Annotated in this window: 57 protein-coding genes and 1 pseudogene; 40 read left to right on the plus strand and 18 right to left on the minus strand. The window is 64.4% G+C overall.

The genetic code is table 11. From position 1 onward, the window contains the following. Nucleotides 1-317: pseudogene (locus IBJ82_RS33275) on the plus strand (mammalian cell entry protein); the annotation flags it as partial. Here the strand turns inward: IBJ82_RS33275 and IBJ82_RS33280 are convergent. After that, nucleotides 314-616 carry a hypothetical protein gene (locus tag IBJ82_RS33280; protein ID WP_194829959.1) on the minus strand — a complete coding sequence of 101 codons (303 nt, stop codon included), beginning with the start codon at nt 614-616 and terminating at the stop codon, nt 314-316. The pseudogene IBJ82_RS33275 and the gene IBJ82_RS33280 overlap by 4 nt on opposite strands. Before the next feature lie 343 nt (nt 617-959). Here IBJ82_RS33280 and IBJ82_RS33285 point away from each other — a divergent pair, with 343 nt between their 5' ends. The 5 genes from IBJ82_RS33285 to IBJ82_RS33300 all read left to right on the plus strand — a co-directional run bounded on the left by IBJ82_RS33285 (nt 960) and on the right by IBJ82_RS33300 (nt 5,058). Further along, complete coding sequence (locus IBJ82_RS33285) at nt 960-1,166, plus strand: hypothetical protein (protein WP_194829960.1); 207 nt, start codon at nt 960-962, stop codon at nt 1,164-1,166. Nucleotides 1,167-1,797: 631 nt separating this feature from the next. Then, nucleotides 1,798-2,010, plus strand: a complete 213-nt coding sequence (locus IBJ82_RS33290; protein ID WP_194829961.1) for a hypothetical protein — start codon at nt 1,798-1,800, stop codon at nt 2,008-2,010. 335 nt (nt 2,011-2,345) lie between these two features. Continuing rightward, nucleotides 2,346-3,689, plus strand: a complete 1,344-nt coding sequence (locus IBJ82_RS33295) for a hypothetical protein (RefSeq protein ID WP_194829962.1) — start codon at nt 2,346-2,348, stop codon at nt 3,687-3,689. After that, entirely contained in the window at nt 3,686-3,919 is a 234-nt protein-coding gene (locus IBJ82_RS34990) for a hypothetical protein (protein ID WP_228538050.1), read from the plus strand. The genes IBJ82_RS33295 and IBJ82_RS34990 overlap by 4 nt, the downstream gene beginning before the upstream one ends. Before the next feature lie 32 nt (nt 3,920-3,951). Next, nucleotides 3,952-5,058, plus strand: a complete 1,107-nt coding sequence (locus tag IBJ82_RS33300; protein WP_370585591.1) for a PQQ-binding-like beta-propeller repeat protein — start codon at nt 3,952-3,954, stop codon at nt 5,056-5,058. 597 nt (nt 5,059-5,655) lie between these two features. Here the strand turns inward: IBJ82_RS33300 and IBJ82_RS33305 are convergent. Further along, nucleotides 5,656-6,141: a MarR family winged helix-turn-helix transcriptional regulator gene (locus tag IBJ82_RS33305; protein WP_194829963.1), complete on the minus strand. Its 486-nt coding sequence runs from the start codon at nt 6,139-6,141 to the stop codon at nt 5,656-5,658. Between the two features lie 62 nt (nt 6,142-6,203). On the opposite strand from IBJ82_RS33305, the gene IBJ82_RS33310 reads away from it, so the two are divergent. The 5 genes from IBJ82_RS33310 (at nt 6,204) to IBJ82_RS33330 (ending at nt 10,148) form a co-directional block, all read left to right on the plus strand. Then, nucleotides 6,204-6,704: an SgcJ/EcaC family oxidoreductase gene (locus IBJ82_RS33310; protein ID WP_194829964.1), complete on the plus strand. Its 501-nt coding sequence runs from the start codon at nt 6,204-6,206 to the stop codon at nt 6,702-6,704. Nucleotides 6,705-7,089: 385 nt separating this feature from the next. Beyond that, a complete protein-coding gene (locus tag IBJ82_RS33315) occupies nt 7,090-8,400 on the plus strand; it encodes a TrkH family potassium uptake protein (protein WP_370585602.1) in 1,311 nt (436 codons plus the stop codon). Next, nucleotides 8,393-9,082 (plus strand): TrkA family potassium uptake protein, encoded by a 690-nt coding sequence (locus IBJ82_RS33320; RefSeq protein WP_228538051.1) that lies wholly within the window; start codon nt 8,393-8,395, stop codon nt 9,080-9,082. Before IBJ82_RS33315 ends, IBJ82_RS33320 begins: the two co-directional genes overlap by 8 nt. Before the next feature lie 120 nt (nt 9,083-9,202). Continuing rightward, nucleotides 9,203-9,643: a DUF6653 family protein gene (locus IBJ82_RS33325; protein ID WP_194829966.1), complete on the plus strand. Its 441-nt coding sequence runs from the start codon at nt 9,203-9,205 to the stop codon at nt 9,641-9,643. A 247-nt stretch (nt 9,644-9,890) separates the two neighbouring features. Next, complete coding sequence (locus IBJ82_RS33330) at nt 9,891-10,148, plus strand: hypothetical protein (RefSeq protein WP_194829967.1); 258 nt, start codon at nt 9,891-9,893, stop codon at nt 10,146-10,148. Between the two features lie 120 nt (nt 10,149-10,268). On the opposite strand, the gene IBJ82_RS33335 is transcribed toward IBJ82_RS33330, so the two are convergent. Genes IBJ82_RS33335 through IBJ82_RS33350 form a run of 4 tightly spaced genes read right to left on the minus strand, consistent with a single transcriptional unit; the run spans nt 10,269 to nt 12,551 of the window. Beyond that, nucleotides 10,269-11,030 carry an ABC transporter permease gene (locus IBJ82_RS33335; RefSeq protein ID WP_194829968.1) on the minus strand — a complete coding sequence of 254 codons (762 nt, stop codon included), beginning with the start codon at nt 11,028-11,030 and terminating at the stop codon, nt 10,269-10,271. After that, nucleotides 11,027-11,842 (minus strand): ABC transporter ATP-binding protein, encoded by an 816-nt coding sequence (locus IBJ82_RS33340; RefSeq protein WP_194829969.1) that lies wholly within the window; start codon nt 11,840-11,842, stop codon nt 11,027-11,029. The genes IBJ82_RS33335 and IBJ82_RS33340 overlap by 4 nt, the downstream gene beginning before the upstream one ends. Next, complete coding sequence (locus IBJ82_RS33345) at nt 11,842-12,219, minus strand: DUF1048 domain-containing protein (protein ID WP_194829970.1); 378 nt, start codon at nt 12,217-12,219, stop codon at nt 11,842-11,844. The genes IBJ82_RS33340 and IBJ82_RS33345 overlap by 1 nt, the downstream gene beginning before the upstream one ends. 2 nt (nt 12,220-12,221) lie before the next feature. Then, a complete protein-coding gene (locus tag IBJ82_RS33350; RefSeq protein ID WP_370585592.1) occupies nt 12,222-12,551 on the minus strand; it encodes a PadR family transcriptional regulator in 330 nt (109 codons plus the stop codon). A 140-nt stretch (nt 12,552-12,691) separates the two neighbouring features. Here IBJ82_RS33350 and IBJ82_RS33355 point away from each other — a divergent pair, with 140 nt between their 5' ends. The 13 genes from IBJ82_RS33355 to IBJ82_RS35545 all read left to right on the plus strand — a co-directional run bounded on the left by IBJ82_RS33355 (nt 12,692) and on the right by IBJ82_RS35545 (nt 25,925). Next, nucleotides 12,692-13,021 carry a helix-turn-helix transcriptional regulator gene (locus tag IBJ82_RS33355; protein WP_194829971.1) on the plus strand — a complete coding sequence of 110 codons (330 nt, stop codon included), beginning with the start codon at nt 12,692-12,694 and terminating at the stop codon, nt 13,019-13,021. Beyond that, nucleotides 13,018-13,686 carry a cation transporter gene (locus IBJ82_RS33360; RefSeq protein WP_370585603.1) on the plus strand — a complete coding sequence of 223 codons (669 nt, stop codon included), beginning with the start codon at nt 13,018-13,020 and terminating at the stop codon, nt 13,684-13,686. The genes IBJ82_RS33355 and IBJ82_RS33360 overlap by 4 nt, the downstream gene beginning before the upstream one ends. Nucleotides 13,687-14,573: 887 nt before the next feature. Further along, nucleotides 14,574-15,230 (plus strand): GntR family transcriptional regulator, encoded by a 657-nt coding sequence (locus IBJ82_RS33365; RefSeq protein ID WP_370585593.1) that lies wholly within the window; start codon nt 14,574-14,576, stop codon nt 15,228-15,230. A gap of 136 nt (nt 15,231-15,366) precedes the next feature. Beyond that, nucleotides 15,367-16,104, plus strand: a complete 738-nt coding sequence (locus IBJ82_RS33370) for a PIG-L deacetylase family protein (RefSeq protein WP_194829973.1) — start codon at nt 15,367-15,369, stop codon at nt 16,102-16,104. Beyond that, nucleotides 16,101-16,901 (plus strand): DUF1932 domain-containing protein, encoded by an 801-nt coding sequence (locus IBJ82_RS33375; RefSeq protein WP_370585595.1) that lies wholly within the window; start codon nt 16,101-16,103, stop codon nt 16,899-16,901. Before IBJ82_RS33370 ends, IBJ82_RS33375 begins: the two co-directional genes overlap by 4 nt. Next, nucleotides 16,898-17,608 carry a 4-carboxy-4-hydroxy-2-oxoadipate aldolase/oxaloacetate decarboxylase gene (locus tag IBJ82_RS33380; RefSeq protein WP_194829974.1) on the plus strand — a complete coding sequence of 237 codons (711 nt, stop codon included), beginning with the start codon at nt 16,898-16,900 and terminating at the stop codon, nt 17,606-17,608. Before IBJ82_RS33375 ends, IBJ82_RS33380 begins: the two co-directional genes overlap by 4 nt. Continuing rightward, nucleotides 17,605-18,711: a 4-oxalomesaconate tautomerase gene (locus tag IBJ82_RS33385; RefSeq protein ID WP_370585596.1), complete on the plus strand. Its 1,107-nt coding sequence runs from the start codon at nt 17,605-17,607 to the stop codon at nt 18,709-18,711. Before IBJ82_RS33380 ends, IBJ82_RS33385 begins: the two co-directional genes overlap by 4 nt. 203 nt (nt 18,712-18,914) lie before the next feature. Continuing rightward, nucleotides 18,915-19,937: an amidohydrolase family protein gene (locus tag IBJ82_RS33390; protein ID WP_228538053.1), complete on the plus strand. Its 1,023-nt coding sequence runs from the start codon at nt 18,915-18,917 to the stop codon at nt 19,935-19,937. 32 nt (nt 19,938-19,969) lie between these two features. Beyond that, nucleotides 19,970-21,376: an MFS transporter gene (locus tag IBJ82_RS33395; RefSeq protein ID WP_194829976.1), complete on the plus strand. Its 1,407-nt coding sequence runs from the start codon at nt 19,970-19,972 to the stop codon at nt 21,374-21,376. Between the two features lie 223 nt (nt 21,377-21,599). Continuing rightward, a complete protein-coding gene (locus IBJ82_RS33400; protein ID WP_370585597.1) occupies nt 21,600-21,899 on the plus strand; it encodes a winged helix-turn-helix transcriptional regulator in 300 nt (99 codons plus the stop codon). 361 nt (nt 21,900-22,260) lie between these two features. Further along, nucleotides 22,261-22,992: a hypothetical protein gene (locus tag IBJ82_RS33405; protein WP_194829977.1), complete on the plus strand. Its 732-nt coding sequence runs from the start codon at nt 22,261-22,263 to the stop codon at nt 22,990-22,992. A gap of 596 nt (nt 22,993-23,588) precedes the next feature. Next, nucleotides 23,589-24,590: a DUF3500 domain-containing protein gene (locus tag IBJ82_RS33410; protein ID WP_194829978.1), complete on the plus strand. Its 1,002-nt coding sequence runs from the start codon at nt 23,589-23,591 to the stop codon at nt 24,588-24,590. A 3-nt stretch (nt 24,591-24,593) separates the two neighbouring features. Beyond that, nucleotides 24,594-25,925 carry a HupE/UreJ family protein gene (locus IBJ82_RS35545; protein WP_370585598.1) on the plus strand — a complete coding sequence of 444 codons (1,332 nt, stop codon included), beginning with the start codon at nt 24,594-24,596 and terminating at the stop codon, nt 25,923-25,925. A 376-nt stretch (nt 25,926-26,301) separates the two neighbouring features. On the opposite strand, the gene IBJ82_RS33420 is transcribed toward IBJ82_RS35545, so the two are convergent. Beyond that, complete coding sequence (locus IBJ82_RS33420; protein ID WP_194829979.1) at nt 26,302-27,147, minus strand: mycofactocin-coupled SDR family oxidoreductase; 846 nt, start codon at nt 27,145-27,147, stop codon at nt 26,302-26,304. A gap of 593 nt (nt 27,148-27,740) precedes the next feature. On the opposite strand from IBJ82_RS33420, the gene IBJ82_RS33425 reads away from it, so the two are divergent. From IBJ82_RS33425 to IBJ82_RS33475, 11 genes are all read left to right on the plus strand, one after another. After that, on the plus strand, nt 27,741-28,694 hold the full coding sequence (locus IBJ82_RS33425) for an ABC transporter permease (protein ID WP_194829980.1): 954 nt from the start codon (nt 27,741-27,743) through the stop codon (nt 28,692-28,694). Further along, nucleotides 28,691-29,581 carry an ABC transporter permease gene (locus IBJ82_RS33430; protein WP_194829981.1) on the plus strand — a complete coding sequence of 297 codons (891 nt, stop codon included), beginning with the start codon at nt 28,691-28,693 and terminating at the stop codon, nt 29,579-29,581. The genes IBJ82_RS33425 and IBJ82_RS33430 overlap by 4 nt, the downstream gene beginning before the upstream one ends. 59 nt (nt 29,582-29,640) lie before the next feature. Then, entirely contained in the window at nt 29,641-31,203 is a 1,563-nt protein-coding gene (locus IBJ82_RS33435; protein WP_194829982.1) for an ABC transporter substrate-binding protein, read from the plus strand. A gap of 8 nt (nt 31,204-31,211) precedes the next feature. Then, the gene (locus IBJ82_RS33440) at nt 31,212-32,225 is read left to right on the plus strand and encodes an ABC transporter ATP-binding protein (protein ID WP_194829983.1); all 1,014 of its coding nucleotides are present in this window, start codon (nt 31,212-31,214) and stop codon (nt 32,223-32,225) included. Continuing rightward, a complete protein-coding gene (locus IBJ82_RS33445; protein ID WP_194830022.1) occupies nt 32,215-33,195 on the plus strand; it encodes an ABC transporter ATP-binding protein in 981 nt (326 codons plus the stop codon). The genes IBJ82_RS33440 and IBJ82_RS33445 overlap by 11 nt, the downstream gene beginning before the upstream one ends. Before the next feature lie 289 nt (nt 33,196-33,484). Further along, entirely contained in the window at nt 33,485-34,222 is a 738-nt protein-coding gene (locus tag IBJ82_RS33450) for an SDR family NAD(P)-dependent oxidoreductase (RefSeq protein WP_194829984.1), read from the plus strand. A gap of 38 nt (nt 34,223-34,260) precedes the next feature. Next, nucleotides 34,261-35,502, plus strand: coding sequence for a cytochrome P450 (locus IBJ82_RS33455; RefSeq protein WP_194829985.1), 1,242 nt, complete (start codon nt 34,261-34,263; stop codon nt 35,500-35,502). A 154-nt stretch (nt 35,503-35,656) separates the two neighbouring features. Next, nucleotides 35,657-36,481: a hypothetical protein gene (locus IBJ82_RS33460; protein ID WP_228538054.1), complete on the plus strand. Its 825-nt coding sequence runs from the start codon at nt 35,657-35,659 to the stop codon at nt 36,479-36,481. Nucleotides 36,482-36,506: 25 nt separating this feature from the next. Next, nucleotides 36,507-38,099 (plus strand): NAD(P)/FAD-dependent oxidoreductase, encoded by a 1,593-nt coding sequence (locus IBJ82_RS33465; protein WP_194829986.1) that lies wholly within the window; start codon nt 36,507-36,509, stop codon nt 38,097-38,099. Between the two features lie 130 nt (nt 38,100-38,229). Continuing rightward, nucleotides 38,230-39,165, plus strand: coding sequence for a cyclase family protein (locus IBJ82_RS33470; RefSeq protein WP_194829987.1), 936 nt, complete (start codon nt 38,230-38,232; stop codon nt 39,163-39,165). 187 nt (nt 39,166-39,352) lie between these two features. Then, the gene (locus tag IBJ82_RS33475; RefSeq protein ID WP_228538061.1) at nt 39,353-39,805 is read left to right on the plus strand and encodes a MarR family winged helix-turn-helix transcriptional regulator; all 453 of its coding nucleotides are present in this window, start codon (nt 39,353-39,355) and stop codon (nt 39,803-39,805) included. Here the strand turns inward: IBJ82_RS33475 and IBJ82_RS33480 are convergent. Further along, nucleotides 39,797-40,852 (minus strand): condensation domain-containing protein, encoded by a 1,056-nt coding sequence (locus IBJ82_RS33480; RefSeq protein WP_194830025.1) that lies wholly within the window; start codon nt 40,850-40,852, stop codon nt 39,797-39,799. The genes IBJ82_RS33475 and IBJ82_RS33480 overlap by 9 nt on opposite strands. 315 nt (nt 40,853-41,167) lie before the next feature. On the opposite strand from IBJ82_RS33480, the gene IBJ82_RS33485 reads away from it, so the two are divergent. Continuing rightward, a complete protein-coding gene (locus IBJ82_RS33485; RefSeq protein ID WP_194829988.1) occupies nt 41,168-41,824 on the plus strand; it encodes an acyl-CoA thioesterase domain-containing protein in 657 nt (218 codons plus the stop codon). A 44-nt stretch (nt 41,825-41,868) separates the two neighbouring features. Here the strand turns inward: IBJ82_RS33485 and IBJ82_RS33490 are convergent, their stop codons facing one another. The 6 genes from IBJ82_RS33490 to tal are packed head-to-tail and all read right to left on the minus strand — an operon-like array spanning nt 41,869 to nt 48,239. Then, entirely contained in the window at nt 41,869-42,909 is a 1,041-nt protein-coding gene (locus IBJ82_RS33490) for an LLM class F420-dependent oxidoreductase (RefSeq protein WP_194829989.1), read from the minus strand. A gap of 55 nt (nt 42,910-42,964) precedes the next feature. Continuing rightward, nucleotides 42,965-43,504, minus strand: a complete 540-nt coding sequence (locus tag IBJ82_RS35550; RefSeq protein ID WP_370585599.1) for a MaoC/PaaZ C-terminal domain-containing protein — start codon at nt 43,502-43,504, stop codon at nt 42,965-42,967. Further along, complete coding sequence (gene fgd / locus IBJ82_RS33500; protein WP_194829991.1) at nt 43,437-44,441, minus strand: glucose-6-phosphate dehydrogenase (coenzyme-F420); 1,005 nt, start codon at nt 44,439-44,441, stop codon at nt 43,437-43,439. The genes IBJ82_RS35550 and fgd overlap by 68 nt, the downstream gene beginning before the upstream one ends. Continuing rightward, the gene (pgi, locus tag IBJ82_RS33505) at nt 44,441-46,081 is read right to left on the minus strand and encodes a glucose-6-phosphate isomerase (protein ID WP_194829992.1); all 1,641 of its coding nucleotides are present in this window, start codon (nt 46,079-46,081) and stop codon (nt 44,441-44,443) included. Before pgi ends, fgd begins: the two co-directional genes overlap by 1 nt. Continuing rightward, nucleotides 46,072-47,091, minus strand: a complete 1,020-nt coding sequence (gene gnd, locus IBJ82_RS33510; RefSeq protein ID WP_194830026.1) for a phosphogluconate dehydrogenase (NAD(+)-dependent, decarboxylating) — start codon at nt 47,089-47,091, stop codon at nt 46,072-46,074. The genes pgi and gnd overlap by 10 nt, the downstream gene beginning before the upstream one ends. 2 nt (nt 47,092-47,093) lie before the next feature. Next, nucleotides 47,094-48,239, minus strand: a complete 1,146-nt coding sequence (gene tal, locus IBJ82_RS33515; RefSeq protein ID WP_194830027.1) for a transaldolase — start codon at nt 48,237-48,239, stop codon at nt 47,094-47,096. Between the two features lie 195 nt (nt 48,240-48,434). Here tal and IBJ82_RS33520 point away from each other — a divergent pair, with 195 nt between their 5' ends. Both IBJ82_RS33520 and IBJ82_RS33525 read left to right on the plus strand, forming a co-directional pair. Continuing rightward, nucleotides 48,435-48,968: a VOC family protein gene (locus IBJ82_RS33520; protein ID WP_194829993.1), complete on the plus strand. Its 534-nt coding sequence runs from the start codon at nt 48,435-48,437 to the stop codon at nt 48,966-48,968. Between the two features lie 31 nt (nt 48,969-48,999). Next, nucleotides 49,000-49,836 carry a mycofactocin-coupled SDR family oxidoreductase gene (locus IBJ82_RS33525; RefSeq protein ID WP_194829994.1) on the plus strand — a complete coding sequence of 279 codons (837 nt, stop codon included), beginning with the start codon at nt 49,000-49,002 and terminating at the stop codon, nt 49,834-49,836. Between the two features lie 70 nt (nt 49,837-49,906). On the opposite strand, the gene dmpG is transcribed toward IBJ82_RS33525, so the two are convergent. From dmpG to IBJ82_RS33540, 3 genes are read right to left on the minus strand one after another with little or no spacing between them, the layout of a single operon-like run. Next, nucleotides 49,907-50,956, minus strand: a complete 1,050-nt coding sequence (dmpG, locus tag IBJ82_RS33530; RefSeq protein ID WP_194829995.1) for a 4-hydroxy-2-oxovalerate aldolase — start codon at nt 50,954-50,956, stop codon at nt 49,907-49,909. Continuing rightward, the gene (locus IBJ82_RS33535; RefSeq protein ID WP_194829996.1) at nt 50,953-51,879 is read right to left on the minus strand and encodes an acetaldehyde dehydrogenase (acetylating); all 927 of its coding nucleotides are present in this window, start codon (nt 51,877-51,879) and stop codon (nt 50,953-50,955) included. The genes dmpG and IBJ82_RS33535 overlap by 4 nt, the downstream gene beginning before the upstream one ends. A 9-nt stretch (nt 51,880-51,888) precedes the next feature. After that, a complete protein-coding gene (locus IBJ82_RS33540; RefSeq protein ID WP_194829997.1) occupies nt 51,889-52,674 on the minus strand; it encodes a 2-keto-4-pentenoate hydratase in 786 nt (261 codons plus the stop codon). Nucleotides 52,675-53,125: 451 nt separating this feature from the next. On the opposite strand from IBJ82_RS33540, the gene IBJ82_RS33545 reads away from it, so the two are divergent. Further along, the gene (locus tag IBJ82_RS33545) at nt 53,126-54,295 is read left to right on the plus strand and encodes a CoA transferase (RefSeq protein WP_194829998.1); all 1,170 of its coding nucleotides are present in this window, start codon (nt 53,126-53,128) and stop codon (nt 54,293-54,295) included. Further along, a complete protein-coding gene (locus IBJ82_RS33550) occupies nt 54,289-55,677 on the plus strand; it encodes an amidohydrolase family protein (RefSeq protein ID WP_194829999.1) in 1,389 nt (462 codons plus the stop codon). The genes IBJ82_RS33545 and IBJ82_RS33550 overlap by 7 nt, the downstream gene beginning before the upstream one ends. 5 nt (nt 55,678-55,682) lie before the next feature. Here IBJ82_RS33550 and IBJ82_RS33555 read toward each other — a convergent pair whose 3' ends face one another. Then, the gene (locus IBJ82_RS33555) at nt 55,683-56,624 is read right to left on the minus strand and encodes an adenylate/guanylate cyclase domain-containing protein (protein ID WP_194830000.1); all 942 of its coding nucleotides are present in this window, start codon (nt 56,622-56,624) and stop codon (nt 55,683-55,685) included. Nucleotides 56,625-56,724 lie beyond the last annotated feature (100 nt).

The raw sequence follows: 56,724 nt of genomic DNA on the forward strand, positions 1-56,724 counted from the left end.
ATCAGGAAGAACTGGCCGCCTCGCTGACGGGCTTGACCACGGTCACCAACCAGTTGCGTGCCAACTCGGGCGCGATGGTCGAAATCGTCGACGTGGTGCCGCTGCTCATGCAGAACATCGACGGCGCGATGGACAAGGAAAAGGGCTTCATGCGCAACCAAGCGCTGATCGGCACCGCCCTCTCGGGCGAGATCGTCAGCGTGTTCTGTGAACGCATCCGGATGAAGTCTGATGGTTGCCGTCCCGGCAGCATGCAGGACTTCGGTCCGGACTATGGGCTCACCGCCGCACTACTGGGACTGACGAAGATCGGTTAACTCGCCGAGCTCCGGCCGACCCACGGGGTTAGCCGTTTCGAATGGGCCCGTCTGGCCGACCATTTCGTGTTCCGGCGCATCTTCTCGATCCGGTTGGTCACCTCGGCCGACTGTTCGCGCGCCACAATGGCCGCAACGGCGTTGTCGCGAAAGGAGTTACGGAGTTCGCGCTTGGACGGAAGGTACTTGCCCTTCGACGCAGCGATGTCGCGCTGCAGCATCTGGTACTGCCACGCCGTGAGGATGGAGTCCTCATCGGGCGAGAGCTCGAGCTTCTTCTGCACCTGCACCGCGTCCATGCGCGTGACACTAGCGACAAGACCCGACAGCAAATGGCGGATGGGACTGCTGCACGATCCGGTGACCGCTGGCCCGCGCCAGCGCGGCCGAAACATCGAGTAGACCGTGCAGACCGCGGTCGGGCTTTCCCAGCTGACCGAACGTGCAGGCTCACGTGGCGGGGCCGCTGAGGAGGCTACCTGCGCGGCAATCGATCGGTGCGTAGTCCGCATAATCGCAGGCAGGGAGGTCGTCGATTCGCGATCCGATGTGACTGTGGTGCAACAGATCTCCCGATGGTCCGCGACGCTCTAGAGTTGCCGCTGGGTCGGGCGGACCGACCCGAGATAGGCGGGAGAGCCGATGAGCGACCACGAAGACGACCTCAAGCACGCGCTGATCGAGGAGCAGCACAAGAACCGCGAATTGGACGTCAAGGTAGCGGGTCTCGAACGGCAAGTCGGCGAATTGCAAGTCGACCTGGAAGCGGCGACCACCCGGTACGAGGAGCTCGACGGCCTCTACAAGAAGGTTTTGACAGAAGCCGCGGACCTGATACCCGAATCCTGAGCCACGCCCGGGTGTGAGTTCGGCACCTGGGCCGATGTCGACGATGGGTATCCGTCATGCCGAGCTCGCCGCCGGTGGCCGCGAGCTCGGCACGGGCAGCGGGCACACCGTAGCCGAAGTCGGCACGTATGCTGGCTGCGCGGATCCCGTCGACAGTGGCTGCCGTATGGCGGGTGCGCGCTGGTCATCTCCCTCGGGCCAGCGCAGCCAGCAGCGACCGGAAAAACCCGTGGGATCGCCGGGCTGCGTCTTGGATCCGGTCGTCATCCGAAATGCCGCCAATTCCATGGGCCGAGCACCCGGCCAGCAACTCCGCGGTCTCGGCTGGAGGCGGACGGCAGCGAAGGCATCGACCGCGAGAACGGCTGTCGGCTCACCAACCGCGGGCAACTCGACGGATCCGGCGAGAAACGATGTCGTGCGCCCCTGTTGAACGCGCTGTAATGCTGCTTACAGGCGCCTCTGACCAATTCGAGCGACGCCGGCAGACGACACGCACATGGCGAATTGAGGATGGGCTCTGTCTGGTGCGGACGGCCGCGCGTACGGGCTCATGCCCAAACTGCTGAGCCCATCGAGCCCCCGTATTCGGGGGCAGCCCAACTCGGCTGCCCGACTATACGATTCGGTCATGATCTTCCAGACTCGAACACTGCGCATCGCTGTCGCTGCCATCGCTGTCACCACGGGCATAGTCACCGCGGCCGGCCCGGCCGCCGCGGAAGCGCCCGGTGCCGGTAGCAGTTCGGTTGGCACCGGTTCAGCCGACGGAGTGCAGAACCTCATCAAGTCGTTCGCTTGCGCCGTGGGCGCCATGTCCTGTCCCATCGTCATACCCACGTGACCGACGCCGTAGACGAGAGTGTCTGTCAGGGCTGGTGGAAAAAGCATTCAAACGGTTGCTTTTGCCGCTGATCGTGATGCCCGGCAGAGTACGTGCCCGCCGGGCACCCGCTTCACGCGTCAGGGAACGCGGTCTCGCCGCTGACGTCCTCGCTGGTGCAGGTGTGGTCTGATTCGGTACTTCCACTCGAGGGTCAAACCGCACGGGTCGAGCGTTGTCGAACCGATGTTGCCCGACTCGTCGACCGAGAATTCGACCTCGCCTGAGACCCCGAGTCCCACACAACTGCCGAACGGCTACCTCGACGTTTCTCAGATCTCGAACGGGCAGACACAATGCAGGACATAGAAAACGGTGATGACAAGGACGCGACCGCACCCTTCCCCGCCGTTCAGCACTGGACGGTGGGTTTGACGTGCGTGGCGATCGTCGCGACCGGCTACCTGATCGCCGGGCTGCTGTACGAGCGGGAGCCGGAGTTGACGACCGCACCGATCACCCCCACCACTTCGGAGCCACCGCCGGAACCTGCCGAATATTCGTATGTCACTCCGCCGGTGACATTTCCGGTGCAGATACCGGGTTGTGATGTCGTGGAGCCGCCACAGCCAGGGCAAGGGCAAGGGTTTTCGGTGGTTACCTTCGAAAGGCCTGGATACGACAACCCGTCCTATCCGTGGTTCTCCGGGCCCAAGGCCGTCGCGATGACGCAGGCGCTGCGTGCGGCGCTGCCCGCTGGTGTCGAGATCGCCTTCGAACCGGTGGATCGGTCACTGGTATTCCAGCCGATCCTCGACGACCCCAGGGAGGACAAGGGGTTCGGCGGATGGACCGACGCGCGCGCCACGCTGCTGCGCGGCGACCGATCGGGCTCGCTGTCGGTGAACGTTCACGAGACCACCATGCCGATCCCGCCGTGCGTCGCCGGCGATCTCGATGAGAGACGCCGCCTTCCCGACGGCACGATCGTCGATACCCACGACACCTGGTCCGAGACGAATGGTGTTCGCGCCCTTTCGCGCTCGGCCACCGCTTACCTGCCCGACGGATCCGTCGCCCACGCCTACGTCACCGACGACGCCGCTGACGGAAGCCGCTATACCGGAACCGTTCCCCTGACCATCGATGATCTCGTCGCGCTCGTCACCGTCCCCGGGCTCCGCGTCACCGCGCCGGTTCCGCCCGGAACGCCGAACCCACCCGAGTCCTGCAATCTCTGGGCGGAGTCCTCCCCCGCGATCGATCAGCCCCAGGCTCGTCGATGGGACGCCGTCCTAGCGCAGATTCCACTCGACGGCTTGACCCTCGACCCGCCGCTGGGGGCGCTGCTACCAGCAAGCATGGGCGGGGTGTGCCAAGTAGTTCGGGTGACCACACCTGGCCGTCAATCACGGTTGAGCGTGGCGATCAGCACTGAACAGCTGCTCCCGCAGGAGCTTTCGGCGAATCACGGCGCGACGTCACGTCGGCTGCCGGACGGAACGGTGGTCGAGACGCGCGAATCGCGAAGCACAGTGATGGAGCCGTCACCCGCCACGCAAACGACCCGCACTGTGACCGTCAGCCGCCCGTCCGGGACCCGGATCCAGGTCACCTCCGGCGATGGTCCCGCCGAGCCGTTGCCGTTCGAGCTACTCGAGGCGATCGCCTCGAATCCGGGACTGGAGGTGTCGCGATGAGAACGATTCCCGGGCTGCGCAACCTCGTGCTCGCCGCTGCGGCGGCGGTAGCCGCCACTGCCGGTGCGGTGGTGGTCCATGTACAACCCGAGGACACCACGCGCAAGATCACCGGTACCGCGGACTCCGCTCCCGGCCTCGCGTGGTCGACAAGTGCTGCCGGTTCGGACGAGCAGGCGCGGAGTTCCGCGATCCGCGGGCAGGCACCGAATTCGATACCGTCGGAATAGGATTCGTCGACGGTGGCGACACACTCGTGACGGTGCTCGGTGTGCCGGACGACGGGTACCTGCGAGATCCGGTGCTGGTCGGCATCGATGCCGGCACCGGCGCGAAGCGCTGGCAGACCCCCGCCGCGGACCTGACCGGTTGCGGGTCTACCCCTGTCGATGGCCAGGTCGTATGTTTCAGCTCCGACCGAGCACTCGTCGGCTACGACCTCACCACCGGAGATGCCACCCGCACACCGACGAAGTGGTTTTCCTTCGCCATCGCGACATTCGATGATCGCGTGTACGTCGCCGAGGGCGACGTCGAATCCGACGACGTGCGCGTCCACGCCGGCACCCTCGCCGACCCGGATGCGTACTGGTCTCGGGCATTCGACATGGGTGCGTTGTGGGAAGACCCGCTCTTCGACGCCTTGGACGTATCCCACGGCCAGGGCGTCTTCACCCTCGGCGCCGATATCGCCGGGTTCGACCTCGCCAGCGGGAAGCCGACCTGGACCACCACCCGGGACGGATGCTCCGATGCCGGCGCAACCAGCGGCGCATTGCTCGTGCGCGCCGGAACCGAATGCGACGGCCACGAAATCACCGGCAGCGACCTCCTCGACCGCACCGGCCGCACCATTGCCACCTCCAATAGCAAAGTCGCCCAAACTCTTTCGATCGACCTGCCGACCGACGACACCGTCCCCGTCCTGCTCGGCGACAGCGGCTATGACCGCCGCACCGGCAGCCTCCTCTGGACCAGCTCCGACCTCATTTCCGCACCCCAGGAAACCAACGCCACGACCGGCACCGCAGTGGCGATCTTCGGCGACGTCGCCCTCCTGCAAGACACCGACGCGCACACCACAACCGGCCTCGACCTACGCACCGGACACCGGCTATGGCGGACCGACACCACCCGTTTCGGCACGATCCTGGGCTGGGACGGCCACACCGTAGTCCTCGCCGATTACACCGGACTCTGGGCAATCGACCCCCGGACCGGCGCCGTCTCCTGGGACATTCCATTCCTCGCAGTGAACACCGACACCGAGGCCCTCACCGGACACAGCCAACTCGCCGCACACGGTAAGGGCCACTACACCTACGCCAGCGCCCAAACAATAATCGGACTCCGGCCCCTCGGACACTGACACCGAATCGCCAACTCCTCGCGGCCAGAGCCGATTCATACGTTCCGGCGTGGGCCCGAGTCCGAGCGCCAACAAGAGCACGGTGGTGACCGGCTTCTATCGCACCTGCATATGCACCCGCACATGCTGCGCCACACCTTCGTCACAACCCTGCTCGACGCTGGTGTTTGCGACCATGGGCGCGTGGGTAGTCGACTATGTCGAGGCGGCGCACCTGATCCGCGGTCAATGATGTTGCGCCGATGAACGAAAGATTGTTGTTGAATTTGGCGCTACGCAAGTCTATGACGAGCGGCCGGGAGTCCCAGGAATTCCGAGATGGCGAGCCCGGGGAGGTGCAGGAGTTCGCTGCGGCCGAGCGCAGAACTGTTGCAGTGCAACAGAAATTAACTCAGGACCGTTGTCCATCTGCAACACCTTCGGTGGACCGCCAGCCGCGTCGAAGACCTTGCTCAACGGGGTGAACCTGTCGGCGGTGATGGACCGCTCGACCAGGTGCAGCAGCGACCCAGTTTCCCTGCGTTTGTGATGTCGTTGCCCTTTCCCAGTTGACCAGACGTATTGTTAGCGTTCCGACAAAGTACGGCGTCTCTGCCGCTAACCCGATGTGGATCCTTCGTTCCGAGTACGTTCGGCAACCAGGTCGGTCTGCTCCTGATGGACGCGAAGAGCCGTACCGAGAAAGTCGAGAATGAGCCGCAGCTGGTCGCTGTCGTAGCGCCCGAGCGCGGCCGCGCCAGCCAGGCCCACGGGTTCGAAGATGAGTTCCGCCATGCGCCGCGCATCCGTGGTCGGCTCGATGAGCACTCGTCGCCGATTGCCAGGATCCTGTGCGCGCGAGACATATCCGGCCCGTTCGAGCCGGTCGATGACCGTCGTGGTGGCAGCGGGACTGAGCCGCAGCGCAGAACTCAGCTCACCCGCCGAGAGAGGCCCGCGCCCCAACGCGATGTCGAGACACCGCATATCGGTGCGATTGAGTCGCAGCCGAGCGGCTACAGCCTCGTCGAAGCTGTCGAAGCTGCGCTGCAACAGCCGCAACTGCTGCCCGATCTCGCCGATGATTCCATCATCTTTCGACATTCGAAACTTCCTGTTATCGTTTATTTCGATACTCGAAACGATAACACCGAGAGGCTCGATCCATGAACCAGACCCAGCACACCACCGACGACATCGCCATCGACGAGGTATTCCAGCAGCTCCAGCGGACCTGGACCGCGAATGACGCACAAGCCTTCGGCGCGCTCTTCGCCGAAGACTCCGACTACGTCTCCTACGATGGCACCCGTGCCGTCGGCCGCGAACAGCATCAGCACAACCACGACCAACTGTTCCGTGGCGTCCTGGCCGGATCGGCCCTGACCGGCGAACTCGAGTCCATCCGCTACATCACCCCGGATGTAGCGATCCTGTTCGGCACCGCTTCGGTACTCATGCCGTGGCGCTCGCGCCTGCCGAAGCGGCGGCTCTCCCGGCAAACCGTCGTGCTGCTGCGCACCGAAAACGGCTGGAAAATCACAGCAATTCACAACGCGCGGGTCCGCCCTGTCACCGTGCCGAAACCGAATTCGTTCCCGTCCAAGATGTCTCAGCTCATGGCGCGGATCGCCCGCACGCTCGGACTGGGCCGTCGAGCCGCTTAAAAGGGCGACCACCTGCCCGACCCGAGCATAACCTTCGCGTCAGCCACTCGACGCAGCCTACGAGATCGAGACTGCAGACGGACCCGACGGCGAAGCTCTGGCAAAACAGCAAGCCACTGCCCTACACGCTGTCCTGCGTTGGCGACGCTGGCAGCACTCGACCGCGACCACAGCGAGAGCAACGGGCCCGACACAGCGCCGATCACGTTCTTTACGAGATCCATACGGTCTGGCTCAGCCGTTATCCAGCCCAATGAACCTAGGCTGGCTCATCGTGCATTCTCGATCTGACTCAGAACCCGCGTCGAGCCGACGCGACGGCTGGGTCAGCTTCACCAAAGGCCTGGCCACCCGACTGCTGCCCAACCCCCGCCACCCCGCGCGGTTGGTCGTTCTCGGTTTCGGCGCCGCGACCCTGGTCGGGACATTGCTGCTGATGCTGCCAATGGCCACCGAGTCGCGGACAGTGAGTGGGCCCATGACGGCCCTGTTCACCGCGGTCTCGGCGGTGTGCGTGACCGGGCTCGTCGTGGTGGACACTGAAAGTCACTGGTCGATGTTCGGCGAACTTGTCATCCTCGGATTGATCCAGATCGGCGGGCTCGGGATCATGACGCTCGCCTCGCTACTCGGCCTACTGGTAGCCCGGCGGATGGGACTGCGGATGCAGCTGATCGCCCAGTCGGAGACGAAAACCCTGCGGCTGGGTGAAAGCCGCCGCGTTGTCATCGGCGTCATCCGGATGAGTCTGCTCATCGAGGCGATAGTCGCCGTCGTGCTGACGGCCCGGTTCGTCTTCGGCTACGGCGAAACCGGGTGGCGCGGGCTCTATCTGGGCGTGTTCCACTCGATCTCGGCGTATAACAACGCTGGATTCGCGCTGTATGCCGACAACCTCGTCGGGTTGGCGAGCGACCCGCTGATCATGGTCCCCATCGCGTGCGCGTTCATCATCGGCGGACTCGGATTTCCGGTCGTCTTCGAGGTGCAGCGGTCGCTGCGCAGGCAGGGATACGGGCGCCGATGGTCACTGCACACCCGGCTCACCGTGCTCACCTACTTCGCACTGGCTCTGCTCGGCATCGTGTTCGTCGTCGCACTCGAGTGGTCCAATCCCGGCACCCTCGGACCGCTGAGCGCACCGCAGAAACTGCTCGTCGGCGGGTTCAGTGGGCTCACACCGCGTACCGCAGGGTTCAACAATGTCGACGTCGGGGCAATGAACTCCTCGACGCTGCTGGTCACCGATGTGCTCATGTTCATCGGCGGCGGCAGCGCGGGCACCGCGGGCGGTATCAAGGTGACCACCTTCGCCCTGCTCGCGTTCGTCATCATCGCCGAGGTGCGTGGCGAACCGACCGTGCATGTGCTCGGCCGCAAACTCGCCGCTCCCGTCCAACGCCAAGCGGTGACGGTAGCGCTCCTCGGTGTGGGCGCGGTCGTGGTCGGCACCATCACCCTGTTGACGATCACCGGGATGGACCTCGACGACGTGCTGTTCGAAGTGGTTTCCGCGTTCGGCACGGTCGGACTGTCCACCGGAATCACCGCCGCCATCCCCGATCCCGGACTGATCGTGCTCATCGCGTTGATGTTCATCGGCCGTTTGGGCCCCATCACCTTGGCCACCGCGCTCGCCTTGCGCAGCCGGGGCCGCCGCTACGAACTCCCGGAGGAGCGCCCCATTGTTGGGTAAGACACCGCTGTTGGGTAAGGCACCACGCAAACACGGCACCCGCGTCGTGGTGATCGGTCTCGGCCGGTTCGGCGGGGCCTTGGCCCGCGAACTGGTCACCCACGGTTCCGAGGTACTGGCCATCGACTCGAATCCTGCCCTGGTGCAAGAGTATTCCGACGACCTCACCCACGTCGCCTGCGCGGACACCACGAACATGGAGGCACTCCAGCAGCTGGGTGTGCCCTCCTTCCCACACGCGGTGGTCAGCATCGGCTCCAACATGGAAGCCAGCATCCTCACCACCTCGCTACTCGCCGACTGCAACATCCCGAAGATCTGGGCCAAAGCCACCAGCCGCCAACACGGCCAGATCCTCGAACGAGTCGGCGCCCACCACGTCGTGCTCCCCGAACACGACATGGGCGAACGCGTCGCGCACCTGGTCACCGGCCGCATGATCGACTACATCGAATTCGACGCCGACTACGCGATGGCCAAAACCACCGCACCACGTAACGCCATCGGAAAGTCCCTGACCTCCAGCGGACTACGCCAACATTTCGACATCACCGTGGTCGCGATCAAACACCCCGGCACCGAATTCACCTACGCCACCGCCGACACCGTCGTCGGCGAGGGCGATCAGCTGATCGTGTCCGGCCGCATCGAGGAAGTCGAACGCTTCGCCGAACTGACGTGATGCCTTTCTGACGCCCCCGGTTCCGAGGGGATCCGGCAGCGGCCATCGTGCGGGTGACGGCTCCCTTTTCCTTCACATCCGTCACCGAGTTCGATCCAGATCGGCAGGAGCACACTGACAATGGGAACCGATAAGGCGTTCGCCCGTGTTCGCAGCGTGGTCTTCGCCAGGCATTCGAACCCTTGGAGCGCATGGTCGCGCTGGGCGACGGCACCTTTGGTTCTGGTTCCGGTGTGGACGCGAAGCTGGTCGCACGCGGCACTGGTCGGCGTGTGGTTCGCGGTGAATCCGGTGATCTTCCCCGAACCTGATGACGAACGGGCCTGGGCGACGAAAGCCGTACTCGGGGAAGAACTGTGGATTGTCGATCGCCCCAAAGATGCAGCATTGGTCGTGAACACCGCGGCCACCGGTGCGGGGATAATCGCGCTGCGCGGGGCGTGGCGTCGCCGTCCGGTACTCGCGGCTGTCGCGACCGGCGCGTCGATGCTGCTGTTGCTCGGGTATTGGGAGCTCATGGCCCGCTACTACGAAACGCATCGCGACACCGAGACAACCTGATGACGTGCGCAACCGACGAGTCATTGCCCGAGTAGCCCAGTACGCATGGGTGCTGCCTTTCAGAGGACTACGGCAGCCGGTGATATCCGCTCGATGCATAGCGCTCGTACCTGGGTCGAGTCCCGTCACGAAGACGCCGTCCAGGAAGGTCGTGGCGAGCCATGGCGAGCGCGGTCCGTGATCGGGCGCGCGTTTCAGTTTGCGGCATGAACTTCGATCACATAGCAACGGTTTACCCTTGATGCTCATGACCGGTGCAGAGCTGACCGACCTGCGCAACCGCGCCGACGCAGGCGACACCGATGCCGTTTCTCAGCTCATCGAGCTGGCCACCGAAAACGGCGACATAGCCGAACTGCGAAGACTCGACGCAGGCAACAGTGACACCGCCGACGAACTCGTTCAACTCGCCTCTGAACGCAACGACGTCGACACACTGCGTCAGCTCGCCGACACTGGTAACCGTGACGCCGCCGACTTGCTCGATGAACTGAACGAGGAATAGTCAGCCGGTAACCGCAACGAAGCAACGCTGACACCCCCGCATCTCAGCCGCAGGCGCTCACGCCAGAACGAGTCGACGAGTGGTTGCTTCGATCGATCGAGCGTGAGCAACCGTCCTCGATCAGGAGACCTTGCGGCGATAAGTGGCCGTGGCGACGAGGTACGCGACGACGAGAATGCCGACACACCAACCCAGGGCAATCCAGATGCCGGTGCCGACCGGCTGCTGCGTGAACAGGTCCCGGATCGCGTTGACAATGGAGGTCGCCGGCTGATGTTCGGCGAAGGCGCGCACCGGACCGGGCATGCTGTCGGTGGGCACGAACGCCGAGCTGATGAACGGAAGGAAGACCAGCGGGTAGGAGAACGCGCTCGCACCATCCACGGACTTCGCGGTGAGACCAGGAATGACAGCCAGCCACGTCAACGCCAACGTCACCAGACCCAGGATGGCGGCGACCGCGAGCCACGCCAGCACACTCGCCCCCGACCGGAAACCCATCAGCAGGGCGACCACCACAACGACCACCACTGAGATGAGATTGGCGACCATCGAGGTCAGGACGTGCGCCCACAGGATGGACGACCGTGCGATCGGCATCGACTGGAATCGTTCCACGATACCGTTCTTCATATCCAGGAAGAGCCGAAAAGCCGTGTAGGAGATACCCGATGCGATCGTGATCAGCAGGATGCCGGGCAGCAGGTAGTTCACATACGACTCCGACCCCGAGTTGATCGCACCACCGAACACGTAGACGAACAGCAGCATCATGGCGATCGGCGTGATCGCGGTAGTGATGATGGTGTCCGGGCTGCGCGCGATATGGCGCAGAGATCGTCCCAGCAGGTAGCCGGTGTCGCCGAAGAATCGGGTGTTCATCGCTGTTCCTTACTTGTCGGTGCCGACGCCGCGACCTCGTCGAGGTCGGCGGTGCTGTCGTCCCCGACGATGGCGAAGAAGACATCCTCGAGCGTCGGCTGCTTCTCGACGTATTCGACTTTCGCGGGTGGGAGCAGCCCCTTGAGCTCGGCGAGGGTGCCGTTGACGATGATGCGACCCTTGTGCAGGATCGCGATCCGGTCGGCGAGCTGTTCTGCCTCGTCCAGATACTGCGTGGTGAGCAGCACGGTTGTGCCGTTGTCGGCGAGGCCCTTGACGGTCTTCCACACCTCGATCCGTGACTGCGGATCGAGGCCGGTTGTCGGCTCGTCGAGGAAGATGACGGGCGGATTCCCGATGAGGCTCATGGCGATATCGAGGCGACGGCGCATGCCGCCCGAATAGGTCGACACCTTCCGTACCCCGGCCTCGGTCAGCGAGAACCGCTCGAGCAGCTCATCGGCGATCGCACCCGGATTGTCCAGGCGGCGCAGATGCGCGATCAGCACGAGATTCTCACGCCCGCTGAGGATTTCGTCGACGGCGGCGAACTGGCCGGTGAGGCTGATGGACTCGCGCACATTTTCCGGCTGGGTGGCCAGGTCGAAGCCGCAGACCGCGGCCGCTCCCGCATCGGCTTTGAGCAGCGTGGACAGAATCCTGACGACCGTGGTCTTGCCTGCCCCGTTCGAGCCGAGCAACGCGAAGATACTGCCCCGCGCCACGTCGAAGTCCACGCCACGCAGCACCGACACGTCCTTGAAGGACTTCTCCAGACCCTGCACGCGAATCGCGGGTTGTTGTGTCGACATCAGCGCGACCCCTCTCCTTCTTCCTGCTCGACGCGCTCGATGGCGGCGGTCAGCCGTCGCCGCTCGGCGTCGATCCACTGCCCGTCGGAGTAGTTCGCCAGGAACGTCTCCGCGAATTCCACCGGGTCTTCCCCGACGATCGCCCGGACCGAAACGCCGGCCGCGGCATTCTGTTCGAACAGATCGGCGAGGTCCTCCGCCATTTCCATCAGGACGTCACCGTTGGTGATCGCCCCGCGGTACATCAAGTACCGGTCCAGTGCCTCGACCGTCGTGCGATAACTCGGCGGGAGCTGCTTCACCCGTTCCTTGTACTGCCGATAGCGCCGCTTGTCCTCGAACGGTCCGGTGACCTTCTCGATCCAACGTTTGACCATGTCTACTTCCCTCCTTCGCGGAGCTGCTCCAGACGTCCTGCGAGGAAGCTCCACGTCCCCCAGAACTCGTCGAGGTATTCCCGACCCGCGGCGTTGAGGGTGTACACCTTGCGCGGCGGCCCCTTCTCCGACGGAACCTTCTCCACGTCGACCAGATCTCTCTTCTCGATCCTGACGAGCAGGGCATAGATCGTGCCCTCGGCGATGTCGGAGAAGCCCTGATCACGCAGCCACGCAGTGATTTCGTAGCCATACGCGGACCGCACGGACAAGATCGCGAGGACCATGCCCTCGAGCGTGCCCTTGAGCATTTCCGTCATCTGCTTGCCCACGACGCACCTCCTCTACTCAGCGACACTTACTACCAGTAGATAGTATCGCTGACTACCAGTACTTAGCAACACTGAATAGATCGCGATCTTTACGACAATCCACTATTCTCTGAATACAGATTTCGATGTACTGTTTGGTCATGGGAACCGCCTTGCACACCGACGCGCTTGCCCGTTTCGGGCATGCTCTGTCCGATACCACTCGCACCAAGGTCCTGCTCGAACTACGCGACGGGCCGGCCTATCCGGCGAAGCTGGCCGACAAGCTCGGCGTCTCTCGCCAGATTCTGTCCAATCACCTGGCCTGCCTGCGTGGCTGCGGACTGGTGGTCGCTGTTCCGGAGGGGCGGCGCTCACGCTACGAACTGGCCGATGCCCGCATCGGCGCCGCACTGGGCGACCTGCTCGGACTGGTGCTCGCGGTCGACCCAGCGTGTTGCCCCGTCTCCGATGCCGAGGGGTGCTGCTGATGACCTCGCTCGGCATGCCCTCGACGAACTCGACCAGAGTGGACGTGGCTCGTAAGACGCTGCTGGCCAAGCGGATCCGCTGGTTCGTCGCGGCGACCATCACCTACAACGTGATCGAGGCGATCATCGCGCTGTCCGAGGGTGCGCGGGTGTCCTCGACCGCGCTGATCGGTTTCGGCCTGGATTCGGTGATCGAGGTGTCCTCGGCCGCGGCGGTGGCCTGGCAGTTCGCCGGGCGCGACCCGGAGAAACGGGAGAAGGTGGCGCTGCGGATCATCGCGTTCTCCTTCTTCGCCCTCGCGGCCTATGTCACCGCCGACTCGATCCGTGCACTGTTCGGCATCAGCGAAGCCCGGCACTCGACAGTCGGGATCGCGCTCGCCGCAGCGAGCCTGGTGATCATGCCGGTACTCTCGGCTGCCCAGCGCCGCGCCGGGCGTGAGCTCGGATCCGCGTCGGCGGTGGCCGATTCCAAGCAGACGCTGCTGTGCACGTACCTCTCGGCCGTGCTGCTGGTCGGACTACTGCTCAACAGCCTGTTCGGCTGGTCATGGGCCGACCCGATCGCCGCGTTGGTGATCGCGGCGATCGCGGCCAAGGAAGGACTCAACGCCTGGAAGGGCGACGCCTGCTGCCCCGCACCGCAGAAGACGCCAGGGCAATGAGCCCCGAAAGACGCGGCATTCGCGCTCATCTTCGACCGATGACGGCGGACCCATCGACCTCCAGCGGCGGCTGCCGGCGCACCCGAGAAGGCCCGAAGGTGTGCTACACCGCGTTCTCGGCAGGCCGCGGGGTGTAAAACGTGGAGTTTCTGTGGGATTCGGCCGAAAAACGTCAAATCTCCGAAAATGCGAAACCTCCTCCGACCCAGGTCAGAGTGGGTTTTCACTGGCGGGCTGACAGGATTTGAACCTGCGACCACCTGGCGCGGGTTCCAGTTTCCCGGACCCTACCCATCAGTGCCCAATAGTGCTCAGCACCAAGCTTTTTCGCGAAGCGACTGCACTCAACGATTCGCATCAATTCGCATTGATTCTGGTTAAAAGTGTGGAGTTTCTGTGGGGCGCTTCCGGGCCCCGTTACCTTGTTCGTGGGCCTGAGACCAGGCCCACGGTCGGTCGCCGGACCCGGTATGACTACTTTCGTGGCTACCTCGACCTCACCGGCTGCATGGCTCTCGGCGCCCGGCGCCGGCTGGACCTACGGCCTGCCCCCAGTCGAACGCATGATCCGGGGGTGGGTGTCGCCGGGCACCGGCGGCGTCGACGGTGGTACCCACCGGCGAGACCGCGGTGTTCACGTCGATGCCCGTGACGCGGCGGTCGTGCGCACCCCATGGCCTCCAAAGTCCGCAGTTCGTCCGCAACAGCTCACGCTTTCGCATCGAGGGCGGCGGCAATTTGGGGCGAGATCTTCGGGAGTCCGCGGCGCTGCCGCGGATGACACCGGCATCTCACTGGGCTGGTCGCGGCGCGGATGAATTGTTGCCAATAGTTTTGGCATAATTTCAGACAATATGGTTGTCACGCCTATCGCCAGGACGGTTGCAGTGTCGGAGAACAACGAGCTCGAACGCGGAACGCAGGGCAAAGCCACGGCGGTGGAACAACTGCGCCGTGTCATCCGGCGGGGGGATGTCGCGCCCGGTCAGCGGCTGGTCGAGGCGGAACTCGTCGAGCAGTTCGGGGTCACGCGAGGGAGTGTGCGGGCGGCGATCGATGAGTTGGTCGCCGAGGGACTGATCGAGCGGATCCACAACCGGGGGGCTCGGGTGCGCACGGTTTCGCGGCAGCAGGCCATCGAGATCCTGGAATGCCGCAAGGTACTGGAGGGTCTCATCGCAGCCAAGGCCGCCGAACGGGTGCAGCCCGCCGATATCGAACGGTTGCGCGGCTACGCCGACCAGTTGGAGGCGGCCGTGCGGGACAGCGAGCCATTGAAGTATTCGAGCCTCAACCACGAGCTGCACACCGCGATCGCCGATATCGCCGGGCAGCTGACCGCGGCGGATCTGATCGACAAGCTCAACGCGCAGATCGTGAAGCACCAGTTCCAGCTGTCGCTGCGCCCGGGGCGGCCGCAGGTTTCGCTGAGCGAGCACCTCGCGGTGGCGGAGGCGGTGATCGCGGGAGATCCGGTCGCCGCCGAACAGGCCATGCGCGCGCACCTCGACAGCGTGATCACCGCGTTGAGCGAATCGGACTGAGTTGCCGCACCGCCACGGTTTGTCGACAGAATTGTTGACAATTGTGTGGACACCCGCTTACCGTCGATACCGGACGTGTCGTACGCGTCCTCGAACCGCGAAGTCGTGGTCGATCGTGAGCATGTGAGGTGAGGCAATGCCCGAGTACACGTCCGAATCGCTGGTGGTGGTCAGCGCCCATGCGGGTGATTTCGTCTGGCGGGCGGGTGGCGCCATCGCGCTGGCCGCATCCAGGGGCGAGCGGGCCACCGTAGTGTGCCTGAGTTTCGGTGAACGCGGTGAGTCGGCGAAGGCATGGCGCGAGGGCAAAAAGCTCGACGAGATCAAGGCGATGCGCCGCGACGAGGCCGAGCAGGCCGCAACGGTGCTCGGCGCGGAGATCCGTTTTCTGGACGCGGGCGACTATCCGCTGCTCGAGTCACAGGAGCTGATCGACCAGTTGGTGCACGTCTACCGCGAGACCGCGCCGACGGTCGTGCTCACCCATACCTTGGTCGACCCGTACAACGGCGACCACCCGGCCGCCGCCCGGATGGCTGTTCAGGCGCGCATCCTCGCCCAGGCGGTCGGCTACGACGCGCCGGGTGACCCGCTGGGGGCACCGCCGGTCTTCAGTTTCGAACCGCATCAGTCCGAGATGTCGGAATTCCGTCCTGATGTGCTGCTGGACATCACCGATGTGTACGAAGCCAAGCAAAAAGCCATGCGATGCCTCGGTGCGCAGCCGCATATGTGGGCCTACTACGAAGACCTCGCCGCTCGTCGTGGCGTGCAGTTGAAGCGCAATGCCGGGCCCAACCTCGGGCTCCAGCACGACACCAAGGCCGAGGCGTTCGTGCGTCACTACCCGCACGTCACTGACCGGTTGTCGTGACCACGGCGGCGCGCACCGTGCCGTTGCGGGTGGCGGTGCTCGGATTCGGCGAAGCCGGGAGCGAGTTCGCCCGTGATCTCGTCGCGGCGGGTGCGGATGTGCGCGGCTTCGACCCGATCGTCACTGCCCCGCACGGTGTTCAGCAGCGTGACGGAGACGCCGACGCGGTCCGCGACGCCGAGCTTGTATTCAGTCTCACCACCGCGACCGAGGCGGAACGGGCGCTGCGTGTGAGCCTGCCCGCGCTCTCGCCGGGAACGTTGTGGGCGGAGGCCAATACTGCCGCGCCCACGCTGAAGGTGCGACTTGCCGAGCTGGTGAAGGACGCGGGCGCCGATCTGGTCGACGTCGCGATCATGGCACCGGTGCCCGGTCGCGGGTTGCGCACGCCGATGTTCGTATCAGGTTCGGCCGCATCGCAATTCGTGGAGCTGCTGGCCGAATTCGGCGTTGCGGTCGACCAGGTGCCAGGCCCGGTCGGGGCCGCGAGTTCGCGCAAGCTGCTGCGCAGTGTGGTGTACAAAGGCCTCGCCGCCGCCGTGGTCGAGGCGCTGGCCGGCGCCGCGGCCGCGGGTTGCGCGGACTGGCTTCACGAGCACTTGATCCAGGAATTCCAGAATTTCGACGCGCAGACCGTGCAGCGTCTGATCACCGGCACGTTCGAGCACGCGGTCCGGCGCACCGAGGAGATGGAGGCCGCCGCAGGGCAACTGGCCGATCTCGGTGTCACCCCGCGCATCGCGGCCGCCACCCGAGACGCGTTGCGCGTCATCGCCGAGTCAGGAGAACCCCGATGAAATCTGTTGTTGTCACCGATCCACCGCGCGCCTCGATCGAGGATGCCGCGCGGCTGGGCGAATACGGTGTTGCCACGGTGCACGAAGCGGCAGGCCGGGTCGGGTATCTAGGCCCCCGCCTTCGCCCGGCATTGGCGGGTGCGCGGATCGGCGGTACGGCGGTCACTGTGTTGTGCTGGCCCGGCGACAACCTGATGATCCATGTCGCGGTCGAACAGTGCCGCGAGGGCGATGTATTGGTGGTAGCGACGAATTCGCCGTCCACCGACGGCCTGTTCGGCGAACTGTTCGCCACCGCACTGCAGCGGCGCGGCGTGCGCGGGGTCATCTTGGCCTGCGGTGTCCGCGATGTCGCCGAACTTCAGGAGATGAGTTTCCCCGCATGGTCGGCGGCCGTCAGCGCACAGGGTTCGGTCAAAGCCACGGCCGGTGCGGTGAATGTTCCAGTGGTGATCGAAGGTCAGTTGATCCGGCCCGGCGATGTCATCGTCGCCGACGATGACGGCGTTGCCTACGTGCCACGCGCGGAAGTACCTGCGGTGCTGGAGCTTTCGGCGGCACGCGCCGCCAAGGAGGAAGCGAGTCGGCAGGCGTTCCGCAATGGCGAGCTGGGCCTGGACCGCTACGGATTGCGCGAACGGCTCGACGAGTTCGGCATCACCTATGTCTCCTACGAGGACTACCGCGGTGAGGAGGAGTCGTCGTGAGTGCGGACGGTCCCGAGTCCGCGAACTCGGCGGATTCGCGGGGTGTTCCATGCATATGGATGCGCGGCGGAACCTCCAAGGGGGCCTTCTTTCTCGCAGCCGATCTGCCGACCGACGTCGCGGCCCGCGATGACCTGCTGCTGCGGATTATGGGCACACCGGATCCGAGCCAGATCGATGGTCTTGGCGGCGCCACCTCGCTGACCAGCAAGGTGGCGGTGGTGTCGCCCTCGTCTCGGCCCCAGATCGATGTCGACTATCTGTTCCTGCAGTTGGGTGTCGCCGATCCGACCGTGTCGGACAAGCAGAACTGCGGCAATATCCTTGCCGCAGTGGGACAGTTCGCGGTCGAGACCGGACTGGTGATCGCCGAGAGCGACCGCTGCCGGGTGCGCATCCACCTTGCCAATTCCGGCAGTATCGCCACCGCGACCTTCCCAGTCCGCGACGGCCGACCGGTCTATGACGGCGAGGTCCGGATCGACGGTGTGCCGGGCACCGCCGCGGCGGTGCTGTTGTCGTTCGAGGACACCGCGGGCTCGGCCACTGCCGGGCTGTTTCCGACCGGTCGGGTTCGCGACAGCATCGACGGCGTGGATGTCACCTGTGTCGACAACGGTATGCCGGTCCTCGTCGTGGACGCACGCGCCTTCGGACTCACCGGCTACGAACCGCACGGCGACCTGGCAGCCGACTCCGCGCTGCTGAAGCGCATCGACGACCTGCGTCGCAAGGGCGCGCAGTCGATGGGTCTCGGCGACGTGTCGGGATCGTCGGTGCCCAAGACCGTGCTGGTCGCGCCGGCCCGCGATGGCGGTCACGTATGCACGCGCGCGTTCATTCCGGTCCACCCGCACACCTCGGTAGGGGTGTTCGCCGCGATCAGTACGGCGACAGCCGTGATGACCCCCGGCGCGGTCGGACACGATCTCACCGCGGACTGGCCGGATGGCCTGTCTCGGGTGGATGTCGAGCACCCGTCGGGGCATCTGCTGGTCGACATCGACCTGGATGCCGCGGTCACCCCACCCCGCGTGCGTACCGCCGGTGTCGTGCGGACCGCTCGAAAATTGTTTGCCGGCAGGGCGTTTCCCCGCAACTGAGCGGTTCGTCGAGGAGGACTTGACCTGTGCCGCGCCCGCGAACGGCGGCCGCGGCCTTTGCTGTACGCGCGGTTCTGCATGATGAGCGGCTTCATCCGCCGGACTGATTGTTAACAATATTGCAGGAACTATTGTGTGCGATATCTCGGACAATGTAGCCTCATATTCACTGTGACGTACACCTCCAACGAAAGGGGACAAAGTTGTCCGCCCTTCACGTGTGCGGCGGCGTGACTGCCGCCGCCGCACGACCGTCGCCCGAGGCGGCCGGCCTGTCGCCCGAGACCCCGCGTCCCTCGCCCGAGACCCCCTACTTCTCGCCCAAGACCACGGGCTGGCTGGACTGGTATCAGAATCCGTCCGAGCCGACCTTCGAGTTGCCGCCGGGAACTGTCGATACCCATTGCCACGTATTCGGTCCACAAGCCGAGTTCCCCTTCGCCGCGCAGCGGAAGTACACCCCTTGCGACGCGAGTAAGGATCAACTGTTCGCGCTACGCGACCAGCTGGGCGTCAGCCGCAATGTCATCGTCCAGGCCACCTGTCACGGCGCTGACAACAGCGCCATGGTCGACGCCGTCGCGGCGTCCGGCGGTAGGGCACGCGGTATCGCCACGGTCCGTCCGGGCATCACCGACCTCGAATTGCGCAGGCTCGACGCTGCGGGCGTGCGCGGTGTGCGGTTCAACTTCGTGAAGCGCCTGGTCGACACCCCGCCCGAAGACGAGCTGACCGCCATCGCGCAGCGCATCGCGCCACTGGGCTGGCATATCGTCCTCTACTTCGACAGTGCCGACCTGCCGGAGTTGGCCGAATTCTTCGGCTCCCTGCCCGCCCCGCTGGTAGTGGACCACATGGGGCGGCCCGATGTCACCGAGCCGGTGCACGGCCCGCAGTTCACCCGATTCCTGCGATTCGTCGAACACAACGATGTGTGGGTGAAGGTGACCTGCCCCGAACGCTTGAGCGTCACCGGACCGGCGGCCCTCGACGGCCAGCGCAACGCCTATGCCGATGTGGTGCCCTACGCTCGCCGGGTCGTCGAAGAGTTCCCCGACCTGGTGCTCTGGGGTACCGACTGGCCCCATCCCAACCTCACCGACCATATGCCCGACGACGGGCTACTGGTCGACTACGTGCCGCGCGTTGCGGTCACCGCCGAACAGCAGCACAAACTGCTCGTCGCCAACCCGATGCGGCTCTACTGGCCCGGCGAAACTTACTGACCCCCATCCGATCTTCGACAAGGGCCATCCCCATGCAGCACTCCAATGCGATGAACCGGCTGGACCGACTGCCGGTCTCGCGGTTCCACAAGGTCACCTTGCTGGCCGTCGCCTTCGCCTACTTCTTCGAGTTCGCGGACATCAACAGCTTCGCGACCACCGCACCCAAGCTCATCAAACTGTGGGGGGTCACGGTCAACCAGGTCGCCTACGTGACCTCGCTGTCTTTTGTCGGCATGTTCTTCGGCTCCGTGATCGCCAGCGCCATCGCCGACCGATGGGGCCGCAAGAAGGCACTGTCGGTGACCACATTGTGGTTCGGGATCTTCTCCTTCGCCGGGGCTTTCTCGTGGGATATCGTCTCGCTCGGCGTCTTCCGGGTCCTCACCTCGGCGGGGCTGTCCGCGATGACCGTTGTGGCCGTCATCTACATCAACGAAATGTATCCCTCCGCTGTCCGCGGCAAGTTCCAGGCCTACGCCATCGTCATCGGGATCTGCGGCACCCCGGCCACCAATCTCATCGCGGCCTTCGTCGTGCCACTGGCGGACTGGACGTGGCGGCTGGTCTTCGTCTGGGGCTCGCTCGGCATCATCTTCATGTTCTTCGCGCGGCATCTCAAAGAGTCACCGCGCTGGCATGAAAGCAAGGGCGACTATCTCGCGGCGGAGCGGGTTCTCAACGAGATCGAATCCCAGATCATCGCCGAGAAGGGGCCGCTTCCCGAACCCGCACCGCCGATCGAAGAGGCTAAGGTCGCCAAGGTCGCACTGCGTGTGTTGCTCGAGAAGAAATACCTGCTGCCGACAATCCTGCTGACGGTGCTGTGGGTGACGCAGACGATCGGCTTCTTCGGCTACTCGAGCTGGGCCCCCACCCTGCTGGCAAAAGAAGGCTTCAGCGTCGAGAAGTCGGTCTTCTACGTAGCCCTCACAACGATCGGCGCACCGCTCGGCTCCTTCCTCGCTTCCCTGGTCACCGATCGGTTCGAGCGCAAATGGTGCCTAGTCGTCTTCGGCACGGTCATCGCGCTGTGCGGGCTCTTTTACGGACTCACCTTCAATCCGCTCTGGATCGTCGTCTTCGGCTTCCTGGTGAATCTGTTCGAGCGCGGCTATACGGCTTTGGCTTACGCCTACTCCCCGGAGTTGTTCGACACCCGCGGCCGATCACTTGGCACCGGCATGTCCTATGGTTTGGGCCGATTGTCGAATGCCGCGGGCCCGCTGATCATCGCGGCCTTGTACAACAACACCGGCTATCAGAGCGTCTTCTTCTTCATCGCAGGCACCTGGCTGGTCGGCGCGATAGTCCTGGCGATCTTCGGCCCACTGACCCGTCGAGCACGGCTCGCCGCCACTCCTGACAGCGGAGTCCGGGAGCCGGTGCTACCAGAACCGGCCGCCCCGCCGGAACCGATTGTCCACCCAGCCAAATAGATCAGCGCACAACAGATCCACAGCACCCTCGCCGCAGAACGGAGATCGCTGCGGCGAGGGCACTTGCGGACCGGCGACGATCAACTCAACTGAGCCATCACCCGATCCCACACCTCGGAGACCAGTTTTGCGATTGCCTGCGCAACGGGCGCTGGACGGAACCGGCTCCCCGCCCGCCGCTCCGTGGGCAGCACGCTGAGGATCAGCTCGAGGCTCGCGGGGGGTGAGCAACGCCGCGCCGACCGCCTGGGCGATCCGACAGGCCATGATGAACACGTCCAGCATCTTCATGAACGCGGCCACCCACAACAACGCTGTCGTGACATCCCCACTGCGCAAGCTCGTTGATCACGGCGTGATCGTCCGCGAGCAGTACCGCCAGCGACCGGTGCGCTATCAGTACCGGCTCACCGACGCCGGACGAGCACTCGCACCGGTGCCCCACCGCACAGAACCTCACCGACTGATTCAGAATGCCGACAAGGGCATCCAAGGCGCTTCGAATTGCCCTCAGCGACAATAGCTCTTATAGACGGTAGCTGACAGGTCCACTGGCTACGTGCCCACCTGGTTACGCCGATATCGAGGAGAGCGGGCCGCCCTCGTGCCGGGCTGCGGAGCGTGTACCCGGTGCCAGATGTCGGCTGCCGCGGTCTGCACCGCCAGCCTCAGCTGCTTGTCGACGCCGACCTTGGCAACCGAAAACCGAGATCGCGGCAACGCCCTCGTAGTCTATCTGCCCGATCGGGGCGGCGGCGCAACCCTTGCGCACGTTCCCTTTCCATTCAGTGGGAGGTAATCGGAAGCCGAGGGCAGCCTCAGCGATACTTCGGACTCACATGCGCCGGACACCGGCGTCGGCACGACAGATCAAAGGTGATCCCATGGAGTTGAAAACGAAGTACACATTGTACCGATTCTCGGTCTGGTGCGGGATTTTCGTCGCGATCGGTGCGGCAGTCGCATTCTATGGCCTGGGCAAAGTCAGTCCGCCCTCCCCGACCGCGAGCGCGGAAGTGATCCAACAGCATCTGGTCGACAACCGAACGGGAATCCTCTGGTGCGTCGTCGTCATGGGCCTGGTCGCACCGTTCTTCTACTTCTTCGCGGTGGTCACCAGCCTCGCCATGCGCCGCATCGAGGGTGGCTGGGGACTGCTGACGATGGTCCAACTGACCACCGCGGTCGTTGCACCGACCGGCTGGATCTACCCACTGGCGGTCTTGGCGACAGCCGCGTACCGACCGGAGCGCTCCGCCGAGCAGATGCTGCAGCTGAGTGACCAGTACTGGCTCACTTATGTCGGCGTCGCCTTCATCTTCAGCATCAATATCGCAGTTATCGGTGTGGCGACCTTGCTCGACCGGAATCCGCTGCCGACCTTCCCGCGCTGGTCAGGGTACGCGAACTTGGTCTTCGCCGTGGCGTTCGCGCCCGGCGTGTTCGTCTACGCCTTCCAGGACGGCCCACTGGCGTGGAACGGATTCTTCGCCATGGTCCTGCCATCCATTGCGTTCATCCTGTGGAAGATCATGATGACCTACACCCTGCTGCGTGCGGTGAATATCGAGGAGCGCGAAGCGCTGGCAGGCGCGGCCGTGCCCACGCTGGCGTGACCCCCCGATCGTGTGCACCACATGCCGGAACTCTGACATGTGGTGCACACGTTCGTCATTCGTCGTCCAACGCAGGGTTCTGAATCGGCCCCTGTGCCGGGTGGAATCCGGCACGTGGACCCGTCCCACTGACTGGAAAGCCGCGGATCTTCGATTGATTGACCGGACAGTATCGCGCGGTGTCGGGAGTTTCGCAGTCGGTGGCGGGTAGTGCCGCGCATGCAGCCGCTCCGCCACCAGCTCTCCAATGCTGTCACTGCCACCGACAGCGATGCCACTTTCATCGACGGATCTCTCGAAACTGCCGGCTTCTCGACCGGCACGACACCATCTATCGACCACACCCGACCTATTTGTGATTACAGCCGGGGCCTCGGGCAGGCGTATTGTCGAATTCCGCCACATTGATCGACTATTCCCAACAAAGGGGTTCGAAAATGCGAGCGACACTTGGTGCTGGAATCAGCATGCTGATGGCAATTGCGCTCGTCGGAACCGCGTGCGGCTCCGACGACACCGATTCACCCGGGTCCGCCGCGGATCCAACGTCGTCGACGGTGCAGCCGTCGAGCGGCGGGTCCGGCCAAGGTGGTGGTATGCAGCCGATCACCGAGGTCGACTTGAATACCGGCGGCAGCAGCGCAGGGGCAGCGAACACAGCGGAGGTCGTCGCGGCGGCAGAGGCGTTCCTGGCCACGCTCGACGACAGCCTGCGTGATGCGGTCGAGTACGAATTCTCCGACAATTTGGCGCGCCAAACGTGGTCGAACTTTCCGTCGAGCGTGGTGCAACGCCCGGGCCCTGCCCTGTCGGACCTCACCGCGCCGCAGCAGCAGGCCGCCGCTGCGATGATGGCTGCGGCACTCAGCGCCGACGGCACCACCCAGGACGACAACATCCGCAAGTCCGACGACTATCTCAACAGCCTGGGTGGTCAAGGTGCCGACGACTTCGGTGCCTTGAAGGACTACCACGTCGCGGTGTTCGGTCAGCCGTCGACGACCGCACCGTTCATGATCCAGTTCGGCGGGCACCACCTGGCCCGCAACCTCACCTACGACGGTGACAAGGTGAGCCAGACCCCGCAGTTCGTCGGAACGGAACCGATTTCCTTCACCTCCGACGGGGTCACCGTGGAACCGGTGAAGGCGGAGTCGACCGCGCTGTTCGCCGTGCTGGCCGGGCTCACCGACGAGCAGCGGGCGTCGGCCGAAATCACCTCCGGCACGTTCGACGATCTGCTCATCGGGCCCGGCAAGGACACCGGGAACTTCCCCACCCAGGAAGGGCTCGTGGTCGCCGACCTCGACGCCACCCAGCGCCAGGCTGTCCTCGCCGCGATCGCCGCCTATACCGGCGACTTGAACACCGCCGCCGCCACCGCGCTGCTGGCGAAGTACGAATCAGAACTCGACCAGACCCGAATCGGCTGGTCGAACAACACCGGGCCGACCGATGAGAACAGCTACATCCGCATCGACGGACCGAGCGTGTGGATCGAGTTCATCAACACACGCAGCCAGAGCACACCCGACATCCACTACCACTCCGTGTACCGGGATAAGACCAACGATTACGGCAGCAGCACACCGAGCTGACCCGTGCGAAGGCACTCACCCCGCAGCCACCGGCCTGGTCTGACCCTGGGCCAGCTCGCACTGTGTTTGGTCGCGATGGCCGCGGTCCTGGTATCGGCACCCGGCACAGCCGTGGCCCACCCCCTGAGTACCACCGCGATCCTGCTCGACCTGGGCACCGACCGAGTCACCGGGCAGGTGCAGCTACCCATCGACCGACTGGCCATCGCCCGCGACGAACCCTTGACCCCGGCCACCGTCACCGCACCCGAGGCGCTCGAGCAGCTGCGTCGGTATGTGGACGACCACCTCACGGTCACCGATCCCGGCCGACCCGTCCAGGGCCGGTGGGAGCAATCGGTCACCGGTGGCCGGGTCGAGTCCATCGACGACGTCGATCATCTCGTCTACGACCTCACGCTCAGTCCTCCCGACGGCGTCGTACGCGACTTCGAACTGCACTACAGCGCCATCGTGGAACGGCTCGTCTCGCACCGGATCTTCGTCGCGTCCCGGCAGATGGGCGCCGAAACCTACACCGCGGTGGGGATCATCGACTGGGAGTCGACGACCTTGCCCGTTCCCGCTTCGGGCACGGGAGCCTCGCACGGGTTCATCCCCGCAGTGCACCTGGGCTTGGTCCATATCGCCGAAGGTGCCGACCATCTCCTGTTTCTCGTCATGCTGCTGCTGGCGGCGCCGCTGGTCGCGCGGCAAGGTCGATGGGTCCGCGCCGAGAGCCTGCCCCGCCAGTGCGTGCGGGTCGTGCACGTGATCACCGCGTTCGCCGTCGGGCATTCGATCACCCTCGCGCTGGCCGCGCTGGGCTATATCAGCATCTCCACCCGGCTCGTGGAAAGCGCCATCGCGCTGTCGATCCTCGTCTCGGCGATCCACGCCGTCAAACCGCTCGTCCCTGGTGGCGAGGTGTGGATCGCCGCCGTTTTCGGCCTCGTGCACGGACTGGCCTTCGCCGCGCTCCTCGACCAGCTCGAACTCGGGCGCGGATCACTGTTCACCGAGCTGCTCGGCTTCAACCTCGGCATCGAACTGGCGCAGTTGCTCGTTGTCGCCCTGATCATGCCGTCGCTGCTGCTACTCAGCCGGACCCCGCTCTACCCCGCCCTGAGAACGGCGCTGGCCTGTTTCGGCCTCGTCCTCGCCTGCGGTTGGCTGGCCGAGCGCACGAGTATGGTCACCGCCAACCCCTTGGAGGGCCTCTCCACAACGCTGGTGGCGCATCCGTTCGCCATCGCCGCCATCGCCGCCGCCGTCGCCGGTGTCGCCGTGCTCGCGTGGGCGGTGCCCGGCCTCCGCGATCCGCGCCGACTGTCCGATCACGCCGGTCGGTCATAGCGTTCGACAGCACCCTCCCGCTGATCACGACCACCGCGGCCAGCGGCGAGAACAAGATCACCAGCGGGATGAGCGTCTACCCCGTGGGCAACGGCGCGCCGATGCACTCGCACAACTGGCACGAGCACGTGACTGTTCCCGACGGCGAGGCCGAGCAGAACGATTCGCGCTTTGACTGCAAGGCATCAGCTTTCGGGTCGCGCTCTCATCGCCTACGGGCTTGCCAGCTCGTTTTCGGTACCCCAGCCATCAATGCCAAGACCGCATTCGTCGAAAGCGCCAAGAGACCCCGCGGCAGCCGCCCAGAACGACGCGGCTGCCGCGCAGCTCTGGCACGAGAGCGAAAAGCTATGGCAGAACGTGGGTCTGAGGACAGTCAGCGATTCGTGCGGCCGAGATCCACCGGCAGCTGGATACCGGTGATATGCCTGGCCTCGTGGGAAGCAAGCCACGCGATCGCGGCCGCGATGTCCTCAACTTGGCTGAGGCCATCCGGGAGGGTGGCAGAGTAGAAACCGCCCAATCCTGGATTGCTCTCGATGAGCGGACGAATCCCGGGCACGAGATCCGTGGCCACGCCGTGTGGATGCACCGAGTTCACCCTGATTCGGTACTCGCCCAGTTCGTTCGCCAGCGTTTTGGCCAGGCCGGTCACGCCGTGTTTGGCCGCCGCGTAGTCGGCGAGCAAAGGCAGACCCCGCAAACCCGCCACCGAGCTGGTAAAAATGATCGCACCCCCGGCGGCCTGCTCGAGCATGATCGGGATCGCGGCCTTCGCGGTATGGAAAGCGCCGGTCAGGTTGATGTCGATCGTCGCCTGCCAATGTTCGGCGTCGATCTCCCAAGCGCGCCCAACAGTTGTCATGCCGGCGTTGGCAACTACCACATCGAGCCGCCCCAACTCGGCGACGCTACGCTCCAACGCCTCCTTCACTCCCTCGAAGTCACGGACATCGACCTTGTGTGTAAGGATGCGCCGACCATGTTTCTCGACCAGGCGTGCCGTCTCTGCCAGGTCTTCCTCGGTCGCACCCGGGTACGTCGTGGTCGGCAGGTCCGCACAGATGTCGAGTGCGATGATGTCCGCGCCTTCGGCCGCGAAGCGCACCGCTTCCGCGCGCCCCTGGCCGCGGGCCGCGCCCGTGATGAATACGACCTGGCCCTCGAAGCGCCGGGCAACCGGCTGTGCGGGCACCGGCGCCGGCGGAATCTCGCGAGTCATACATTCTCCCATCGTGCTGGAGCGGGGCAATCCTACAGATCAGGCCCCACCGCTCAAAACAGAGTGTTCTCAATAAGATAAAGTAGCCGACTTGGCGGGTCATTCAAGATCCATACTACCTATTGGGTGCACTATTTTGGCAATCGACCTGCCAGTGAGTGCTGCCGCAAGCGACCACCCGCCATCTGGGCGATGCGTTCGCCACCGTGAATCTCGCCAGTCACCTGAACACGCTCACCGCACCGACGCGATCCGGATCTCGCCGACGCTTGCCGCAGCGCTGGTACTCGCGCTCGAACGTCGAGCTGAAGCACCACGAATAGCGGGCGATCAGGGGATTCGGTGCACTCTTGTCCGCTCCTGGTCGACTACGCAGGGCCACTTGACAGGCAGGGCCCATCTGACGCTAAGACCTAAATATATTGCGGCACAACCGAATTGGGCACCATTCGGACTGCGGATGCGTACTCGCGACGCGACCGGTCTGATTTTTCGATTTCGCCCTCATTAGTTGTACCGACCGCTTATCCTAAAATTCCCACTGTGATGGGCACCACAAATGGCGCCCTGGGAGCTATGAGGCGATAACTACGATGTTGCTCAATGTTTCGAAGCGAGTCGGGCGCAGTCTGCTCGTCATCCTCCTGGTCACGCTGGCCGCGGTGTCACTGCTCAGCTTGGCTCCGGGTTCGGTGGCGACCGTCATCCTGGGCGAGAACGCCACGCCGCAGGCAGTGGCCGATCTGAATGCCGAACTTGGCCTTGACCAACCGATCTGGTGGCAATACCTGGACTGGCTCGGCGGGGCTCTCCAAGGAGACCTCGGTACGTCACCGGTGACCGGCCAGGCGGTCACCCAGGCGATCATGGATCGGCTCCCGGTCACACTCGAACTCGCCGGCCTGGCCCTCGTCATCGCCCTGGTGTGCGCCGTCGTCCTCGCGGTGCTCTCGGCATCGGCGCAGGGCAGCGCACTGGATCGGGCCATCAACGCACTCTCGTCGGCGTTCCTCGCCGTTCCGGCTTTCATCGCGGGTCCCGTCCTCATCTACGTGATGGCGCTGCAGCTGGGCTGGCTCCCGGTCTCGGGCTGGTCGGATATCGGCAGCGGGCTGGGTGCCAACCTGCGCTCCGCGTTGCTACCTGCGCTCGCCGTCGCGCTCACCGAGATCGCGATCTTCCAGCGGCTGCTGCGGGCCGATCTGGTCGGGACTCTGCGTGAGGACTTCGTGTCGGCCGCGCGCGCGAAAGGTATGTCGCACACCTATGTCATGTTCCGGCACGTGCTGCGGCCCTCGTCGTTCTCGTTGATCACGGTGGCAGGTATCAGTCTCGGGCGGTTGATCGGCGGTACGGTCGTCGTCGAGGTGCTGTTCGGCCTACCAGGGCTGGGGCAGTTGGTCTCCGCAGCGATCACCAGCCGTGACGTGATCACCGTCCAGGGCGTCGTGGTGTTCGTCGCCATTGTCTATGTCGGTCTCAACGCGTTCGTCGACGTCGGCTACGGGCTGATCGACCCACGAGTTCGAAAGGCGGTCAGCGCATGACTGTCGTATCCACCAACAAGGAACCGGTCGCACGCACAGTGGATCCGGCCCCAGCTGTGCCAGCAGTACGGAAGAACCGGTCGGTCGTCGTCTGGGGGTCGTATGCGTGGCTCGCCGCGACCGTGCTGTCCGCTGCGTTCGCTAAGCTGTTGCCTATCGCGTCCCATGACGTCCGGGTCGGTCCGTCGCGGCAGACACCGCAATTGGGCTCGCTCGACCTGCTACTGGGCACCGACAACTTCGGACGGTCCATTCTGTCTCGCTGCATCCACGGTGCGCAGGTGTCGCTGCTGGTAGGCACCGTCGCCGGATTGGCGGGCCTGACCATCGGAACGGTCCTCGGTCTGCTCGCCGGCTATCTGGGCGGACGCGCCGACTGGATCATCTCGCTACTGACCGATTCGCTGCTGGCCTTTCCGCCGCTGATCTTGCTGCTGGCCCTGGCCTCGATCATGACGCCGAGCATTCCGACGATCCTCATCGGCCTGACACTGGTGACAGTGCCGAGCTTCGTACGGCTGGCGCGAGCGAACACGATCGCGTGGTCCTCACGCGAGTTCGTGCGGGCCGCGAAGAACATGGGCGCGAGTGATACGAGAATCCTGCTGAAGGAGATCCTGCCGAACGTCGTGCCCGGCTTGGCCGCCTTCTTTCCGACCGTCATCGCGGCGCTCATCGTGGCTGAGGGGTCGTTGAGCTTTCTCGGCCTGGGTATCCCGCCGCCGCAGCCCAGTTGGGGCGGCATGATCGCCGAGGGCAAGGCCGCGCTGGCCACCGCGCCGCACCGGGTCCTGATTCCCGCGATCGTCGTGTTCCTCACTGTCTTCTCACTGAACCAGGTCGGTGACCATCTGCGGCACCGGTTCGACCGCACATTGCGGGACTGATCCCGGTCCACCCCTCTATACCTCCGGCGAATGCTGCCGGAAATTTCGAAAGGTCAACTATGACATTGAAGAAGCACCTCTTCGCGGCTGTGGTCACGACGGTCGCCGCGCTCGCGCTGACTGCCTGCGGCGGCAGCACCGGCGGTCAGTCCGTCAGCGGCCCGACCGGGGAGCCGGTGACCGGCGGCGTCGGCCGGCTGATTCAAATCGCCGAACCTCGCAGCCTCGACCCCGCCCTGATCGCGAACTCCTGGGCGAATTCGCCGATGCTCGGGAACGCCCTCTACGGGACGCTCATGATCAACGACCCGGCCACTGACAAGGTCGAGTTCCGGATGGCGGAGAACTTTGCCTCGACCGACGGCGGCAAGACCTTCACATTGGCGCTGCGGCAGGGGCTGAAGTTCTCCGACGGCTCGCCGTTCACCGCGGAGGCCGTCAAATACAACTGGGAGCACGTCAAGAACCCCGCCACTGCATCGCCCGACATCACACAGGCTTTGCTGATCGAGTCGGCCACAGTCGTCGACGACAGGACGCTGCGGATCGTACTGGTCCGGGAGGTTCCGAGATTCGCCAACGCGATCCTGCAGACGGGGCTGAACTGGATCGCCTCTCCGACGAGCCTGGCCGGTGGCCAGCAGGCCATCGACGCCGACCCGATCGGCGCGGGCCCCTATCTGCTGGAAAAGTGGGCGCGGCAAGATGTGATCACCTTGGTGCGCAACCCGAATTACTACGATGCGCCGAGGCCCTATCTCGACCGCTTGGAGATCCGCACTATCGCCGACCGGGACCAGCGCTACAACACGATGGTCAGCGGTGGCGCTGACCTCTCGCTGGAGAGCCAATGGATCAACCTCGCCAAGGCAGACAACGATGGTCTCCAGCATCCGGAGATCCAATTCGGTGGCGGCATCGGTGTGGTCCTGAACTCCCGGCGCGCCCCGTTCGATGACCCGCGTGCGCGCAAGGCGGTCGCGGCGGCGATCGACCTCGACATCCTCAACGACGCGTCCTCCGAAGGCACCGGGCAGATTCCCACCCATCTCTTCGACTCGAATTCGCCGTTCTACCAGGATATTCCGCTGATGAAGCGAGACCCGGACCTCGCGCAGAAGCTGTTCGACGAGCTCGCTGCCGAAGGTAAGCCGGTCGCTTTCACCTTGTCTGTGTTCCAGGGGGACAGCCAGGTCATCGGTGAGAGCATTCAGACTCAGCTGCGTGAATTCCGCAATGTGAAGGCTGAGGTCAAGACGGTCGACCTCGCCCAGTACGGGCAGATCATGCGGCAGCGTGACTACGACACCATCCCCAGCTCCGTGGTGTTCGGCGAGCCGGAACCGCGGCTGTGGTTCGGTTTCCACGGCACGTCGAACGGCAATGTCGGCGGGGTCAACGACGCCGAGCTGAACGCGGCGCTGGACCTCGGCCGCACCGCGGAGACGCAGGACCAGCGGATCGCCGCCTACAAGACCGTTCAGCAGCGGCTGGTCGAGCTGAACCCGACGCTGCTGTACCAGCGGGCGGCCGTCGGGGTACTGGCGACAAGCAATGTCGGCGGCATCCAACAGTACGGGTTGGGATCGGCGCTGCCCGAGACACTCTGGATCCAGAAGTGAGTGGGCAGATGGCCGATGAACCTCTGCTCGAAGTGCGTGGCCTGCATGCGCATATCGCCTCCGACCGCGGCGTTGTCCGAGCCGTTGACGGCGTCAGCTTTGATGTAGCGCGGTCCGAGGCGCTCGGCGTGGTCGGCGAATCAGGATCCGGCAAGTCCGTGATGGCTCGCGCCATCATGGGCTTGCTACCCGCCCATTCCGCGCGATCGGGATCGGTCCGATTCCGTGGCCGGGATCTGTTGACGCTGAATCGCAAAGCGCGCGAATCAATCTGGGGCAAGGAGATCGCGATGGTCTTTCAAGACCCTGGCCGGTCGCTCAACCCGGTGGTGCGGGTCGAACGCCAGCTGACCGAAGGGATGCGTAAGCACCTGGGCATGTCGCGTTCCGACGCGCACAACCGGGCCTTCGAACTGCTGGACGAGGTCGGCGTGCCGGATCCGGAGCGCCGCCTGCGGAGCTATCCCCATGAGCTCTCAGGTGGCATGCGGCAACGTGTCATGATCGCCATCGCCTTGGCCTGTGAGCCGGACCTACTGATCGCCGACGAACCGACCACCGCGCTCGATGTCACCATCCAGCGCCAGATTCTGGACCTGCTGCGCAAGATCCAGACCGACCGCGGCATGTCGCTGATGCTGATCAGCCACGACCTCGCCGTCGTCGCAGGCCGCACCGACCGGGTGTCGGTGATGTATGCAGGACGGATGGCCGAAATGGGCTCCACCCGTGCGGTTTTCGGTGCACCGAGACATCGGTACACCTGCGCGCTGCTCGGGGCGACACCGACGATCGGCCACGAACGGCACGCACCGTTGAACCTGATCCGTGGGTCGCTGCCATCGCCGACCGATCCGCCGCATGGCTGCCGGTTCGCGCCGCGGTGCGACCATGCCACGGATGCCTGTGGCGAGCTGGGATCGCAACTCGAACCCATCGCGATCGACCACTACGTGGCGTGTGTCAATCCCGCACGCGCACAGTCGGTTTCAAATATCGGAGGTGAGCTCGTTGGCGGGTAGTGGAACAGCTCACCTGCGGGGCGAACACGCGCTGCTCAGCGTCGAGAACCTCGAGGTCGAGTACCGGATGAAAGGCGGTTCGTTCAAGGCGGTCGCGAGTATCAGCTTCGACGTGATCGAAGGCGAGACTCTTGGCATCGTCGGCGAGTCCGGGTGTGGCAAGTCCACCACCGGGCGTGCCGTGCTGCGGCTCGATCCCATCGCCGCCGGGCGCATCCGCTACGCCGGCGAATGGATCGAAGAGCTGCCCGAGAAGCGAATGCGCGCACTGCGCCGGGACATGCAGATGATCTTCCAGGATCCAGTGGGCTCGCTGAACCCGCGCCGCGCGGTGCGCGACATCGTGGTCGAGGGTCTGGCGATCGCCGGCGAGTCGGCGCGGCAGCGGTCCGAGTCGTCACAATCGGTGCTGACGCAGGTCGGGCTGCCGGGTGACCGGTTCGCCGAGATGGTCCCGCGCCAGCTGTCGGGCGGCCAAGCACAGCGCGTCGCGATCGGCCGCGCGCTGGCATTGAACCCCCGGTTGCTGATCTGCGACGAACCGGTCTCGGCCCTGGACGTCTCGGTGCAGGCGCAGATCTTGAACCTGCTGGAGGAGCTCAAGAAGGAGTACGCCCTCACCATTATCTTCATCGCGCACGATCTGGGCGTGGTGCGGACCATCAGTGACAAGGTCATGGTGATGTACCTGGGCAAGGTATGCGAATTCGGTGACTCCATCGAGGTGTATGACAACCCCGCGCACCCTTACACGAGGGCACTGCTGGACTCGGTTCCGCTGACCGACCCGGACCGGGGCTTCGCCGGTCCGGCACTGGGCGGCGATATTCCATCCCCGCTGCGACCGCCGGCGGGCTGTCGATTCCGAACTCGCTGCCCGGTGGCACAGGATATCTGTGCGGCCGAGGAGCCGGTTGTGCGTGAGGTGCGACCGGGCCAGTTCGCCGCCTGCCACTTTCCGCTGGGCTGACTCCGACGCGTGGTCAATTATCCGAACTCCATTCTGGGAGTTGATGTTTCGATGCAACTCGCGTCGCCTTGGGGTATTGCCTGCCGCCTTCGGGCGACGTATTGTCCTAGATATTGGACCGACTGATCAGTACAGCGTTGAGGCTCTCCCCCGTTGAATCAGATCGAGGTACTCATCTCCTACGCCGGTCGGCCACAGCGGTTTCACGCGATGCCCGCCCTCGCGGCGCTGGGCGAACAGCGATAGCGGATTCTGCAGAATCGAATCCATTCGACCAAGAGGAGTCCTGATGGGCCACGACGGTAGAAATGCGGTTGTCACCGGTGGCGGTCGTGGAATCGGCCGCGGGATCGCCACCGTGCTGGCGGCGCAAGGCGCCGCCGTCGCAGTGTGGGATCTGAACGCCACGGCCGCCGAGGAAACGGTCTCCATGATCCGCGACGCGGGAGGCGAAGCAGTAGCCGTCGTCGGCGATGCGGCCGACGCTGTGGCCGTCGCGGCGTCAGCGGCGCGCACCCGTGCCGAACTCGGCCCGGTCACGATCCTGGTCAACAACGCCGGGATCACCGACTATGTCCAGTTCACCGATCTCACCGAGAATGCGTGGGATCGGATGATCCGAATCAACCTCAAGGGGCCGTTCCTGGTCTCGCGGGCATTCGTGCCCGACATGCTCGCGGCGGAATGGGGGCGGATCGTCAATATCTCCTCGTCGTCCGCGCAGACCGGGGCACCGGCCATGGCGCACTACGTGGCGTCGAAGGGCGGCATCATCGGGCTCACCAAGGCGCTCGCCACGGAATTCGCTGACACAGGTATCACGGTCAACAATGTCCCGCCCGGCACCGTCGACACTCCCCTGCTCCGCGAAGGATTCGACCCGGAGAAGCTGGCCGCCACCAATCCGATGAAGCGGACGGGTCAGCCTGCCGACATCGCGTACGCGGTCTCGTATCTGACATCGGAGGAAGCCGGCTACGTGACCGGACAGACCCTCAGCGTGAATGGTGGGCGTTATTTCGCCTGACAACCTCCGGTGAAAAAGCACGAAAGAAAAGGTGACGAATGAGCGAGAATGCGACCGATATCGAATCGGGCAAAGCTCTCCCGGAATTCCCGACACCCCGTTCGGCGCAGTGCCCCTTCGCTCCGCCGCCGGATCTGCTGAAAATGCATGAAATGGACAAACCTGTAGTTCGAGTCCGCACCTGGGATGGCACAACGCCGTGGCTGGTAACCGGACATGCGGCGCAGCGCAAAATCATGACCGACGCTCGACTGAGCGCGAATATCGGCGCCCCCGGATATCCGCACACGACCATGGCGATGAAGGCGCACGCCGACATCAAGGTGCCCTCGATCAACAACACCGACGGGCCGGAGCATGCCCGCTGGCGGCGCATGCTGACGAGCTCGTTCACCCGACACCGCATGGAAAAGCTCCGCCCCGAAATCCAGCAGATCACTGACACTCTGATCGATCGAATGCTGGCCGGGCCGAATCCGGTCGACCTGAACGAGGCACTGTCACTGCCGCTGCCGTCATTGATGATCTGCGCGCTACTCGGCGTTCCCTACGACGACCACGAGTTCTTCCAGAAGCACGCCGGAGTCACCAACGCGGTCCACAAGACACCGGAGCAATCGGCTGCCACCACGGCGACGCTACGCCGATACATCGCCGGTCTTATCGAGGCCAAGATGGATGCCCCGGAAGAGGATGTCCTATCCGATCTGGGCGAGCGCGTCAAAGCGGGCGAGCTCAGCATGGAAGAGGCTGCGCCGCTGGGGCACATCCTGCTGGTCGCTGGACACGACACCAGCGCGAACATGGTCACCCTCGGTACTGCACTGTTGCTGCAGCACCCCGAGCAGCTCGCTCTGTTGCGTGACAATTCCGATGATCCGAAGTTCGTGGTGAACGCGGTCGAGGAATTGCTCCGGTATCTCACCATTCCGCATCTGCTGGCCCGCCGGGCGGTCGTCGACGACATCGAATTGGAAGGCGAAACCATTCGAGCCGGGGAAGGTGTCATCGCTTCGCTGCCAGCCGCCAACTGGGATCCGGAGGCTTTCCCGGATCCCGCGCGCTTGGATCTGGCCCGGACGGCATCACATCATCACTCGTTCGGCTGGGGTCCACACCAATGCGTTGGACAGCAGCTTGCCCGCATTGAACTCCATGTCGTATTCGGAACGTTGTTCAAGCGTATTCCGACGCTGCAGTTGGCGGTGGGCGTCGAGGAATTGAAATTCAAAGAGGACTCGCAGGCGTACGGCATCTATGAGTTGCCGGTGGCCTGGTAACAGTCGAAATTCGAGAAGTGGGAAATATTCTGTGACTGACAGCGAATTCCATGTGACACGGTTGTATCACCCGAGCCATCATGTGCCTGACTTGGCGGGAGCCGAAGGTTTCTTCGAGCGGGTATTCGGTCGGCCGAGCCGGCCACTGGCAGAGATGATGCGCAATGCTCCGGCTAGTCCTGGTTATCCGACGGACTATTCGACCTTCACGCCCATCAGCGACGTCCTTTTCGACACCATCGATCCGAAGCGCTACGTGCTGGACGGGATCCAGCGGTACCCCACGGTTGACAAGCCGCATCTGAAGGGGTTCGGGTGGTATGTCGATGGTATCGCCGAGGCTTATCGCAATCTGCGGCGGCTCGGGATCGGAATGGTGGGCCAGCTCGACGAGGTTGCCGACAGCGACGATCCACCGACCGCCCCGAACTCACCCATGCCGATCTTCTTCACGATCCCTGAGGATGCGGGCCTGCGGTACGAATTCCTGCCGCAGATCCCGTTCCCGCTCGACCACCGATTGGCAGCAGATTGGGAGGTGCCGCCGGTGTCGGCGGAGGATCCGCTCGGCATCGAGCGGTGTTCGCATCACACCGTGCTGACCAACCAGCCTGATCGTGCGCTGCGTGTGGTGGTCGACGGGCTGGGCGGCAAGGTCATCCATTCCGGTCGCAACGAGGTGCTCGGAGCGAGCAGTACCTATGTGCACCTGGCCGACGCTGTCTTCGAGTACGCGGTTCCCGATCAGGACACCACCGCCTACGACGACTGGCGCAGCACGGCGCCGAACGACACCTACCACTCCATCACATGGAAGGTGGCCGATCTCGAGCGCGTGGCGCACCGCCTGCAAGCGCAGGGCGTCGGTATTCGCACCCGGACCGCCGAGGTGATCGTCACCGACCCCGAAACCAGCCTCGGTATCCCCTGGGCTTTTACCACCGGGCTGACACCCGGTGACCCGCGGAACGCGGGATGACACTCCCCCGGCTAGGAGATTTCTGATGAGTTCTGTGAACATCGATGTCGATGTGTTGGTCGTCGGTGCGGGCGTCACCGGTATCCAGCAGCTGTACCGCGCCAAGGAAGCCGGGTTCTCCGCGCGGCTGCTGGAGGCCGGTGACGGCGTCGGCGGAGTCTGGTACTGGAACCGGTACCCGGGCGCGCGGCTCGACTCGGAGAGCTACACCTACGGCTACTTGTTCTCCAAGGAGCTGTTCGAAGGATGGGAGTGGCGGGAACAGTACGCCGGGCAGCCGGAGAACGAGCGCTACTTCAACTATGCAGTCGACACGCTGGGCCTTCGTTCCTACATCCAGTTCGGTGCGAAGGTGACCTCGGCCGTGTTCGACGAGCCGTCGGCCACCTGGCTGGTGCGGGCGAGCGACGGCAGTGAATTGCGCGCGCGATTCTTGATCGCGGCCACCGGAGTTCTCTCTGTTCCGGTCTTTCCCGAAGTTGCCGGACGCGAGGATTTCCAGGGTATTTCGCACCATACCGGTCTCTGGCCGGACGAACCGGTCGACTTCAAGGGCAAGCGAGTCGCGGTGATCGGCACCGGGTCGAGCGGGGTCCAGGTAATCCCGGCCGTCCTCGGTGACGTGGCGTCCCTGACGGTTTACCAGCGATCGGCCAACGGGTGCACACCCTTGCGCAACGAGCCGATCAACACCGAGCAGCAAGCCGCACTGAAGGTCGGGTTCGAGCGTATGCGTGAACAGCTCGATGCGTCCGTGAGCGGGTTCCTGCACGAGCTCATCGAGCGCAAGACGTTCGACGACACCGAGGAAGAGCGCCGGGCGTTCTACGACAAGATGTGGCACAGCCCGGGCTTTTCTAAGGTGATCAGCCACTATGCCGACATGCTCACCGATCAGACGGCCAATGCCGACTGGTGTGAATTCATGGCGGAAAAGATTCGCGGGCTCGTCAAGGATCCGGAAACTGCGGAGAAACTGATTCCCCGCGACCACGGATGGGCCGGAAAACGTCCGCCATTTGTGACCGGCTACTTCGAGGCGTACAACGATCCGAAGGTCTCGCTCGTAGACCTCCGGGAGACACCTATCGTACGGGTGACGGAGTCGGGTATCGAGACCTCGGCAGGCCTGCGAGAATTCGACATCATAGTCTGGGCATCCGGATTCGATTTCGGCACCGGAGCGCTGAACAGGATGGGTATTCGCGGCCGGAACGGGCTGGCCCTGGAGGAGTACTGGGCCGACGGGCCACACACATTCCTGGGTGTGATGTCTCATGGTTTTCCCAACTTCTTCTTTCCTGGAGGTCCGCACGGTGCAGCGGGAAACAATCCCAGGTATGGGGGAGATCAGGTTGATTTCGTGGCGAGCTCGCTCGAGTACATGCGCGATCACGGCCATCAGGAAATGGAAGTACCCGAAGACGTCGAAAACAAATGGAATCAGATGGTTGCGGATCTTGCCGTGTATTCCCCCTTCGGGGAACACAGCTACTTCTTCGGTTCCAATATCGAAGGTAAGCCGCGCGCCTTGCTGCTGAATCCTGGTGGTCGGCCGATTCTGCGCGCGACGATGGGTGAGGTTCTGGAAAACGACTACCAGGGATTCTTTGCGTGAGGTGTAGCAGACATCCAACGAAGGTGTCGCCCGAGAACATGAATCAGATCATAAAACTTTCCACGTCCCGCATCCCAGCAGTCCTATGGACTGCTGGGGCGATATATGGCACCTAGATATGGAGACAAACGTGAGCGACGAGCGCATTTGGCCACAACACGAACTCGGCAAAGAACTGAACAACTGGGGCAGATGGGGCGATTCCGACGAAGTCGGCACCCTCAATTTCGTCACTCCGGAGAAGCGCGTCCAGGCGGCGCAACTCGTCCGTACCGGCAAGGTATTCGATCTCGGCATGGCGTTCGACAACGAGGGCCCATTCAAGAGCGGCGGCTTCCGGAACAATCCGATCCACGTGATGACGCTGCTGCCCTCGGACACCGCGCAGTCACCCGATGGCATGATCTCCGCCGACGACATGATCATCACCGGCCTGCAGTCGGCCACCCAGTGGGACGGGCTGGCACACGTGGGCTACGGCGAGAAGTTCTACAACGATGTCCCCTCCGGGGCGGTGAACAGCTTTGTCGGCGCTGCCCGTAACTCGTTCCCAAAGGTGGTCGACCGACTGATCTCGCGCGGCGTGCTCCTCGATATCGCCGGCTTGAAAGGCGTCGACAGGCTGGCGGATTCGTACGAGATCACCGAGGCTGATCTGCTGGCCGCAGAAGAACGCCAAGGCGTTCGGGTCGAGTCCGGTGACATTCTCTGTCTGCGCACCGGCTACTATAGGTGGTTCCTCGAGGGCGATCGCGAACGCTACCTGGGCAATTCACCCGGGCCGGGACTGGACATGTGTCGATGGCTGTACGAGCGTGAGGTCGCGGCATTGGCCGTCGACAACTACTCCGGTGAGGTCTGGCCGAGTCCCATCGAGGGCGCGATCATTCCGTTCCACCAGGTCGTGATTCGTGACATGGGCCTGACTCTCGGCGAGATGTTCAACTTCGAGGACTTGGCCGTGGATTGCGCAACGGATGGCGTCTGGGAGTTCATGCTCTGCGCCACAGGCCTGAAGGTGACTGGCGCGGTTGGCTCGCCGGTGACCCCGATGGCACTGAAGTAGGCAGGCTGATACAGCCCAAGAGGGTCAGAACAGTAGGTTGTTCTGACCCTCTTCATCGATCTCAGCGGGTCAACACGATGGCCGGAGGCGGAGGTTGACGAACGACAGTCGAGAGGCTCTACGCTTCGGTCGGAGCGATGAAGGGAACCGTGTGGACAAGCCAATTCACCTCGTGGAATTCGAAACTATGCTGCTGAGCCGCCATCACTTGAGCCAGCAGCGTCGGCGGGGCGACGGAACTCTCGAACGCAGCGCTTACCTGCTGCTCAGCCGCTTGTCAGCCGAGGGTCCGCTGTCGATCGGGCAACTGAGCGAAGCGCTCGGTGTCAACGACTCGACGGTGCACCGCCAAACTAGCGCTATGGTTCGCGCCGGTTTGATCGAGCGCATCGCTGATCCGGACGGCGGAGTGGCGCGCAAGTTCCAGACCACCGAGGAGGGCGACTGCCGCCTCGAACACGAACAAACAGACAATATCGACGGCCTCGCCGTGGTCATGCGTGAATGGACGCCCGAAGAAGTCGCCGATTTCGCCCGGTACCTCGCGCGCTTCAACACCGACATCGAGAGATTGGACGGCCGACCGTGGCCGCGCGCCAACCGCGTCGTGAACTCCCGGTCGCCGGGGGTATCAGCGTAGAGATCGCAGCTGGTCGGCGACCCGCCACGACTCCGCCGCCAGTGACTGCACAGTCGCGATGAATCCGGTAACGAACCGCGCCGAGGTTCGCCGATCGAACAGCGCCGTCGGGTAGACGAACGAGCCACTGATTCCGGCAGGGATACCGAAGTGGTCGTAGTGCTCGGTCAACCCGAACTCGAGGTCGTGTTTGGCATGGACAACGTCGATCGGGACTTCGGTGACCGACAGCCCCGATTCCCGCGCCGGGTAGGTCACCGCGTCGCGCTGCAGGACCAATGTCGTTTGGAACACCGGATGGCCGGGGCACTCGGGTAGTGCGCGCTTGAGCCGATGGTTCGGGGTATCTGCGCGTGCGAAGGCGGCAAGCGAGACTCGCCGCACCTGATGGAGAAGCTCAGCCGCATCGCGCGACCGATCCAGCCGGATGCGCATCAGCACATCGGCAGAGAAGTTGCCGACCAGATCATCGAGCCACGGGTGGTCACGCCCGGCCACCGCGGTAGCCACGGTGACATCGGCGCACCGCGCGAACTCGGCAACGGACAACGCGAAAGCCGCTTGCAGCACCATGAAGATACTGGCCCCGGCGTTTTGCGCACACTGCAGCAGCTGTCCGTGGGTGTGCCGGTCGACGGAAACCGCCACCGTCGCGCCGGTCCTATCCGGCACTGGTGGGCGCGGACGGTCACAGGGAAAGACCAACGGGCTCGGGCGACCGGTGAGGGTGTTCGCCCAATACTGCAACTGCCCGGTCGCCCGGCTGAACTCGTCGTCGAATCGGCCGAGACTCGCATGCTTCCACAGGGTGTAGTCGACGTAGTCGACCGGCAGCGGCGACCATCCCGGTGCGTGACCCCCGCTTCGCGCCGCATAAGCCACCAGCAGATCCCGCAGAAAGGGCCGCATCGAGCGGCCGTCCAGCGAGATGTGGTGGACGGTCAGGCCCAGCACCACATCATCGGATCCGAGCAGATACGCACGCGCCCGAAGCGGTAGGTCGGTCTGCAGATCAAACGACGAACTCGGCCATGCGACCGCCGCAATCGGGCGGGGCGAGAGATGGGCGCCCGAATGACGCTGAGGCTAGATTTGCGATATTCCCTGCGGTGGATCCATTCCGCTGAACGGGATATGGAACGGCGATAACCAGCTTCACGCGGTGACCCGGGGCGCCCACGGACGGCGGCAAGCGGACATCGGTGAGCACGTACCGATCATCGAGATCGGAGGTGTGGTGCCGGATCGGCAACGCCGTACATTCGTCGAATGCAAGCCCTCTGGACGAGCGTCATCGACTGCCTCGACATACGCTTTCGATCGCCGGTAACCGATGGACCGGGATCACCCGGCCTTGCCGTGATGGCCTCGGCGGACGGGCCCGCGGTGGAGCTCGACAAATCCCACACCTCGAGCGCGAGGCTGGTCGCCCAGGTGGTGCGAGCTGTGGGGATGGCCGTACCGAAGAAGTCCGTGCGTTCGATCCACGTGGTATTCACCAGAGAATTCCACGTGGACTCGCCGCTGCACTACTTGATCCAGATCCAGCAGCAGACCCGGCCGGAATGCTCCTCGACCGTCACCGTCCGTCAGCGTGGCCGCGTTGTCGCGACCGCCACCCTGACGTTGCACGCCGCATGGCACCGCAGGGACTGGAGCGCTGCGACGGATGGGCTGTCGATACCCGGAGAGGCGCCCCTGCATCCATCAGCCATCAGCGGTGCCGGAAGCGAAATGTGGATTCGGCCACCCGAGACCAGCGACGACCTCGCCCCAGCCCTGATTGCCTTCGCAACTGATCTCGGCAACCATGATGCCCTCGGCTTCGACGGCGAGGCAGCGGCCGGCATGACCACCGCCCACAGTGTGTGGTTCCATCGGCCGGTGCACACCGGTCGATGGCTTCTGCATCGCAGCTCAGACCCGATCGTCTCGGCCGGTCGGCGATTCGTCCGCGGCGAAATCATGGCCGCGGACGGTTCGGCCGTCGCTTCATACGCCCGCGAAGCCCTCAATTGAGTTGGCACACAGCACTCCCCGGCTTCCGCCGCGGGCCGCCCACGTCAGATCAGCGCACGCAGCTTCTCGATCTGGACAATTCTCTCGGCTGAGGACGTCGTGCCGATCGGCTTCACATTGAGGACATTCACCCCGGCTGCCCGGAACACACCGATGCGCTCGGCGACGAACGCGGGCGAGCCGATCAGCGAGATGTCACGGACGAGATCGTCAGGGACAGCGCTGGCAGCTACGTCCTTCTCACCCGCCAGATAGAGCTCCTGGATCCGGTCCGCTTCAGGCCCATATCCGTAGGAAGTCGCGAGCGCATGGTAAAAGTTCTTGCCCTTCGCGCCCATTCCACCGATGTACAGCGCCAGCTGCGGCTTGACCTGATCACGCAGTGCCTCGACATTGTCGCCGATAGCCAGCGCCGGGCCGGCGTACACCTGTAGCTCGCCCAGAGCCGCGTCGCGGGCGGCACGTCCAACCGCCAAGGACTGTCCCCACACCTGGTCGGCACGTTCGGGCAGGAACAGAAACGGCTGCCAGCCCTCCGCGATCTCGGCAGCCAGTGCCACGTTCTTCTGCCCGAGAGCTGCCAGCACGACGGGAATCCGTTCTCGCACAGGGTGATTGATCAGCTTCAGCGGCTTGCCGAGTCCGGTGCCCTGGTCTGCGGGCAGCGGAATACGGTAATACTTGCCCTGATACTCCAGGCGCTCGCGACGCCATACCGCGCGACAGATCTCGACGAGTTCCCTGGTCCGGCCGATCGGTGCGTCGTACGGCACACCGTGGAAGCCCTCGACCACCTGCGGTCCCGATGCGCCGAGCCCGAGAATGAAGCGACCGTCGGAGACATTGTCCAGCCCGGCCGCGGTCATCGCGGTCAGGGTGGGCGTCCGGGTGTAGAGCTGCAGAATTCCGGACGCGAGGTGCAGTCGATCGGTTTTCGCGGCCAGGTAGCCGAGTGCACTCACCGCGTCGAACGAGTACGCCTCGGGCACGAACGCGATGTCGAGCCCGGCCCGCTCGAGGTCGGCTACCTCGGCCGCTGTCTCCTTGAATCCGCCGGCGTAATTGATACTCAGTCCGATTCGCATCGGGTCTTCCTCTCTACCAGTGCGAACCAGCGTTCGCCTACTGCGCATTCATAAGTCAGCGACCCGGACCGACCGGCGGCGCATCGAACAGGACCGACACCAACTCAGCGGTACACGCCGGTTCCTCGACACCTTCGATCTGGACCGCGACTCGTGTCGCAACGCGAAACCCGCGATCGGTCCGCCGGACATCGTGGAGTTCCACGCTCGCCCGTATTCGAGAACCGATCCGGACCGGATGGGGGAACCTGACCCGGTCGCAGCCGGAATTGATTCCCATCCGCACGCCGCGGACACGATAAGCGCCGGCAGCCAGTCGAGGCACCGCAGCGAGTACGACTTGTCCGTCGACAACATTCGGATCGCCGACCGAGCTCGGAGGGTGCTGATAGTTGATCGCTCGTGCAAACAGTTCCACGTACGCGGAGCTGATCGTGAGCCATTCGCTGTATCCCAAATGATCGCCGACAGCCTGAGCCAGGTCGGCTACGTCGTCGAACACTCGCATGGTTGCCGCCGGGCGCCGATCAGCCCAAGTCCCGCAGTCGCGGCAGGATGTCCTCGGCGAACTGGCGCAAGAATCGTTCCTGATCATGCCCCGGGCCGTGGAACACCAAATGATCCATTCCAGCGTCCACGTAGGGCTTGATGCCCGCGACGGCTTGGTCCGGATCCGACGCCACAATCCATCGCTTGGCGATCTGATGGATCGGCAGCTCGTCGGCCAGTTTCTCCATCTCCACCGCTGATCCGACACTGTGCTTCTGCTCGGCGGTCAGCGAGAGCGGCGCCCAGAACCGGGTATTCTCCAGCGCGCGAGCCATGTGACGGTCGTAGGAGAGTTTGATCTCGATCATCCGTCCGATTCCGGCCGGGTCACGGCCTGCCGCCCACGCGCCGTCCCGCAGCGCGGGCATCAACCGGTCGGTGTACAGGTCCATTCCCTTGCCGGAGGTGCAGATCATCCCATCACCGACCCGACCTGCGTACTTGGCCATCACCGGACCACCGGCGGCGATGTAGATCGGAATCGTCGCTTCGGGCCGATCGTAGATGTTGGCATTGACCGTCGTGTAGTGGTCGCCAGCGAAGGCGACATCATTGTCTGTCCACAGTGTGCGGATCAGTGTGACCGCTTCGCGCAGGCGGGCGAAGCGTTCCTTGAATTCCGGCCATTCACGACCCGAGACCGCGATCTCGTTCAAAGCCTCACCGGTGCCGACACCGAGCATCACCCGGCCTTCTGACAACAGTGACATTGTGGCGAAGGCCTGGGCGATCACCGCGGGGTTGTAACGGAATGTCGGGGTGAGGACGCTGGTACCGATCCGGACCCGGCTCGTTCGTTCGATGACCGCCGACATCCAGGCCATCGCGAACGGGGCATGTCCTCCGTTGTGTCGCCAGGGCAGGAAATGATCGGACACCAACACTGAGTCGAGACCGAATTCCTCGGCGCGAACAGCGAATTCGACGAGTTCACGCGGGCCGAACTGTTCCGCTGACGCCTTGTAGCCGATGGTCAAACTCATCAGTGTTCTCCTTCCGCGACCGCGCCGAGCGCCGCCTTGCGGGATCGCTGGTAGCGGCCGATCAATGCGTTCGTCGAACTGTCATGTGACAGCGGCCCATCCGAACCCAGCTCGTCGAATATCTTGGCGGCCAGTACTTTCCCCAGCTCGACACCCCATTGATCGAACGAGTTCACGCCCCAGATCCAGCCCTGGGTGAACACACGATGTTCGTACAGGGCGATCAATTGGCCGAGGGTGTACGGGCTGAGGCGAGGCAACATGATCGTGTTACTCGGCCGGTTCCCGGGGAACGTGCGGTGCAGGCGTAGCGATTCCGAATCGCGCTCGTCTGGGGGACGGCCGAAGGCGAGTGCCTCGGTCTGGGCGAACAAGTTCGCCATCAGCAGATCGTGGTGCTCGACCAGGGCGTGCGCTGGTTCGAGCACTCCGATGAAATCGCAAGGAACCAGGACCGAGCCCTGGTGCAGTAGTTGGTAGAACGCGTGCTGACCATTCGTACCGGGTTCACCCCAGACCACGGGAGCGGTCGCGACCTCGACCGTGCCACCTTCACGGCCCGCGGACTTTCCATTGCTCTCCATGTCGAGCTGCTGCAGATATGCGGGTAACCGGGCCAGCCGCTGATCGTAAGGAAGCACGGCGTGCGTCTGGGCGTCCCAGAAATTTCGGTACCAGATTCCGAGCAGACCGAGCAGCACCGGCAGATTCTCCCGAAGCGGCGCGGTCCGGAAGTGCGTGTCCATCGAGTGAGCCCCGTCGAGCAGCTCATGAAACCGTTCGGGGCCGACAGAGAGCATGAGCGACAGACCGATCGCCGAGTGCAGCGAATACCGGCCGCCGACCCAATCCCAGAACTCGAACATGTTGGCCGGGTCAATGCCGAACTCGGTGACCTTGTCCGTAGCCGTCGAGACTGCAACGAAATGCCTTGCGACAGCGTCAGCCTCACCGATTTCTCGGGTCAGCCACTCACGGGCGACACGCGCATTGGTCAGGGTCTCAACGGTGGTGAAGGTCTTCGACGAGATAACGAACAGTGTTGTCGCGGCATCGAGTCCCGCCAAGGTATGTGCCAGGTCGTGCCCGTCGATATTCGAGACAAAGTGCATCTCGATGTGCTCGGCCGCGAAATCTCGCAGTGCCTGGCACGCCATGGCCGGGCCGAGGTCGGAACCGCCGATCCCGATGTTGACCACCGCACGGATAGGTTGACCGGTAGCACCGCGCCAAGCACCCGAACGCACCTGAGCAGCGAACTGACTCATCCGCATCAGTGCCTGCGTAACATCGGCAACGATATTTCGGCCTGCGACCTGGACCACCGTATCGGCCGGTGCACGCAGGGCGGTATGCAGGACGGGGCGATCCTCGGTCGTATTGATGCGCTCGGCACCGAACATCGCCTCGATGCCGCGGCCCAGTCCGCGCTCCTGCGCCAGTTGCACGAGCAGGTCCAGCGTGCGGGAGGTGATGTGATTCTTCGAGTAGTCGAGCACAATGCCGTCGTACTCGACGGTGCGCTCCGGGCCTCGGCCGGGATCGCGCTCGAACAAGTCCACCAGTCGGAGAGCGGCGACCTCGTCACGATGTGCCTGCAGCGAGCGCCAGGCCGCGGTCTGCGAAACACTCACGCACACACCACCTTCTCGTTGTGCCCGCCGAACGCCTTGCGCATCGCCGAGAGAGCCTTCCCGACGTATTCGTCCTCACCACGGGAGGCGAACCTGCTGTACAACGCTGCGGTCAGGACATGCGCGGGCACTCCTTCATCGACCGCGGCCTGTACCGTCCACCGTCCTTCGCCGGAATCGGAGACACGGCCGGAGAACTCCTCGAGGCCGGGATCCCCGTGGAGCATGCCCGCGGTCAGATCGACCAGCCACGAACTGACGACACTGCCCCGCCGCCAGACCTCGACCACCGCCGCGATGTCGAAGTCGTAGGTGTAATAGGACGCGTCGGACACTGGCGCCGTTTCTGCGTCGCCGGCCTGCTCATCGGTGCCGAAACCTGCCTCGCGCAAAATGGCCATACCTTCCGCAAGGGCAGCCATTTGACCGTATTCGATGCCGTTGTGCACCATTTTCACGAAGTGTCCGGCGCCCGCTGGACCACAGTGGAGGTACCCCCGCTCGGCGCGATCAATGGCACCTACGCGACCCGGAGTACGTGGCGCGGAGTCGACACCAGGTGCGAGTGCGACGAACAGCGGGTCGAGACGTTCGACAACCTCGGCGGATCCACCGATCATCAGGCAGAACCCGCGCTCGATGCCGTGGACACCGCCGCTCGTGCCGACGTCGATGTAGTCGATGCCGTCGACGGCCAATTCCCGTGCACGCCGGACATCGTCACGGTAGAACGAGTTCCCACCATCGATCACGACATCACCGGCACCGAGCAGTTCGCGAAGATCCGCGATCACCGCATCGGTCAGCGCGGCCGGAACCATCACCCAGATCACGCGAGGAGCGGACAGCGCGGCGACCAAATCGGAGAGGGAGCCGACCCCATCGATACCCTCGGCACGCAGTCGGTCGACGGCCGCTGTATCGGGGTCGAACACGACGCAGCCGAGTCCCGCACTGTTCATTCTGCGGGCCAGACCTGCACCCATCCGGCCTGCACCAATCATTCCGATCCGCATCGTCACCGGTCGGCCCCCCACGCAGCGGTGGCGCTGGCGACGTCGGCGATCAGCTCGCACCAGGCGTCTCGGAAGGCGGCTACACCAGCCTGTTCCAGCCCGATGACCACATCGGCCATGTCGACACCGACCGCCGCGAGACGGTCGAAGGTCTCCGCCGCGGCGGCGTAGTTGGGCGTCACCCTGTCGCCTCGAACGACGCCATGGTCCATGACAGCGGCGAGAGTAGCCTCTGGGACTGTGTTGACGGTCCCCGGCGCGACGAGGTCGATCACATACCGGGTGTCCTCGTAGTCCGGGTTCTTCACGCCGGTCGATGCCCACAACGGCCGCTGCGGATGCGCTCCGGCACCAGCGAGCCGTTGCCACCGTTCGCCGGCGAGGACCTGTTCGTAGAGCCGGTATGCCAGCGTGGCGTTGGCGATCGCGGCGCGACCACGAAGGTCGAGCGCGACCTCATCGCCGAGTTTTCCGAGCCGACGGTCGACCTCGGTATCCACCCTGGACACGAAGAACGAGGCGACCGACGCGATCACAGACAGGTCGTGGCCGTTGGCCTTGGCTTGTTCCATCCCGTCGAGATAGGCACGGAGCACCTCGCGATAGCGTTCCAAGGAGAAGATCAAGGTCACGTTCACGCTGATGCCGCGAGCAAGGCATTCCGTCAGGGCGGGCAGACCTTCGTCGGTGGCCGGGATCTTGATCATCACATTCGGCCGATCGACCAGCCACCACAAGAGCCCAGCTTCCGCCACAGTGCGCGCGGTGTCATGCGCCGAGCGCGGATCCACCTCGATCGATACCCGTCCGTCTTGTCCGGTGCCTGCCTCGTATACCGGTCGCAACAGGTCGCAAGCCGCTCGGACGTCCTCTACCGTCAGCACCCGAATCGTTTCCTCAGCGGACAGGCCGAGGTGCGCGAGTTCGCGCATTCGGGGTTCGTAGACCTCTGCCTCACGGAGCGCGTTGTGGAAGATCGCCGGGTTGGTGGTCACCCCGGTGATCTGCCCATCGAGCACCCGGCGCTCGAGATCACCCGAAACGAGCCGATGTCGGCTCAGGTCGTCCAGCCAGATCGAGACGCCTTCGTCCGCCAGCGCCTTCAATGGATCAGTCACACGAAGTCCTTTGGGGTCGCACGCACTCATTGCCTTATTGAGTGCACTTAATATGGATAATTGCAGCACCGATAGGCGCCTGTCAAAAGTGCCCCCCGCATAGTCGGGTACATGAGGTGACCGCATTCGATGCAGTGTCTCACTGAACGGAACGACCGAGGCCGAATCCCCCGCACTCCGCCATAGAGTCGACTCATCTTGTGTCACAAGCCGGTGGGAGAGCCTATGTCGGTCCGAAGTCTCAACCATGCGGTGCTGTTCGTCTCCGACGTCGAGCGCAGCGCCGAGTTCTATATCGAAGTGCTCGGGTTCGAACCCATCGTCGAGTACCCCCGCGCGGTATTCCTGCGCGGCACCGCGTCCGCCAACGACCACGATCTCGGGCTGTTGCAGGCGAACGCGGAACGTCCGTCGTTTGGCACGGTCGGGCTCTACCACCTGGCTTGGGAGGTCGAGACGCTTGCTGAACTCGCGGCCGCACGCGACCGCATGCAGAGCGCCGGTGCGCTGACCGGTGCCGCAAACCACGCGGCGACCAAAGCGATCTACGGCCAGGATCCCGACGGCATCGAGTTCGAAGTGACCTGGCTGGTACCCGACAGTCGGATCGCCGAAGAAGTCGTTCCCGGCGTCGAACCGACGCGCCCGCTGGATCTGGACGCGGAGATCGCCCGCTATGGGGAGCGCACCCCGGGTGGTCCACGCACTGACCGGCACCTGTACGACGGGTTGCTGGACCGGCTGGGCTTGCGGCCATGACTACCTATGCCACCACAACGAGGAGAGAATGATGACCGAGGGCAGAGTAGCGGGAAAGGTCGCGTTCATCACGGGCGCTGCCAGAGGCCAAGGCCGCAGTCATGCCGTGCGCTTGGCTGAGGAGGGCGCCGATATCATCGCCTTCGATCTGTGTGGTGATGTCGACACCGTGCCCTACCCGATGCCGACACCCGCCGATCTGCAGGTCACCATCGGTGCCGTCGAACAGACCGGTCGGCGCATCGTCTCGGTCCAGGGCGACGTCAGAGATCCTGCCGCACTGGCGAAAGCGGTGAAGCTCGGTGTAGAGCAACTCGGCGGGCTCGACATCGTCGTCGCCAACGCCGGCATCACCAGCTTCTCCCCCGCTGTTGAGATGAGTGCCGCGATGTGGGCCGACATGATCGACATCAACCTGACCGGCGTATGGAATACCTGTCAAGCCGCGCTGCCGCAGCTGCTCGCCGCGGGCCGCGGTGGGTCGATCATTGTCATCTCCTCCTCCGCCGGCATCCGGTCCAGCCCGAACATCGCCCACTACTCCGCGGCCAAGCACGGCCTGCGAGGCATGATGATGAGCCTCGCGCAGGAACTCGCGCCGCACTTCATCCGGGTCAACACGGTGCACCCCACCACGGTCAGTACCGATATGGTGCGCAACGACGCGATGTACGCGCTGTTCCGTCCCGACCTGGAGTCCCCGGAGCTCGACGATGCCATCCCCGCATTCACATCGCTGAATCTGCTGCCGATCCCCTGGGTCGAGCCACGCGACATCAGCAACGCCGTCCTGTTCCTCGCCAGCGACGAAAGCCGGTACATCACCTCGGCGGCGCTCCCGGTCGACGCAGGCTCTTCACACCGCTGAGCCCGGCACGGCCATGACAATCGGGCCCCGATCGGATCGAATCCGATCGGGGCCCGACATCATTCGGGTTCTACTCGGCGGCCACGCGTTCGCGCTGCAACTCCAGCGCGATATCGATGAGCTGGTCTTCCTGACCACCGACGAGCTTGCGCTCACCCGCTCGGACCAGCATCTGCGCCGCGGACACGCCGTACCGCTCGGCCTGGCGCTCGGCGTGCCTCAAGAAGCTGGAGTAGACACCGGCGTAGCCCATCATCAGGGCCTGGCGATCGAGTAGGCACTCACTCGGCATGGCCGGACGCACCACGTCTTCGGCGGCGTCGGTCACCGCGAAGAAGTCGACTCCGGTCTTGACGCCGATCTTGTCACAGACACCGATGAATGCCTCGACGGGAAGGTTGCCCGCGCCCGCGCCGAAACGTCGTGCGGAGCCATCGATCTGGGTGGCGCCAGCCCGGACGGCGTAGACGGAGTTGGCCACGGCCAAGCCGAGATTCTCGTGACCGTGGAACCCGACCTGCGCGTCGCCGCCCAGTTCGGCGACCAGCGCGGACACCCGGTACGACACCTGCTCGAGGACCAGCGCACCGGCGGAGTCGACGACATACACACATTGGCAGCCCGCGTCGGCCATGATCCGGGCCTGCCCAGCGAGCTTCTCCGGCGTCGTGCTGTGGGCCATCATCAGGAAGCCGACGGTTTCCAGACCGAGCTCACGCGCCAGACCGAAATGCTGGATCGAGACGTCGGCTTCGGTGCAGTGTGTGGCGATGCGGCAGATGGACGCACCGTTGTCCTGAGCGATCCGGATGTCCTCTTTCACCCCGACACCGGGCAGCATGAGGAACGCGATCTTCGCGCGTTGGGCCGTCTCGGCAGCCGCTTTGATCAGTTCCTGCTCCGGGGTTTTCGAGAACCCGTAATTGAACGAGGACCCGCCGAGGCCATCGCCGTGGGTAACCTCGATCACCGGCACACCGGCACCGTCGAGGGCCGCGACGACGTCACGCACCTCGGTGACGGTGAACTGGTGTCGCTTGTGGTGCGAACCGTCGCGCAGCGAGGTATCGGTGACCCGAACATCGAGTTCGCCGGAGAAGGGCTTGTGCACATTGCTCATCGAGGACACTCCTTATATACCCGGGCCGAGATGATCTGATCGGCCAGCACTTCACCGACACGGGTGGCGGCGGCGGTCATGATGTCGAGATTGCCCGCATACGGCGGGAGGAAGTCGCCTGCGCCCTCGACCTCGACGAAGATCGACACCTTTGCCATGCCGCCGGAGACGAGCGACGGCTCGTCGAACTGGGGCTCGTTGAGCAAGCGGTAGCCCGGCACATATTCCTGGACCGACTTCTCCATGCGGTGGATCGAATCGGTGATCGCGTCGCGGTCCGCGTCGGCGGGAATGGCGCAGAAGATGGTGTCTCGCATGATCATCGGTGGCTCGGCAGGATTCAGGATGATAATCGCCTTACCTCGCTGCGCGCCACCGATGGTCTCCACGCCGCGTGACGTGGTCTTGGTGAACTCATCGATGTTCGCGCGAGTACCCGGACCTGCAGACACCGACGACACCGACGCCACGATCTCCGCATACGGCACCGGAACAACCCGGGACACGGCCGCGACCATCGGAATCGTTGCCTGACCGCCGCAGGTGATCATGTTGACGTTGGGTGCGTCACGCATCGAGTCGAGATTGACCGGTGGGATCACGGCCGGTCCGACCGCGGCCGGGGTGAGGTCGACGGCACGGATACCGGCTGCCTCATACTTCGGTGCGTACGCGCGGTGTACATATGCCGAGGTCGCCTCGAAGACCAGGTCCGGCTTCTCCGGCTGCGCCAGAATCCAATCGGCGCCTTCGGCGGAGGTCTCCAGCCCGAGGCCGCGGGCACGGGCCAGACCTTCGGAATCCGGATCGATGCCGATCATCCAGCGCGGCTCGATCTTGTCCGAACGCAACAGCTTGTAGAGCAGGTCGGTACTGATATTGCCGGATCCGACGATCGCGGCGGTGACTTTGGGTGACGTCACGGCATTCTCCTAATCGAAGCGCAGACTGACAGAGCCGAGTCCGGCGAACTCGGCGGTGAAGTTGTCGCCTGGACGGGCGTCGATGGCACGGGTGCAGGAACCGGGCAGCACGATGTCGCCGGCTGTCAACCGCACGCCGAAGGTGGCCACCTTGCGAGCCAGCCACGCCACGGCGACGGTCGGATCGCCGAGGACCGCGTCGCTGCGTCCTTCCGCAACAATTTCACCGTTGCGGGTGAGCACCGCGTCGATCGCGGTGACGTCGAGCTGATCGGGCGCGACACGTTCCTTGCCCAGCACGTACCCGGCGGAAGATGCGTTGTCGGCGATGGTGTCACACAGGCCGATCTTCCAGTCGCGGATGCGCGTGTCGATCAGCTCGATCGAGGGCGCATAGGCGATCGTCGCCTTCAGCACGTCCTCCTCGGTGCAATCCGCTCCGGGCAGGTCGGCGCCGAGTACGAAACCCACCTCGACCTCGACCCGTGGGAGCAGGAACCGCGATGTCTCGACCGGGGTGTCTTCGTGCAGTTCCATGTCGTCGAGCAAGTGGCCGTAGTCGGGCTCGTCGACACCCATCATCTGTTGCATCGCCTTCGACGACAGCCCCACTTTGTGGCCTACGATCCGCGCGCCGTCACCAACCCGGCGGGTGATGTTGATCAGCTGGATCTCGTAGGCGTCGACCACATCCATAGCCGGGTGACGCGTGGCGAGCGGCGCGACCGCGGCGCGATCGGACTCGGCACCCGCCAACTCGCCCGCAAGTTCTCGGCGTTGAGCCCCAGTCAACATCTTGGCACCCCTCTCGTCTCGTCAGTTGTCACGGACCGCATGTCTGCACATACCGGACCGCCCTGCGGTTCATCGTGGCCAGTCGTTGCCGACCAGTCCGCGACGCTCCCACTGGGTGGAAGGATTTTCCGATTTGCTCGGCATGGCAAAAGTCACATGCAGCACAGCGGGGTTCCGGCAGCGGGCCGGCGAGACAGCCGATTGCCGTGATTCAGCGTCCGGCGTACGGTGACCTCCGCGACAGTATTCTCGGCACCGACCTGGGCGGACTATGCAGAATCGATCAATTATTCGTCTTGGCTCGGAACAGCAAGGGCACGAATCCGTCGTTGCACCGACCGCTCGGAACATCATGGACGACTGGATTGCCACGGTGCTGCCCGCTCTCCCACGAGAGGAACCGCACCGCCGTTCTAGCTGCGCTGTGTCCAGGTGGGCAGCTTCTGGTGCGATGGCGCTCACCGGCCACGCCGACGGACCACCGAGCGTCACACCGGCGTCTGTCTACGCTCTGCTCGAAGCCACGGTCAGCGCACTTTCCTCGATGACCGCCCAGATCGGCGAGCGAGTCGAGATGGATGCGGGGCAAATCCTCACCCGACGCGCCGCCACGGCCGGAACCCAGCGACGTGGCCGTGTCTCCGTCGGCGGAGCGACCGAGCTGCTTCGGACCAGTGACGGCTGGTGCGCGGTGACATTGAGCAGACCCGACGATGTCACCTCCCTGCCAGCGGTTCTCGGCCGACCAACCCTGGGGGATCCGTGGGCCGCTGTCGAAGCGGCCGCGGCCGAGTGGTCGGCCATCGCGCTGGCCGATCGCGCGCAATTGCTCGGAGTACCGGCCGCCGCATTGCCGCGAACCGTCTCATCTGCTGTGCCGTGGCGGGCGGCCCGGCTCGCTCCAGCTGCCGACTCGGTGTCGCTGCGTGGGCGGCGCGTGGTCGATCTGTCATCGATGTGGGCGGGTCCATTGTGTGCCCGGATTCTCGCCGACGCCGGAGCACACGTGGTCAAGGTCGAGAGCACAGCTCGGCCCGACGGCGCCAGGCGCGGCGATCCGCAATTCTTCGATTGGCTGCACCGCGGGCACGAATTCCGCACCCTCGACTTCTCGGATGCCCGTGACCGGCGCACATTACATAACCTGCTGGACCAGGCCGACATCGTTATCGAAGCATCGCGTCCACGGGCACTCGCAGCGTTGGGGCTCGCGCCGGAGGACCTGCGCCACCGACGCGGGAAGATCTGGGTGAGCCTCACCGGATACGGCCGATCCGATCCGATGCGCGTCGCGTTCGGCGACGATGCCGCTGTCGCGGGCGGATTGGTGGGATGGCAGAACTCTGAACCGGTCTTCTGTGCCGATGCGATCGCCGACCCTCTGACCGGTGTCTGCGCCGCGTTGGCGGCCGTCTGCGCGGTGCGGGCCGGTGGTGGTCTGCTTCTCGATGTGTCGATGCGTGACACGGCGGCCGCGTTCGCAGCCGCGCCGACGATCGACCACGGCCCGCACCCGGTCCGCCCCGACGCGATGGGATGGGCCGTCGAATGTCCGTCATATGGGCTGAGTCAGCAGGTGCTGCCGCCGCGGGTGTCGGCAGGGCGGGGTAGGACATGCTGATCCGGCGTGCACATGTTTTCGGCGGGGATTTCACCGACGTGCGGGTGACCGGCGATCGGATCAGTGAGTGTGGCACGGGGCTTCGTCCGCTCCCAGGTGAAGACGATATCGATGCGTGCGGCGGATGGTTGATCCCCGGACTACACGATCACCACATCCACCTGCGCGCACTCGCCGCGACCCTCGGGTCCACTCGGCTCGGTCCGCCGGACGTACGTACGGTCACCGAGTTCATCGCCGAACTGAGGGCCCGAGATCATTCGTCGCCGCCGAGCTCGTGGATTCGCGGTGTGCACTACCACGAGTCGGTTGCCGGGGCCCTCGACCGCACCGCGCTCGACCGGATCGTCGGTACCCGTCCGGTGCGTATTCAGCATCGCTCCGGTGCGTTGTGGATGCTGAACTCGGCCGGCTGTGCTGCGGTCGGTCTCGAGCAATGTGGCGAGCCGGGGGTGGAACGGGATGCCGGAGGGCGTCCGACCGGGCGACTGTGGCGGATGGATTCCTGGCTCGGCGCCCGGATCGGTTCGCCCCCGGTCGATCTCACCGCGGTCGGCAGGGAAGCGGCGCGACAGGGCATCACCGGATTCACCGACGCCACACCCGGGCTCCACGCGCCGGCCGTCCGGGGATACTCCGACGCCGTGTCCAAGGGACAGATCCGCCAGCGACTGCACTGTATGGCATCACCGGATGTCTCCGATCCTGAGATCGACAGGTTCACTGTCGGTCCGACCAAAATACTGCTCGACGACGAGACACTTCCCGACCTCGACACGTTCGCAGAACAGATCAGGACTGCACACGCAGCGCATCGGCCGGTCGCGGTGCACTGCGTAACCAGGGTTCAACTGATTCTCACAGTGGCGGCCCTCGATGTGGCGGGTACGTATCCAGGCGACCGGATCGAGCACGGGGCAATCATCCCCGCCGGCGTCATGCCGTGGCTTCGCCATAATCAGGTGCCGGTTGTCACGCAACCGCATTTCCCCTGCGAACGCGGTGAACAATACGAGGCCGACGTGGCATCCGAGGACAAACCCGACCTGTGGCGGTTGGGATCGCTGGTCCGCGCCGGGGTAGGTGTCGCGGCAGGTACCGACGCGCCGTTCGGGTCAGCCGACCCGTGGCGCATGATGGCCGCCGCGGTCACGCGCACGACCGAACACACGGAGACTGAGGCCGTCTCGCTTCCTGATGCGGTCGGACTATGCATCGGATACGCAGACCAACCGACCCTGCGCCGAACGATCAGGCCAAGCGAACTCGCTGATCTGTCACTGTTGACGATGGGACCGCACGACCTTGCGACGACTTCGATAGCAGACGCTGCCGTCGCGGCGACGATTGTGGGCGGCGAACCGATCCATCTCCTGAAGTAGTGGCGTCAGAGGCGACGCACGAGCACCGGGTCCACGGGCCCGATACCGCGGACATCGTGCGTGCCCGCGTGCTTCAGCCCGAATCCGGGTACGCCGGACAGCTGCTCGGCGAATTCCGGTGCAGCCAGGATCGTACCCGGCTCGGTCAGACCTGTAAGGCGGCTGGCCAGGTTGACCGTGGTCCCGAAGACATCGCCCAAATAGTGGATCACCGGGCCATACGCGACCCCGATCCGCAGCGCCTGGATATCTGGGTCGTCAGCGAACGCGTCGAGCAGCCGGGTAGCGATCCCGGCTACCGACACAGCTCGATCCGCGGTGAACAGAACTTCGTCGCCCAGCAGTTTGACTACGGTGCCGCCGCCTTCGGTCACGATCGTGGTGATCTGATACTCGAACCTCGACACGATGCGCGTCAGTTCCGCGTCGGTCCGGTTCGTGCTCAGTTCCGTGAACCCGACGATGTCGGCGAATCCCACAGCCGACGTCGTCGCCGGGTCGTTCGGGCGCGGTTGCAACGCAGGGAGTGCTGCCAGCAGCTGTCGTTGCCAGATCCGTCCGAGGAGCCATTCCATCTCCGGAACCCGGCCCATCAGATCGGCAGTCGCGTCGGCGAGCCCATCATGACCGGCTTGATCGACGAGAATCTCGAGCTGCAATCGCGCCAGCTGCGCGATGGACTGACCCAACAACCTGGCGACTCGCAACGAATCAGGCTCGGCCAGCGCACCATCGTCGACGTAGCCGGTGATCACCCGCAGCACCTCGACATCGGACGCCGTCAACTCCCTTGCCTGCGCGGGCACAGACGGATAGCCGAGCGCTCGCCAATAGCGCCGTGCACGCGCCACCGATACACCAGCGGCAGCGGCGACCTCGCTTTCGGTGTAGCGCCGCGGTTCGCCGAAAAGATCGGACGCCCCGCCCGTGGCTGGGCGAACGGACATAGATACTCCCGACGGGCGATCTCGTCACACGAGGTTTCGCGTGACTGACGAATGAGACGAGCATAACGAAGCCCACAGATTGTGACTGGTCACACTTCCG

Source organism: Nocardia sp. XZ_19_231 (assembly GCF_015355705.1).
GTDB lineage: Bacteria > Actinomycetota > Actinomycetes > Mycobacteriales > Mycobacteriaceae > Nocardia > Nocardia salmonicida.

What these genes read in the sequence shown, in the direction of transcription:
- IBJ82_RS33280 (WP_194829959.1), bottom strand. Translation starts at nt 616, where the DNA reads ATGGACGCGGTGCAGGTGCAGAAGAAGCTCGAGCTCTCGCCCGATGAG.
- IBJ82_RS33285 (WP_194829960.1), top strand. Translation starts at nt 960, where the DNA reads ATGAGCGACCACGAAGACGACCTCAAGCACGCGCTGATCGAGGAGCAG.
- IBJ82_RS33290 (WP_194829961.1), top strand. Translation starts at nt 1,798, where the DNA reads ATGATCTTCCAGACTCGAACACTGCGCATCGCTGTCGCTGCCATCGCT.
- IBJ82_RS33295 (WP_194829962.1), top strand. Translation starts at nt 2,346, where the DNA reads ATGCAGGACATAGAAAACGGTGATGACAAGGACGCGACCGCACCCTTC.
- IBJ82_RS34990 (WP_228538050.1), top strand. Translation starts at nt 3,686, where the DNA reads ATGAGAACGATTCCCGGGCTGCGCAACCTCGTGCTCGCCGCTGCGGCG.
- IBJ82_RS33305 (WP_194829963.1), bottom strand. Translation starts at nt 6,141, where the DNA reads ATGTCGAAAGATGATGGAATCATCGGCGAGATCGGGCAGCAGTTGCGG.
- IBJ82_RS33310 (WP_194829964.1), top strand. Translation starts at nt 6,204, where the DNA reads ATGAACCAGACCCAGCACACCACCGACGACATCGCCATCGACGAGGTA.
- IBJ82_RS33325 (WP_194829966.1), top strand. Translation starts at nt 9,203, where the DNA reads ATGGGAACCGATAAGGCGTTCGCCCGTGTTCGCAGCGTGGTCTTCGCC.
- IBJ82_RS33330 (WP_194829967.1), top strand. Translation starts at nt 9,891, where the DNA reads ATGACCGGTGCAGAGCTGACCGACCTGCGCAACCGCGCCGACGCAGGC.
- IBJ82_RS33335 (WP_194829968.1), bottom strand. Translation starts at nt 11,030, where the DNA reads ATGAACACCCGATTCTTCGGCGACACCGGCTACCTGCTGGGACGATCT.
- IBJ82_RS33340 (WP_194829969.1), bottom strand. Translation starts at nt 11,842, where the DNA reads ATGTCGACACAACAACCCGCGATTCGCGTGCAGGGTCTGGAGAAGTCC.
- IBJ82_RS33345 (WP_194829970.1), bottom strand. Translation starts at nt 12,219, where the DNA reads ATGGTCAAACGTTGGATCGAGAAGGTCACCGGACCGTTCGAGGACAAG.
- IBJ82_RS33355 (WP_194829971.1), top strand. Translation starts at nt 12,692, where the DNA reads ATGGGAACCGCCTTGCACACCGACGCGCTTGCCCGTTTCGGGCATGCT.
- IBJ82_RS33370 (WP_194829973.1), top strand. Translation starts at nt 15,367, where the DNA reads ATGCCCGAGTACACGTCCGAATCGCTGGTGGTGGTCAGCGCCCATGCG.
- IBJ82_RS33380 (WP_194829974.1), top strand. Translation starts at nt 16,898, where the DNA reads ATGAAATCTGTTGTTGTCACCGATCCACCGCGCGCCTCGATCGAGGAT.
- IBJ82_RS33395 (WP_194829976.1), top strand. Translation starts at nt 19,970, where the DNA reads ATGCAGCACTCCAATGCGATGAACCGGCTGGACCGACTGCCGGTCTCG.
- IBJ82_RS33405 (WP_194829977.1), top strand. Translation starts at nt 22,261, where the DNA reads ATGGAGTTGAAAACGAAGTACACATTGTACCGATTCTCGGTCTGGTGC.
- IBJ82_RS33410 (WP_194829978.1), top strand. Translation starts at nt 23,589, where the DNA reads ATGCAGCCGATCACCGAGGTCGACTTGAATACCGGCGGCAGCAGCGCA.
- IBJ82_RS33420 (WP_194829979.1), bottom strand. Translation starts at nt 27,147, where the DNA reads ATGACTCGCGAGATTCCGCCGGCGCCGGTGCCCGCACAGCCGGTTGCC.
- IBJ82_RS33425 (WP_194829980.1), top strand. Translation starts at nt 27,741, where the DNA reads ATGTTGCTCAATGTTTCGAAGCGAGTCGGGCGCAGTCTGCTCGTCATC.
- IBJ82_RS33430 (WP_194829981.1), top strand. Translation starts at nt 28,691, where the DNA reads ATGACTGTCGTATCCACCAACAAGGAACCGGTCGCACGCACAGTGGAT.
- IBJ82_RS33435 (WP_194829982.1), top strand. Translation starts at nt 29,641, where the DNA reads ATGACATTGAAGAAGCACCTCTTCGCGGCTGTGGTCACGACGGTCGCC.
- IBJ82_RS33440 (WP_194829983.1), top strand. Translation starts at nt 31,212, where the DNA reads ATGGCCGATGAACCTCTGCTCGAAGTGCGTGGCCTGCATGCGCATATC.
- IBJ82_RS33450 (WP_194829984.1), top strand. Translation starts at nt 33,485, where the DNA reads ATGGGCCACGACGGTAGAAATGCGGTTGTCACCGGTGGCGGTCGTGGA.
- IBJ82_RS33455 (WP_194829985.1), top strand. Translation starts at nt 34,261, where the DNA reads ATGAGCGAGAATGCGACCGATATCGAATCGGGCAAAGCTCTCCCGGAA.
- IBJ82_RS33460 (WP_228538054.1), top strand. Translation starts at nt 35,657, where the DNA reads ATGATGCGCAATGCTCCGGCTAGTCCTGGTTATCCGACGGACTATTCG.
- IBJ82_RS33465 (WP_194829986.1), top strand. Translation starts at nt 36,507, where the DNA reads ATGAGTTCTGTGAACATCGATGTCGATGTGTTGGTCGTCGGTGCGGGC.
- IBJ82_RS33475 (WP_228538061.1), top strand. Translation starts at nt 39,353, where the DNA reads ATGCTGCTGAGCCGCCATCACTTGAGCCAGCAGCGTCGGCGGGGCGAC.
- IBJ82_RS33485 (WP_194829988.1), top strand. Translation starts at nt 41,168, where the DNA reads ATGGCCTCGGCGGACGGGCCCGCGGTGGAGCTCGACAAATCCCACACC.
- IBJ82_RS33490 (WP_194829989.1), bottom strand. Translation starts at nt 42,909, where the DNA reads ATGCGAATCGGACTGAGTATCAATTACGCCGGCGGATTCAAGGAGACA.
- IBJ82_RS35550 (WP_370585599.1), bottom strand. Translation starts at nt 43,504, where the DNA reads ATGATCAGGAACGATTCTTGCGCCAGTTCGCCGAGGACATCCTGCCGC.
- fgd (WP_194829991.1), bottom strand. Translation starts at nt 44,441, where the DNA reads ATGAGTTTGACCATCGGCTACAAGGCGTCAGCGGAACAGTTCGGCCCG.
- gnd (WP_194830026.1), bottom strand. Translation starts at nt 47,091, where the DNA reads ATGCGGATCGGAATGATTGGTGCAGGCCGGATGGGTGCAGGTCTGGCC.
- tal (WP_194830027.1), bottom strand. Translation starts at nt 48,239, where the DNA reads ATGAGTGCGTGCGACCCCAAAGGACTTCGTGTGACTGATCCATTGAAG.
- IBJ82_RS33520 (WP_194829993.1), top strand. Translation starts at nt 48,435, where the DNA reads ATGTCGGTCCGAAGTCTCAACCATGCGGTGCTGTTCGTCTCCGACGTC.
- IBJ82_RS33525 (WP_194829994.1), top strand. Translation starts at nt 49,000, where the DNA reads ATGACCGAGGGCAGAGTAGCGGGAAAGGTCGCGTTCATCACGGGCGCT.
- dmpG (WP_194829995.1), bottom strand. Translation starts at nt 50,956, where the DNA reads ATGAGCAATGTGCACAAGCCCTTCTCCGGCGAACTCGATGTTCGGGTC.
- IBJ82_RS33540 (WP_194829997.1), bottom strand. Translation starts at nt 52,674, where the DNA reads ATGTTGACTGGGGCTCAACGCCGAGAACTTGCGGGCGAGTTGGCGGGT.
- IBJ82_RS33545 (WP_194829998.1), top strand. Translation starts at nt 53,126, where the DNA reads ATGGCGCTCACCGGCCACGCCGACGGACCACCGAGCGTCACACCGGCG.
- IBJ82_RS33550 (WP_194829999.1), top strand. Translation starts at nt 54,289, where the DNA reads ATGCTGATCCGGCGTGCACATGTTTTCGGCGGGGATTTCACCGACGTG.
- IBJ82_RS33555 (WP_194830000.1), bottom strand. Translation starts at nt 56,624, where the DNA reads ATGTCCGTTCGCCCAGCCACGGGCGGGGCGTCCGATCTTTTCGGCGAA.